This is a genomic window from Bremerella alba, from assembly GCF_013618625.1.
GTDB classification, from domain to species: Bacteria; Planctomycetota; Planctomycetia; order Pirellulales; family Pirellulaceae; genus Bremerella; species Bremerella alba.
This window is the reverse complement of the sequence record NZ_JABRWO010000008.1, coordinates 288358-346028: the sequence shown is the minus strand read 5'-3', so window position 1 is coordinate 346028 and position 57671 is coordinate 288358. Positions and strand designations below refer to the sequence as shown.

The following is a 57671-nucleotide window of genomic DNA, read 5'->3' as shown; positions in this document are numbered from 1 at the left end:
GCCCATGAACTAGGGCACGGCTTAAGCCTGCCGCATAATCGCGAGCTTCCCTCGGAAAAGTCCAAGGGGACCGCATTGATGGGCTCTGGTAATTACACTTACCGTGCAGAATTGGTCGGCAAGAAGGGAAGCTTTATGACGCTGGCCAGTGCGACGCGGATGATGTGTCATCCGTTGCTTTCGCAGAGCAATAAGCAGCGGTTTGAACGAACGGGTCTTGAAGTCACCAACCTCGAGTTCAGCGGAAGCGGCAAAGCATTGACGGTCCGCGGAAAAGTAAAATCCAATGTCGAGCCCTTCGCCGTCATAGCCTACAGCGATGCTGAAGGGGGTAACAACTACGACGCTTATCAGTGGACTTCTGAAGTCGCGCCGGATGGCTCATTCGAGGTGACACTCGACACCCACAAGCCTGGCAATAACACGCTGCGGCTGAGCTTCTGCCATGCCAATGGCGCGACCAGCGATGCAAGCTACTTGTTTACAGCCAACCAGCAGGGCGAACCCAATGTTCAGGCCTTACAAGATGGCAGGGCGATCGCCACCCTCGAAAAAGAGATGCTTCTAGGACGCGTTGCACAGGCACGTAACTTCGCACAGAAATACCTGCAAGCGAAGCCGAAAACTCAACTAACACCGATGCTCGAATACGTTCAAGCGTTCGACGCCAACACGAAGCTTGCTAAACTATCACAGCTCACGCAAAGCGACGTCTATCTTTCCGATGTCGAGGCAACGACGACGAAGGTTGGCTACGGTCGTCCGACGCGAAACGCCTACTTACCCATCAATAGTCGTCAAGACAGCGGATTCTTTTTACGGCCTGGGGGGCAATTCCATGCCCAAGGCTTTTATGCCCACGCCCCGTCCCAGTTTGTCTTCGATCTGAATGGCGAGTGGAAGCGATTTACTGCCGTCGCCGGTATGCAATCAGGCGTCCGCGAAAGTGCTTCGGCGATCTTCATCGTGAAGGGAGATGGCCAAGAGCTTTACCGCTCGGCCAAGCTGCGATCCAGCAAAGTAGAAAAAGTAGATGTCGACATCACCGGCATCAAGAAGCTGGAACTAATCACCGAAACAGGCGAAAACAACATCAGCGGCTGCTGGTCGGTTTGGGGTTCGCCTAAGATCAGCCGGTAAGCATCACCTGCTACGAAGCCGAACGAAACGGCAAGATCGTGGGCTCGGCTTGTTCACCTTCCGCTACTGCAACGGTTGGCTTCGTTACCTGGTGATTGCGCAGTTCCGCTTGCCGCCAATAGCGTCGTTTGGAGCTGATTTCTTTTCGATTTTCCAGTGGTGTTGCGGATGCGAAAGAGCAGACCTCATTCTCGCCAGGCAAGTGCGATTCGGCCCATTTTTCTGCGGATACCGTCAGGTGATTTAGTATGCGTTCGACTTCGAGGCGATGAAAATCGACGTCTTCTTTGGAAAGCTCTCGGGGAATATCGATGGCCTGCCCCATGATCAGGCGTGCTCGGCTGAACGGGCGGGGGACGGCAAACTTATCCCAAGTCCCCAGCCTAAAGGGGCGATCCATCCCAAACCCCATAGGGATGATCGGCATCTGTAATTTCGAGGCGAGATAGATCGGGCCTGGGGCCATCGTGCGGCGCGGTCCTTGAGGACCGTCCGGCGTGATCGCCAAGTGCTGGGTACGCGAAACCTTGATCAGTTCTTTCAGTGCTGCAATGCTTCCCCAACTTGAAGAACCTCGCACTGTACCAAATCCCTCGAGTTCTGCTGCATGTGCCAGCCACTCGGCGTCGCGATGACGGCTTAAGAGCATCGAGACGTTACAGTGGCCTCGGAGGGCAAATGGGAAAGTGATGTACTCGTGCCAAAAGACATAAATCCCACGCCGCTGGCACGAGGGATTGGCCGGGTCGTCCTGAGCCTGAACGTACATGGTCCGGACATCGAGCGTACTAATCATCGACTTGACGATCGCGACCAAAGCCGCGCCGCCGGCGCGGGCAATCCAGGGGGAATGAGTTCTTCGCATGGCTTCCTTGCCTCAACGACTGATTTGACTCTAAGCGAGTTGCGAATAAAGCGGTACACCATGAGGGACTGGCCAAATCCCACTGAATACTTCTTCGGCTGGACCGGTCATGTAAACGTGATTGTCTGCTTCGTTCCAGTGCAGTTCCAGGTCACCGCCGAGCAGATGGTTCAAGATCCTTCGCTCTAACTTTCCGGTCAGCACGCCGGCTACGCAAACCGCACTCGCCCCGGTGCCGCAAGCCAGCGTTTCACCGCTGCCGCGTTCCCATGTTCGCTGACGAACTTCTGTCGGGCTGATGATCTCGATGAATTCTACGTTGATGCGTGCCGGAAACTGAATCGCCTTTTCAATCTGGGGGCCAATCTTCAAGACCAAGTCGTCGTCTGCTTTATCGACAAAGATAACGCAATGCGGGTTGCCCATTGAAACGCACGTCACTTCAAACTCACGCCCGCCGGCTTCCAGACGTTGATTGACGACGGGGCTTTCGTCGAAGGTCGTCGGGATCTTGGCCGCTTCGAGAATCGGCTCGCCCATGTTCACGGTAACTCGCTTGGCCATGTTGCCGTCGGTTTCTAACTCCACCGAAAGCACCCCGGCACCCGTCTCGAGCGTCAGCTTGTCCTTCTTGGCTATTCCGTGGTCGTAAACATACTTCGCCACGCAGCGAAGGCCGTTGCCGCACATTTCAGCTTCCGAGCCATCCGCGTTGAACATCCGCATCCGGGCATCAGCGACCTCAGAAGGAGTGATCAGAATCAGGCCATCGCCCCCGATTCCGAAATGTCGATCCGAGACCAGCGGTGCCAACTTTTCAGGAGGTGCCGGAAGTTGCTCTTCAAACAGATTGACATACACGTAGTCGTTTCCGGCTCCGTGCATCTTCGTAAAACGCAGTTGCGACATCAGGTTCCCAGGCAACAGTTCAAAGTGATCGATGCAGTAAGGTTCTTATCCTACCGTGAAGAGGCCCAAAACGTTAAGCCCGTTCACTAAGTCATTGAAATTCGCTTATGCGACAGCCCGTGACGCCAGAAAAACTTCTCAACTAACCAAATTTCTATTGCGAGCCCCCTAGCTAGTTGGCATGCTATTTAATTGCCACCCGGGTGGCTAATTCATTCATTTTCATAGCTCGATTCACTGCTTTATAGGACCTTGCCTACCATGCAAGACTATCGACCACGGCCCCGTGCCGGCTTCACGCTTGTCGAACTTCTCGTCGTAATTGCCATTATTGGGGTGTTGATAGCACTGCTATTGCCTGCGGTACAGCAAGCCCGCGAAGCGGCCCGAAGGATGCAGTGCACCAACAATCAGAAGCAGTTGGGAATCGCGATGCACAACTATCACGATACGCTCGGCAACTTTCCGCCGGGGGTCGTCGGACGGGTCAACTTTGATACGGTCGATCCTTTGAACTTTGAAAACACGCCCCCCACGTGGATGCAGATGCTGCTTCCTTATATCGAGCAGGGCAATCTTTACGATCAAATGAAGCCGCACTTCGACCAGGGATTAAAGGCCGCAACGGCTCCAGGCCGATTCACGGTGATCGATGGGCTGACATGCCCCAGCGATGCGAATGCCCCGAAGATTACCAACATCGAACCTTCGGTTTGGTCGGGCAATTTTGGGTTTGCCGGCAACTATGTGGCCTGTAGCGGGTCGGGTTACTTCACGACGACTTCCGATCCTCACATGCAGCAAAACAATGGGATGTTCTTCGCCCGATCCAAAACCGATTTTGGGGATGTCACCGACGGCACCAGTAACACGTTCATGATGGGCGAGATCCTGGTTGTGCCGGACGTAGCGCCGCGTAACTCTACAAATCAGGACCTGCGCGGTTCGTACTACTTCGGCAGGCGCGGATCGGGTTGCTTCAGCACCCGCGAGCCACCGAATTCGATCGTAGGGGACCGACTGAGCAGTTGTCGTAACCTTCCTCGAACGCCATGTAACGGGCAGGGAACCGACAACATGATCATCCTGGCCCGCAGCCTCCACCCCGGCGGAGCCAACATGATGCTGGGAGATGGCTCGGTGCGCTTCGTGGCTGAAACCGTTAATCGAACTATCTATCAAGGCTTTGGAACCCGAGCAGGCGGAGAGACGCCCGGCGAGTTGTAACGGCACAGCTACTGCTTTGTCGTTGCTACCATCCCCACAAGTTCTCTGTAGGCACCCAAGTCATGAGAAGGTCTCTCGCAACTACTGTTTTGTTGGCACCGGTAACTGTTTGCCTGGCGGTCGCTTTGGGCTGCTCAGACACCGGCCCCAAGTTACCACCTACCGTGCCGATTAGCGCCCAGGTAACCCTGGATGGCAAACCGCTATCCAAGGCATTAATCGCGTTCAGCCCCGTCAATCCAGGGCCTAGCTCCAACGGTCGCATCGAGAATGGGGAAGTGCTCGACCTTTGGACCAACGGACAGAAAGCAGGAGTCGTCACCGGCGAGCACAAGGTAACCATCTACGACGACGATAACGAAACCGGTTCGGTCGATCTGGTCCCGAACCACTACGGTCGCCTCGACAAAGGCTTTGAAGTTTCAATAAGTAAAGATGGACCGAATGAATTCGTGTTCGACCTGAAGAGGAAGTAGAGACGCATTTCATTGTAGACTACGATAGCGGCAAGAATCTTCTTCCTGTTTCCTGTTATCGTAGTCTCACGCCATCCATGCAAAAGTTAAGACAAGTTGTTCAAGAAAGCGATACACGTCTTGGACGTCTTTTTGACTTATCGGTCCTCTTTTTAATCCTCCTCTCCTTAGTCACGTTCTCTCTTGAGACGCTTCCGAATCTGTCTGATACGACACGAAGATGGCTAAATGCTTTTGAAGTATTTTCGGTCATTGCATTTTCGCTTGAATATTGTCTCCGCGTTGCCGTGGCTTCGCCTAAGCGAAAATATGTTCTGAGCTTTTTTGGAATTGTGGACCTGCTGGCAATTGTTCCGTTCTTTCTCGGATTGGGTGTCGACCTACGATCCATTAGAACGCTCCGCCTGCTCCGACTCTTTCGTATTTTGAAACTGGCAAGATATAGCGCCGCCGCGAGAAGATTTCATCGAGCAATTCTGATTGCCAAAGAAGAAGTCATTTTGTTCTTAGGTGCCGCACTAATCCTGCTTTACCTGGCGGCGGTCGGAATCTATCAATTTGAAAGCGAAGCTCAGCCTGACGCTTTTGGATCCGTGTTTCACTGCTTGTGGTGGGCTATCGTCACTCTAACCACGGTTGGCTATGGCGACGTCTATCCAATCACCGTCGGTGGGAAGATCTTCACGTTTGTCATGCTGGTCATCGGATTGGGTGTGATATCGGTCCCAGCAGGACTCGTTGCATCGGCGCTCGCACAAGCACGAAAAATGGAAGATAACACAACGGGCGATATCCTTACCGACGAGCCTTAGAGATCCTGGTAAACTCAGCCGCTCAGATCGATCTCGCGACCTTTGACCCCAGTCGGGTCTTTCCGTTGGGTCGCATCGTAGGTGGCGTCCCCTTCGAGTTCTGCTTCGTCTTCGTCCGATTCTTCTTCGGGACGTTCCCATGCGCGTCGTCCGTCGGCGTCTCGATCCGAGATTTTTTCACTTTCCTCTGGGTCGCCTACGCCGGCAGCTTTTTCGGCTTTCTCGGTCGAGTCGACTACTAACGCGTGGCTGCTGGTTGCCTGCTGAGCACCGGCAACATCCGAGGAATTGCGCTGAGCTAGATTGGTAGCCGCAATCGAGCTGGCTAGCGATGCTCCTAACGGTCCGACGCTCATGACTTCGATCCTCGTAGTGCCCAGTCGACGCGGGCAGAAAGATGCCCGGCGGCACGGCCTTCCACACGGAAGGGAGTGCTCTAAAGTGAACCCTTGGCCAGGTTCACCATCCAGTCAAACGGCTACGGATGCATGAAGACGTATCGAGGTGATTTCCGCGTGAACAATGCTTCTATCTGATATTATCGTCACATCTTCCCCCCATCTTAAGGAGAGTGCCGAGGGGACGTCCGTGCTAGCGAGGAATCGAGTTTCCTCGACGAATGCCCGCCGGCGACTGCGAGGAAGGAGGCGCGCCGATAGGTAGACGTACGGCTCTCGCAGGAAATAGTTGTTCCAGAGTTTCATTTACCATGGGAAAAATTTCTTGTTCGGTCGTCGGATTGTCGACCGAACCACCCACATGGATCACCATCAAATTGCGGCTTGCCTGCCCAATCATCTGGCGAACAACCGGCACGTCAAACGTTTGATTGCCGAACTCGGTATAGAACCGCATGCTGATCTGTCCATCGAGATTGACTTCGCCGTTGCCCTTAAGAGCCAGTGCTTCGCCCGAGAGACGCATATCATCCAGATAAACATAGTTGCCGGCTACGCGGTACTTGATGTCTGCGGAATTGAAGGCGTTGGTGTCAGGAAATCGCGCATTGAGCACATTCAGCATCGCGACCGCGAGCGGCAATTGATACATGTTCGCATCCCGAAGTTGCAGCGACCCGGTACCATCGTAGGTGTGCGTTCCTTCCAGCGTCCCAGTCATACTAATATTGCCGAACAGACGCCCTGACGTCTGACCGCGGTTCTGCTGCCCCAGGTCGATCAACATCTGACCGACCGTTCCATTGGCCAGCGTAACGTCGGTTTGAAACGGTTGCGTGCCTGCCAATTGCATGCGGCTATCGATCAAAATCACACCTCCAAACGCATTCGCCGTAACATGCCGTGGAGGCTGGCCATCGGTGTGAGGGACATGACGCCCGGTTAGAAATTGAGATTCATCAATCCAAAACGGTCCGCGCACGTTCGATAAGGGAATGCCACGGGACGTGACGCTGTCTAACTGGAATTCACCAAACGATCGGGCACCTGACTCATCTGATTGCCCTTCGAAGCGGATTGCTCCGTAAATATTGCTGATAACGGCTCCGCGACGGATCTGACCGCCGGCCATGTGAACGGTCATATCCCAGTTCATTTGAACCGGACGGCCTGGGTTGGGATTGGAAAGCACGACCACGCCATCGGCATGAAATAGCGGACCAACCTGAAGCTGCTGAAGCGATTTTTCCAGCTTCTCAGGCACAGCCAAGAGAAGGTCTCGATCGACCGCAATGTTCTCAATCCGCAGGTCTTCAAAGCGGACCTGCCAACGTTGGTCCTCAGGAAAGAAGCAGCTTCCATTGGTCGACACGCGAACGTCACCATGACGCGCGGTCATCTGATTGAGTGTAATTTGTCCGTTTCGAAACTCGACACTGCCGACGACTTCGTCGAGCACGTAGGGAAAGCCAACCGGCTCGACTGAGACCGCTCTTCCGGAAAGATTCCGACTACGCTCCCACTTCTGAGCATTCATCCACAGGTCCAAATCACCTTGTGAGTTGGGCCAATGCAAACTGATGTCCATGTGATCGATCGAACCACGAGGACGCAGCTGATCCCACCCTTGCTGGGCCGATTCCGGGATGGCGGTCTTCAGTTCGTCATCCAAGGGTACATCTTTACAGGCAAACTTTAGATTCAGGTTGCCGCGTTTATCTCCGGGAACCTCTTGCCAGGTGCCGCGACAGGTGATGTGCCCGCTGTCGTTGTAGCCTTGGAGATGCTCGATGGTGACGACCCCATCTTTCCAGACGATCTGGCCGTTGATTTTGGAAATAGGATAGGGGAACTTCTCGTACTTGACCGAAGCGTCGATGATCTCCATCCGCAGAGACTTGTCCGGCTTCATTTCCGGCTTGCTGTGAGTGACAATCGTGAAGTCAACGTTAGCCGCGCCTTGCAGGTGAAACTCGCGAGCCACATTGCAGACATCTTCCTGGGCAGCATACAACGCATGCTCGAACGTCGAATCCCAGTGCACCGGATCAAGCGAGCGGACACGAATGGGTCCGCTGCTATTGGGGCCGGGATCCATAACGCTCCCCACGATCGCAATCCGAGATTTGCCGGCATGGGCGAGCAGGTCGATATCGAGCAGGCGATCTTTGAAATCGATCTTTCCCCGGGCATCGGTCACGGGGTAAGGGAATTCCTCGAAGACGAAATTCGTTCCTCGGCAGTTGGCGTGAATTTCAGGAAGCCATTTTTGCCCGTCGAAGTCAAGTTTCACCGAAGCATCAAGTGTGCCTGAAGGTTGATAACGTTTCCAGCTTTTCTGCATACCGCTTGGCAACATGCTTGCCAGACCTTGATGCAGCGTAATGTTCTTAAGCGTCGCGGAAACATGCACGGGGCTGTTGGCCTGCCAGCCGGTTCTTGAAAGCGATGCGCTTACCGAGCCGTTCTCGTAATAAGCGATGAGCTTCTCGATACGAATGCCAGGAGGGGAAGCAATGACGCGGCCTTGGATTCGCTCGACTGTGCCTGGGATTCGAGGATCGCTCCAAGTTCCGTCACGCACGTCTATAGTTGCTAGGTAGTTCGTCAGACCGCTTGAATTTCCAGAGACCTGAAACGCCGTATCGGCCATCGCTTCGAGATGTACCAGGTCCTTGATGTGCTTTTTCCACTCTTCGGGGCACAGTCCCCACAGGTGATCATCAATCCGAAGATTCCCGATGTTACCTTGGGCGGCGAATGTTTGAGCCGATTCATCGATCAGCCCGGTAAGCGTGGCCGACTCCCAGTTCTGGGAATTGAGGGTCGCCTTGATTCTTTTCTGGGTACGTGCTTGACCGGCAAAGTTGCCCATGCCGGGGGCCGTCTCGGTTTTGATTTGAAAATCAACGTTGTCCAGAATTCGCTGCACGTTTCCACCGCGACGATCGGCCAGCAAGAGCGACGCATCGAACACTTCAACCGCCGGATTGTCATCTCCCCATTTAGGCATCGGAAAGAGATGCTTCAAGTTGGTGCTTCCATCGGTATCGACGGTTGCCGTTAGCTTGGGCCGCCGCGCGACGATCTTTTCAACCTGGAAATCACCCGAAGCCAATCTGCGAGGGTCGGTCGTACAGTAGACCATGATCTCGTCGACCGACACCAACTCTTGCGATTGGTAGAAGCTCGATCGCTGGGCGAGCGTCAGGCCGCGGATTTCGATTCCTTTGCCTTCGATGAATCGGGCCGAGCGAACCGAGACCAACAGATTGCTGTAGTGGCTGGCGAATTTCTTTTCGACGTGCGAACGAATTTCGTTATTCAGATTGTGATAGAGATACAATCCTAGCGCGCATGCCAATACGGCCACGGCTAACGTGGTCCATTTAACGAAGCGACATGAAGCAGAAAAAAAGCGACTCACCCGGGATGGAATCCTTTCCAAGCGGACATATGTCGCTAAATCTTGGCAGAATCATGCCTTTCGGTAAACGTCGGTTTAGGTGCTTGCGGCCGATTTCTATGTCCCATTTTCAGTTTTCGACGGGAGACTTCGCTGCCTTCCGCAACTGGCAATTTCGCCACCAGCCGGCCAGAAGGCCCGCACTGAGGATCGCCAGGGCTAGCATTGGCGGTTGTCGATACCGAATCGAACTGACAAATACCATGTGCAAGCAGCAAAAGTAGAAGATAGGCAAGCCCAACAGAAAGTAAATCCACATGCGTCGTGCATAGAGCACCGTGGCCAGTAAACCAGTCAAGACAATCGGCAAGTACCCCAAAGCCATCAAGACCTCCATCTTGCCGATAACCTCTTGATCGTTCCCCAGCGGGGTCCAATAACGCCAAAACTTGACGCCAGCCAGTTTGATCACTTGGGCGGGGTTTTGTTTTGCCCAGTCCACGGAAGCCTGTTTCATTCGGCCATCGAGACGCGATTCAAAGGTTCCTGAAAGTGGGGCATCCTGACCTGCTTCCTCGGCGGCCTGATCGCGTTTGAAATTGGCGACGTATCGCATATCACTGGCTCCGGTGGCTATCGGACTGATGCCGTCGTAAAGACTTGCTCCCACTTGAAGGGTCGTCGGGACGAACTTGCCAACCACCACGTAATTGCGAACCCACCATGGCATCAGAACCACGGCCGCGACGACAGCTGCGGTGGCGTAGGCGAGCAACTGTTGCTTACGATGTTCGTAGAAAAGCAGCCCGATCGGTGTCGCGAACAAAGGAAACATCAACCAGCTAGGCCGCATCAAAATGGCCAACCCAAATGCCAGCCCAGAAAGGGCTGCGAATTTTGTGCGACGCGACGAATGATCTGCCCTTAGCGCCACAATGAGCCAGCCGAGATTTAAAAGCATCAGTGGAACAAACGGAGCCTCACTCAGTATAAAGACGCTCATCGCGATGGCGCCGGGATAAAACGCGACGAGCAATGCAGCGAACACACCGGCGACCGGGTCGAATAACATCCGAGCAATCCAGGCCGCTAAGCCAATCGAAAGCGTCCCACAAACCACGCCGATCAATCGCAGAGCCAGCGTTGGCGGCTCGTCGGCGATCCAATACACCGGGACCAAAAGCAGCGGATAGCCAGGCGTTCGCGCTATCCGGGCATCGCCGTAGACGAAATCTTCTCCCTGGGCTAGATGCTGGGCCAAGACTTCGTAGCTGAGACTATCCCCAAAGAAAAAACGCTCTCCCTCAGGTATTCGTGATTCCCACCAAACGGCGGCCCCCAGCCGAATCAGGGCCCCTAAAACGAGGATCGCTAGCAATAGCCAGCCCAATTCTCGCTTTTGAGGCTCTGCAACTTGTTGGTTACTAGACATTTAGGTGACCAAGAGCATAGGGACGATCGTGTTTTCGACGAATTGGCGAAGGAGAAATTTGGAAAGCTAGGTAGCATGCGCGCGTTTGTGCAATATTAGCGTCTTGGGGGAAATCTTGCCCGAAATCACCCCAGTACAATAGTTTACTTCCCTGAATGAGTCGGTATACTCGGACTGCCACGCTTTAAGTGAGGCACATTTTTTGGTTTTTCTCGTCTTATCCAGCTTCACCCCATGAACTGGCCACACTTGACCTAGCACTGCCCATACCAAGAGCGGTCGTCAATACTGCCCCCCATTATGCACAGATTTGTGTAGGAGATTTTCTTCCCATGTCCAATGATTCTTCCGCTGCCAGCCCGACCTATCATCGGATGGCACTTCTCATTGCCAGCTTTATGACGCTGATTGCTGCTGGGGTTGGTTTTGGTGTTCGTGCTGGGATTCTTAATGACTGGGCCATACGCTACGGTTTCACCAAGGTGGAACTAGGCACGATCACCGGTGGCGGTCTGGTTGGTTTCGGTGTAACGATTATCTTCTTTAGCTTTTTGGCCGATAACCTTTTGGGTTACAAGAAGCTGCTGGTGCTCGCGTTCGCGCTGCACGTTTTGTCTGTGATCGTCACCCTGGCTGCGACGCCCGTTTACGGGCTTGCCGGTAAGGACGCTACCTATTGGTGTCTGTATATCGGTGTCTTCATCTTCGCCCTGGCCAATGGTGTTTGCGAGGCGGTGATTAACCCGCTGGTCGCGACACTCTTCCCGAAAGAGAAGACGCACTATCTCAATATCCTGCATGCCGGCTGGCCGGCCGGTTTGATCATCGGCGGCGTCATTGGCTATATGTTTTGTGGCGAAAACGCTGCCGTGAACCACCTGTACTGGGAAATCCCGCTGGCGCTGTACATGGTTCCGACGTTGATCTACGGTTTCATGGTGTTGAAGGAAGCCTTCCCGCCATCGGAAGCCGCTGCCGCTGGTGTGACCACCAAAGAAATGCTGTTGCAGTTCCTCTCGCCGCTGCTGTTGTTCCTGTTTGTGATTCACGCGATGGTGGGTTACGTGGAACTAGGTACGGACAGCTGGATCACGAACATCATGGAAAACGTGATTTCCGGCAAAGCCTTCCTTCTGTTCATCTACACCTCGGCGATCATGTTCGTCCTGCGATTCTTCGCCGGGCCGATCGTTCACCAGATCAATCCATTGGGTCTGCTGTTTGTTTGTTCGATCTTCGGATGCACAGGCCTTTACTGGTTGGGCTCGGCCAATACCGGCTGGGCGATTATCGCTGCGGCCACCGTTTACGGCTTGGGTAAGACGTTTTTCTGGCCAACGATGCTCGGTGTGGTGGGCGAACGCTTCCCACGCGGTGGTGCCATTACGATGGGCGTGATGGGCGGTATCGGGATGCTTTCGGCCGGTTTGCTAGGTGGCCCTGGCATCGGTTACAAGCAGGACTATTTTGCCACGCAAAAGATGCAGCAATTGGACGACGCCCTGTTCGAGGAATACCGCTCGCAAACCAAGAAGTCGTTTTTGTTCTTCCCTGAGGTTTACGCTTTGGACGGTGCTAAGGTTGGCGTGTTGAAGGACGAAGGCGCTGAACTAGCTCGTCGTACTGAAATCGAAACCGAAGAAGGCAAGGTTTCCGAAGAAACCACCGCCCTGAATACCTGGTGGGAAGCCAACAAGCCGTCCAACGAAAAAGAGTACGATCACGAAGTCGAAACGATCGAGACGGCCAACATCTATGGTGGTCGAATGGCATTAAAGTGGACGGCTTTGGTGCCTGCGATGATGGGGCTCTGCTACTTGCTGCTGGTGATCTACTTCTGGTCCCAAGGTGGCTATAAGCAAGTCGTGCTGCACGGCGAAGAATCAGAAACCGAGCAGTATACCGGCGGCGTTCAAGGGCCAGTGGAGTAACTCGGTTAGCTTCTAATATCGCTATCAATACGAAAGGCGAGCCTCGATCGGGGCTCGCCTTTTTCGTGCAACTAACTGGAAGGGCCAGGTATTATTTGAACGGTGTACCATCTTTGGCAAAGCTATCCGGGTTGCGACCTTTCATCACACCGATCACGTCCCCCTCGTCGCCGTACTGCCATACTTTTACGCTGGCGATCTTCATGCTGGCCGTCTTCCAGTCGGCCGGGCCAGCCCAGTCTGGCAGCCACACGCCCATGTTCAGCTGAGCCGCAATCGCCGGGACCCATTTGTCGTTCTCGGCAACCTTCTTGCCGTCGATGTAATGCTTGGCGATCTTACCTTCGTAAAGGGCATACTTGTTTTCGCCAAGCTTCTTCAACGGATTGCCCAGATATTCGGCAAACGGAACCGACTTGTCCTGTATCCAATAAAAGCCTTCTGACTCCATCACCTGATCATCGCGAATCTCCGGCATGGCTCGCAGGTGGGTTCGCCACTGGGTGACGAAAGTGTGATACTCGCCGTCGACAGCCTGGGGGACCTCAAAGAAGCGATTGTCGTGACGATTCTGCAGGAACGTGTTATACATCGCGTTCTCGAAATTGCCTGCCTTACCGAACTCTGGGAAGTCTAACTCCGACCAGTACTCGTTCGCCGCCAGTCCATAGGCTGGGATGTGAGGGTTATACATCGGTGTTTCGGCTTGAAACTCGCCTTGCCGGGCCTTATCTCCTTCGACCCAGCGATAGCTATAAGTCCAAAGAGCAGGAATACAGCCTCGAGGACGTTTCGGATCAATCGGTCCGCCAGGGTGCTTTTCCTGATCGCCGACCTTCACGACCATCTCGAATCGTCCTGATGCGAAGTGTTTCTGGCTGACAATGACACCGCCGACTCGGGTCTTGTTTGCCCACCAGCCAATTACGTCGCCATCGTATTGGTCGCCATGAGCAGTACAAATCAAAACGTTCTTCTCTTTGCCATCGACCACGTCCTTCCCGATGGTTACGTTCTCAGGGACAACGCCGTGATTCCCGTTGCCCCACTTTTTGCGATAGACGTACCACTTCTTCTCGTCGATTTTTCCGCTGGACCAATCCTCCTCGAGTGCCAGTTTTGCATCCGAGGGCAGGGGAGGGAGTTCCTCGCCACGACTAAGTCCAGGCCACAATAATGCGGTGATCAACAACAACATCACTCGAATCAACATGCACGAAATCTCGATAAGGGGCTAACGTTTGAGCGTCAAAATACCCGCTTGTCGGGCAGCACGGATCGTGCCTGGCAGGACGTCGGCTACGGCATCGGTGTGCCCAAGAGCAAGGTCACTCAACTTTTGCCAGTGTAGTTGCGTCATGTCTTGTCGGGGCCATTTTTGTATTTGCCAAATCCTAACGAGCAGCTCACGCACCAGGTACGGACGAATCTTGTTCAGCTTGCCAAGGTCGATCTGAACGGTCTTGGAGTCAGCGATGGCTACCGAGGAATCAAGCAGATCGTCGACCAGATCATCGATCACCGCCTGGCACTCAGTGGCCTGACTTGAGAGCCGAGAGAGTGATTGATCGACCTGATCTCCGAAAGCTTCTCGCAGCTTAGGCAACAAGTCGTTGCGAATCTTATTGCGGGTAAATTCGTGCCCAGCATTGGTGGCATCTTCTCGCCAAGGTTGATCGATCTCGTGCAGGTAATTAACAATCTCGTGTCGCATGAAAGGCAGCAGTGGGCGCACCAAACCTACACCAGGCAGCCACTGGCGAGCCTTGGCTATACCTTGAAGTCCGGAAACACTTGTTCCCCGCAAAATGCGATGCAGTACCGTTTCGACTTGATCGTCCTGGTGATGCGCCGTAACCAGATACCGGGCCCCAACCTCCAGGGCGACTTCTTCAAAGAACCCATACCGAGCCGCACGAGCTGCCGCCTCAAGTCCGTCGTCGGTTTGCCCAGGCGCGAGAACGCCTGCGGAAAGGGACCGGGTTCGATATTTCAAGCCTAAGCGTTCGGCCGACTCGACCACAAATTGCAGGTCGTCGCCTGAGGCTTGACCCCGTAGCCCGTGATTGACGTGCACGACCCACAGCTTCTCTCGGTTTTGCTGGTCGGACGCTTCGACCATTAGACGTAGCAGGGCCATGCTATCAGCCCCGCCGGAAACGGCGATCAGCGTGACACGGCCATGCCAGGATGCCAGCGGCCAGTTTTCGAGAAATCGAGGCGGAAATGACGACATATCTTGCGGTTGTGGCAAAAGTAACTGCCAAAAATTTGAATTATTAAGAAGGATTCCCGCAAGACAAAAATGGATGCTTCCCTCCGACGGGGAACTCTGTTAATATAACGTGAACGGGTTAGGCGTACTACCATTGTGCGCCCAGCCTAACGATTGTGTTGACCTAAGCGCTTAACGAGATTTGGCAAAAACGTTTGCCGGACTATCGATTAGGGAAAGCATCAGTCGATGTGCCGGATTGTTAAATCCTCTAGCCCCATTTGGCTTTTCGGAGGGCAGATAAGCGTGCAAATACTCCTTCTTTTTCTGATACGGCTCCTTCTGGCGCTTTGTCCACAGAAGGTTGAGATAATGAGCCCGGCTCGCGTTCGCGCGAAATCGGCCCAGCGGCACGCAAATTCTCAACGAGAAACTGCAGTGGTTCATTTGCCACTGATTGGTTGGCTGGAAATTGACGCCCATCTTCTTCCCCAAGACGCCTGTCCACGAGCCCGACAAGGCTCCTCGAAACAAACAGGCCCGGTCTCCGGAATATCTTCCGGAAAACGATCTGACGACAACCTTTAGGGCACAATGCGCCTGAGGATTATCGTTCGGGGGAACAAGTTTCAAGTCTGGCACTTCGATGGCCTTCTCGACGTCGCGTTTGGTGCGTCATTGACGATGCACCAACCTTTTGTCCGCTCACGCCATGCCACGTTAATCGCTATTCCATCCAGCTACAGGAGTAGTGGAACGTGTCTGGGTTATATTATGCATTGACGGCGGCGATTGCGGCGGTAGGAGCCGCTCTGCTTGTCAAGTTTATCGATCGGCTCCGAAAAAAGGACGTGGAGACCGAGGCCCAACAGATCCTGGATAAAGCCAAACAGGAATCTGAAAACCTCAAAAAAGAAGCTTTGCTCGAAGCCAAAGAGGAAGCTCTACGTCAAAGAACAGAAGCCGAGAGAGACCTTTCCAAGCAACGAGACGAAATACGCGAACGCGAAAAGTCGCTCGACCGGCGGGAAGAATCGCTCGAACAACAAGCAACTCACTTGCGCAAGCAAGAGAACATGGTCGAGACGACCCAACGGCGTCTCGCCGAAAAAATCGAGGAGAACGACAAACGTTCGACCAACCTCGAAAGCATCATCCGCGATCAACAGGAACGCCTGCATCGGATGAGCGGATTGAATGCCGACGAAGCTAAAAGCGAACTGCTGAAGATTCTTGACCAGCAACTTCAATCTGAAACCGGCGCGATCGTGTTGAAGCACCAGCGACGGATGGAAGAAGAAGTTCGCCCCATCGTTCAGGATATGCTGCTGACGGCAATGCAGCGTTTCGCTGCGGCGCACACGGCAGAATCGACCACCAGCACAGTCGACATCCCCAGCGATGAAATGAAGGGACGCATCATCGGGCGTGAAGGCCGCAACATTCGCAGCTTTGAAAAAGAGACAGGCGTCGACGTAATTATCGACGATACGCCCGGCGTGGTGATCGTCAGTGGTTTCGATCCGGTTCGCCGCGAGATTGCCCGTCAATCGCTTAACAAGCTGATCGCCGACGGACGCATTCACCCCTCGCGCATCGAAGAAGTGGTCAAGGAAACCCAATCCGATATCGAAACAACGATTCGGAAAAAAGGGGAAGAAGCTACCACGGAAATCAACGTGATGGGGCTTCACCCGCGACTGATCGAGATGCTCGGAAGACTTCACTTCCGAACCAGCTACAGCCAGAACGTGCTGCGGCACAGTATTGAAGTCGGTTTCATTGCGGGACTATTGGCCGAGATGATCGGGCTCGATCCCCAAATTGCTCGGCGTGCAGGACTTCTGCATGATATCGGCAAAGCAGCGGATCACGAGTTGGAAGGAGGGCACCCGAAAATTGGTGCCGATCTTCTGAAGCGTCATGGTGAATCGCCGGAAGTTGTGCACGCCGCGTTTGGCCATCACGACGAGATCATCACCGAGTACCCATACACGATGCTAGTTGCTACGGCCGATGCCTGTAGTGCCTCAAGACCGGGTGCTCGCCGCGAAACTCTTGAGCGGTACATTAAACGCATGGAAGAGTTGGAATCGATCGCGACTGGCTTCCACGGCGTTGAACAAGCCTTTGCTATCCAAGCGGGGCGTGAACTACGCGTGATCGCTTCGTCCAAGGAAGTCAACGACGAGATGGCTGCCAAAGTTTGCCGTGATATCGCCAAGGCGTTTGAAGAGCAGTTGACGTATCCCGGTGAAATCAAGGTCACCATGGTCCGCGAATCCAGGTTCACGGAATTCGCTCGGTAGGTATTTGCTGAACCCTTACCCTGACTGCTTTCTCTTTCAAGGAAGCGGCAACGGAAACTGGAAAGGTTGTATCCCTTGAGGATTCTGCACATCGGAGATATCGTCGGAAAGGTCGGTCGTGACATCGTTCGCGACGTCGTTCCGGGCCTCCGTGAGAAGTACAACCTTTCGCTGGTCGTCGCCAATGCAGAAAACGCTTGCGGCGGCTCGGGATTGACTCCGGCAGCCCATCGCGAGTTGATCGATGCCCACGTTGATTGCATTACGATGGGGGATCACATCTACCGACGCAAGGAACTCAACAAAACCCTTGAGTCACAGCCCAACATCGTCAAGCCAGCTAACTACCCGGCCGCAGCGCCCGGCAAAGACTACGCCATCGTCCAATCGAAAGAGGGATTGCGTGTGGCTGTCATCAGCGTCATGGGACGGGTTTTCATGCGACCGGTCGACTGCCCTTGGACGGCAATCGATCGGGTTCTGTCCCAGCTTCCAGCTGATATTAAAGTCCGCTGTGTTGATTTCCACGCGGAAGCGACCAGCGACAAACAGTTGATGGGTCGTCATCTCGACGGTCGCGTCAGCTATTGCCTCGGCACCCATACGCACGTGGCGACTGCGGATGAACAGATTTACCCTCGGGGCACCGCGTTCATGTGCGACGTCGGCATGACCGGGCCACACGAAAGCATCATCGGTCGACGCATCGATCGCGTTTTGGAAACGACCGTTTCTTTCCGTCCTACGCTATTCGATGTCGCCAAGGACGATGTCCGACTGAACGGGGCTATCGTCGATGTTGACCCACAAACCGGCAAGGCCAGCGCCATCGAACGTCTTCAAGTTCGCGAACACGAAATCAAAGAACTGAAGGTCCAGCGGTAACAGGCCGGCTGCTCGTCTACAATCTCAACTTCTTGGTCAGCATGGCCGCTTGCTCTTCGGTGAGCGGTTCCCATTTGATTTCTACGTTGGGCATCGCTTCTTTCAGCTTATCGATATCCTCTGGTGAAATCGCAACTTGGCTTATCTTCAGCGTCTTCAAGTTCGGCAACTGCTTCAGCTGAACAACCGCATCGTAATTTAAACGAGCTTCGGTCAACTCAATTGATTCAAGTGACGGCATCTTCGCTAGTATCGCGATCGAATCGTTATCGAAACTGGCTGGCGTATCTTTTCCCCAACTCGGTAGTCGCTGCCCTAAGCGAATCGACTTAAGGTTCTTCAGCTTAGCCAAGTGCTTTAGGCCGTCACTCGTTTCGGTGTTGTGCCACTCGCGAAAGCTACGTAGCTGTGTTAGTTGCCCCACCGCTTGCAGTGCCTGGTCGCCTGCGGTGGCTCCAGCAAAAGTGAGCGACTCCAGCCCCGGCATTGCTTTTAAATGCGATAGTCCAGATCCGTTGAACGTGTCCAGCTTACGGGAGGGGTGAAAGATGGAAAGCCGCTTCAACTTAGCAAACGCAGTAAAGTGCTGGTAACCGTCGTCGGTCAGTACCGTGCCGTTGATCATGATCGACTCTAGATTCTTCAGCCCTGCGAGCATCTTCAACTGCTCGTCTCTGAAATCCTTCCCACTGATGGAAAGGGATTTTAACGTCTTCAACTGACTAATGAGCTGATAATCGTCGTCGGTGTAGCCATCGCAATTGGCCGACAACGAATAAACGGCTCCGTCACGCACTTGGACCTTGGCGTTGATTTTCTCGAACGCCGCCAGGCTGGGCTCAGCAGCCAGCAGGAGAGCAGGAGTAAACGCTATCAATAGGCAAAGCAAAGTTTTCATCGGGGCTCCTCGGGGGTATTCAATCAGGGATTGAGGTCAATTATAGCCAGCCTAATAGTACCGATTGCAACTACAATCCTTTCGGTTCGTCCCCGGTCCAATCAACCGATCGTTCAGTCGCAAGCCAGGCCTTAGTGATGTCGCGAAATATCTACTAGAATTCGCTGGATTTACTCCATTCACTGAGCTAGAACTAACGACAACTGCCACCTTTTTTATTCCTTCCTTTCCCCGCCTACCGTATGAACTTCATTCGACCAGCTCTATCGCTTGCTGTCTTGCTTCTGTGGTGCACCCTGGTACCGGCTGAAGAGGGAAACTCCAAAGCGAAGTCGCTCGATGCAGCCAACAATGAGGCCGTTCGCGAGCACATCCGCAACTTTGAAGGACGTGGGCAGACGGCTGACTTCTCGGTCCCGGCCCTGGCCGCTGAGCAAGCGGAACAGGCATTTGCAACGCCGGACGATATCACGATTAAAGCTGCATTGGCCGAGCCGGAAGTTCGCCAACCGGTGTGTATTAATTTCGACGAGAAAGGACGCATGTGGGTCGTGCAGTACCTGCAATATCCCTTTCCCGCAGGGCTGAAGATCGTGAAGTACGACGAGCATCTGCGTGCCGTTTTCGATAAGGTTCCGCCGGCTCCACCGAATCACGATCGTGGTGCGGACAAAATCACCATCCATGAAGACACCAACGGCGACGGCACATACGACAAGCACAAGACTTTCGTCGATGGCTTGAACATTGTTACCAGCGCCCTCCCAGGTCGCGGTGGCGTTTGGGTGATGAACCCTCCGTATTTGCTGTTTTATCCCGATGAAAACCAGGACGATGTTCCGGACGCCGATCCCGAGGTCCACCTGTCCGGCTTCGGCCTGGAAGATACGCACGCCGTTGCGAACAGTTTGACTTGGGGGCCTGACGGCTGGCTGTACGGCGCTCAAGGAAGCACATGTTGGGCGACGGTCAGCGTCCTCAAAAATCCTTCACACGAGAGCGTTCACTTCAAAGGGCAGGGCATTTGGCGTTATCACCCGGAGAGCCATCAGTTCGAGATCTTCGCCGAGGGGGGCGGCAACACGTTCGCCATCGAGTTCGACGCCAAGGGGAGGCTTTATTCCGGACACAATGGTGGCAACACGCGTGGCTTTCACTATGTCCAAGGAGGCTACTACCAAAAGAGCTGGGGGAAGCATGGTCCGCTTACGAATCCGCATGCGTACGGTTTTTTCCCGGCCATGAAGCACGCCCCAGCCGAACGATTCAGCCACACGTTGGTCAAGTATGAAAGTGACACACTACCGCCGCGATACCACGATCATCTTATCGCCCCGGTTCCTCTTCACAATTACGTTGCCGTCTCGCAGGTGTCGCCTGACGGTTCGACCTGGCAGAGCGAAGATCAATTTCATGCGATGGCAACCGACGATATTTGGTTTCGGCCCGTTGATATCAAAGTCGGCCCCGATGGTTGCGTCTATGTGGCCGATTGGTGCGACACACGTCTCACGCATGTCGATCCTCGCGATACGTGGGATCGGGCACGGGGAAGAATCTGGCGACTTCAACCCAACCAATACGCCTCGCAAAAGCTGGTCAACCTACGCGAGTTGCCTACTGAGGAGTTGATCGAAAAACTTGCCAGCCCCAACAAGCTAACACGACAACTGGCGCAGCGTGTACTGCGAGAAGACGGAGATCCCACTGCAGCCGACCAACTGGCCAAAACGCTGCCGGCAACGCAAGGGCAACTCGCCTTAGAGACGCTGTGGGCGATTGATGCGTTAACCGGTTACGACACTGAAGTCGCAAAGTCCGCGCTCACCCATGAGGACCCGCATGTGCGAATCTGGGGCATACGGCTTCTCTCGGAAGATCAGGCTCACACGCTGTCTGACACGCTGATTTCTCTAGCGTCGCAGGAACCGCATGTCGAAGTATGCAGTCAACTCGCTTCGACCGCGAAACGGGTTCCCGGGCCTGTTGGCCTGGAAGTCGCTCAGCGTCTAGCATCGCGCGACGAGCTGGCTTCCGATCCCCACATTCCGCTTCTGACCTGGTGGGCGATCGAAGCGCACGCTGACGACTCTTCCCTGGCAATAACCGATCTTGCCAGTTCGTTATCCTCTACCCAAATTGGCAGTGCCGTTGTCTTACCGCGGTTGGCTCAGCGTTTGGCTGCAGTGGCCGATACCGGAAGCTTGCTTAAGCTGGCCCAACTGATTCAAGCCACCGAGGATGTAACGCTCCGCACAAAAATGCTGGAATCAGTCGACGAAGCTTTTTCCGGTCGAAAGATCGATCGCTTGCCGGCGGAACTACGCGAAGCGATTGTTTCTTCCGCTTCTGGAAATTCATCGGCCCAATTAGCGCTATTAGTCCGGGCAGGGCAGGGCCAGGCAGAACAAACGGCAATTGAGAAAACCACCAATGCAAAAACACCGCAGAAAGATCGCGTTAAATTCATTCAGCTACTCGGACAGGTCGGGTCGCAAGACGCACGGAACGAACTGCTGAAGCTCGCGATCTCAACGGCACCGCAGGCGATACGTCTGGCCGCGATTAGTTCTTTAGGATCCTTCGACGATGCGAACATCGCTCATCAATTGCTTTTGCGTTATCCAGATGAGCCTGCGTCGATCCAGTCGGCGATCATCGACAACGTCACTGCCCGACCAGCGGCCGCCCACCAGCTACTCGATGCGATCGAAGCCAAGCGAGTTTCTAGAATAGCGGTGTCGGTCGATTTGCTAGAAAACCTGAAACTCCACGGCGACGAAAAGCTGAATGGTCGAATTGCCAAACTTTGGGGAGCAACCCGTGCCACCCCGGTCGAGTTGGCCCTGCAACTTGAGCAGACAGCCACCTTACTAAAGACAGCCCGGGGAACTGCTGCGGAGGGAAAGCAACTGTTCACCAAACGGTGCGGTACTTGTCACAAATTGCATGGCGAAGGAGCAGACATCGGCCCCGATTTAACAGGCTATGAACGGACCAACCTCGACTTCATGCTTCTATCGATCGTCGACCCGAGTGCAGCCATCCGAGAAGAGTACACCAACTACCGCGTTCTGACGATCGACGGACGTGTTCTGTCAGGTTTTTTGAAAAACCAGGACGACAAGACGATCACCCTGCAAAACGCGGACAACGCAGCACTGATCATCCCACGAGACGAAATCGAAGCCGGTCCGCTGGCAATCGCCAAATCGTTAATGCCGGACCGTCTGCTGGATGACCTGACCGCTACCCAGGTTCGCGATCTGTTTGCTTATCTGCAGAGCGAGAAGTGATTGCCAGCCTAATCTGAGCTTGCCTGAGGCATTGGTCATTCGGTCGAGATTTCGGTGCTGCCTATCCTCACTGGGCAAGTGGCCACTGGAGCTACTTGGGTAGGGAATCCTTCGCCTTTCTAGCAACCCAAAACCGTGATAGCATCGAGAGTACGAATCTTGACTTGTTCGGTTCGCCGGTTTTCGGTATCGTTCGCGCCCGATGGAAGAGCAATTGCGTCATGGCTGAAGCGGCCTCCCTTTCACCACTTCGTTGGTATCAGCGAATCCTCATGGGAATTGGGGGCGGTATTTTAGCCATTTTACTGGTAACCGCTGCCTGGCTTACGCCTAGCACTAAGGGACTGGGAACGCATCAGCAGTTGGGGCTTCCCCCATGTACGCTGGTGCAGTTGACCGGTACCCGCTGTCCCTCGTGTGGGATGACCACTAGCTGGTCGCACCTGATGAAGGGCAATGTTTGGGGCTCGCTCAACGCGAACACCGCTGGCTGCCTGTTAGGACTCATTGCACTGTTCCTCGCTCCGTGGATGTTGAGCTCGGCTTTACTGGGCAGGCTCACCGTCGCGGCTCCTAGTGACGCAGTCCTTATCACGATCACAGTTCTGGTCGTGGCCGTCACACTGGGAGACTGGTTAGTAAGAATCAATTTTTGAAAAATGCCCGACTTGCATGATGCAAGTCAATTGATAGATCACCACGGATGGACCAAGTCATGAGCCACGGACGGTATCGACTTTCGCCCCAAATGTTTTCCGGTGTATTGCCGCTCAGCTTGATCTGCCTGCTGCTTGTCAGCAACAGCGGATGTGTTGGCCTTTTGGCTATATTATTGCAAAAAGGTGACTACGCCTCGGCTAAATTCAAAGGACTATCCGAGAAGAATGTCGCCGTTCTCTGCGTGGCGGGCCCTTCGTTCTACTCCGAGAATTCGACATCTCGCCAACTGGCCGAACGAATCGAAGCACTGATTCTTGCAAACGGCGACGAGGTAAAGATCATTCCCCAACAAAAGATTGATGACTGGAAAGATCGTAGTGGGTGGGACAACATGGATTACCGCGAGGCTGGCAAAGCTTTGAAAGCGGACATGGTCGTCGCGATCGACTTGGCACGCTTCGAGATTCAACCGAACCCGGGCGTTTACAAGGGTTCAGCCGAATATGTGGTCTCTGTCTACGATATCAATCATGACGGCAAGCTCGTCTTCCAAGACACGCCAAGCGCGATCGAATTCCCGGTAAATGGGGTGGGCACGAGTTCTCAGAGTGAGCGAGAATTCCGCAATTCGTTTCTACGCTTGCTCTCGCATCGAATCGCTCGAAACTTCTACAAGTACAACGTCCGAGAAGACTTGATGCTGGACGAATCATTTATTACCAACTAGCCGTCTAAAGCAAGTTGTCGGAAAATTTGACCGGCCGGGGAATGGCGTCTAACATTTAATAAAGTCAAATACGGTCTTACGTTGCGTCGCTGAGACGTCCTTATCCGAATCCGACCTTTCAACCCATCCGGCCAAGATGCGTTTGCAAATTTTCTCGCTGTTCGTTGCCTTGTGCGCGTTATCGATCCTTGATCTCTCGATCATCCAAGCTCAGCCACCTGCGAAACCTGGTGCGCGAAGAGATATTCCGCCTCCGGAAACCGTATCCGTAACCACCAAAGATGGCGTGATCATTCATGGGACGTACTTTGGAAGCAGTCTTGGTAAGAAGGCAATCCCCGTCATCATGCTGCCAGGCTGGGAGCACAGCCAAAAAGACCTGACAGGCCTAGCGTTGGCCATGCAGAAGGAAGGCCTGGCAGTGATTACCGTTGACCTTCGCGGTCATGGTGCCAGCAAGTCGATCCAAGGGCCAGGCGGCCAAATAGTCGAGATCAACCTGGATCGCATTCGTTCCAGTGATTTCGATGCGTTTGTTACTCAAGACTTGGAAGCCGTGAAAAGCTTCTTGATGCAAGAGAACAACAAGGGAAACCTCAATATCGAGATGCTCACGATTATTGGTTGCGACTTCAGTGCCACTGCGGCCTTGAATTTTGCCGCCCAAGATTGGAGCTGGCCCATTTTACCTTCGATCAAGCAAGGACAGGACGTGAAGGGTCTGATCCTGGTTTCTCCTCCGAAGACGTTTAAGGGATTCAATGCTAATCGAGCCCTTCAAACACCCATCCTCAAAAACGAGTTGTCGATTATGGTCATCGCCGGAGAAGGAGACCGCAACAGTTTCAGCGATGCCAAGCGTATCTTCAGCACGATCGATAAGATTCGCCAGAAGAACCTGAGTGACGCCAAAGATCGGACCATCTTCTTCGCGGCTAAGCCCAATTCCTTAGAAGGGACCGACCTGCTGGCCGATCCTCGCTCGAACTGCTTGAAAGACATTCTCTTCTTCACCAAAGTCCATATGGCGGAACTTCAAGCCAGTGATCCTTGGACCGATCGCACGACACCGCTTCAATAGGACACCGCATTCTTAGTAGGCCCCAGCCGCTAGGAACCGACTTAGGTTCCAGGCGGCGACAACGTCGTCCAAGGCAGTTCTCCACCGCGTGAACCGGCACCGGTGGAAACCGGACGCAAACGGGTCATCGGCCTGAGTTGCCCATCTACTTCCGGGGCTGACTGTTCAACGGAAGAACTGGGAATCATCAGCGTAATTCCGATCGGCAGCAACTCAGGAGTATCGAGCTGAGACCGGTTGGCTCGGAAGACCGCGTCCGCGAGGAGCGGATCGCCGAGGTATTTCTCGGCGATCGACTCCAGACTATCACCATCTCTTACGCGGTGCTCCCGCGTTATCTTCGACCCGCTGTTACTCGCGCCGTGATTGGGTGGCGCGATACGGGGCAGGGGAGTGAACTGCTGTTGGACTTGCGTCTCTGGCAGTTCGGGCTTCATGACCTGACGTGTCGTAATCACCGGCGAGGTCATCGTAGGCGGCAGCGGTCTTGCTGAGCCAGGGATCTCGATGGGAACCACCGCACGTGAGGCCGTCTTGGGTGCGCCCATGTCTTCCACACGGGAAGCCAGCGAGACACTACCTACTTGATTAATGGGCACGTTCGCCAAAATTGGCTGGGCCGCGACCGGAGTCGCTTGCTGCATGTCCATCGAAAGGGAAGGAATCTGGGCAGGGTTATCGAGACCCATACTTTGCCCACCGCGAGGCGTTAGCGTCACGACGTCGGGACGGGATACTTGTTGATCCCAATACTGCTGCGCGGTAAGCCGAGGCTCGTCCGCTGGTTGTGGTGCCGCCGGCTGGGCGGTGGAAATCTCAGGCGGAGCCTGATTAGGAGCAGACCATGCCGACCAATAGGGCATAGCGGAACCAAGGCCAATCACTCCGAGTGCAGCCAAGGTAAGAAACTTGGAATCGCCATTCATTTCGCGTACCGTCATCTTGGGGAGTCACGTGTACGCCATCCATTGCATTACTATCCGAAGACCATCCTGATGCTTCGTTTCATCGACGCATGCTAGCGTCGCTCTCTTCATTTTCTGTCGTGCCCAAACACGTTTTTCTCGCCGAGGTGGTGCGAACATACTCGACGCACCTGTCAGGCAAACTTTGCGCTGGAAGACTTTTCCGGCTGCGAAAAACGTAGTGAAAAAACCAGTTGGCTCAAGGTGCCACTGCCGAGCTCGCCTTGTTGAAAACAAAGCTCAGCGGCTTGCTTCAGGACCCGATCCGAAGTTCGCCGAAAAACCGACGAAGACCGCTTTGGCCTCATTCATGGAAACCCCATATCAAAGGCCCAGCCAGCAGCGGCACCTATGCCAAGGGAAGAGGAACACTGCTTCTAATTACCGATACGCAATGCTTGCGCTGACCAGTTCGGGCGAGAACGTTAGGTATGAGCGCAAAAAAAGAAGTCGACATCACTTGATGCCGACTTCGTAGAGTTTGCCGATTAGCGAAGCTGAGGGCATACCCCCTCTAAGCTTCCGCTTTCTTGGTGTTCTTATCGCGGTTCATCAACCAAATCAGAACCGGGCACGCGATAAAGACGGTGCTGTAAGTACCAGCAATCACGCCAATCACCAACGAGAACGAGAAGCTATGAATCCCTTCGCCACCAATGAAGAACAGGATGAGCACCACGATCAACGTTGTGAGCGAGGTTAGCAACGTACGTCCTAGCGTTTGATTAATACTGATGTTGACCATCTCGCTAGTCAGGTCGGGGCTCTTGCCGCGAACTTCGCGAATACGATCGAAGATCACAATCGTATCGTTCAGCGAATAACCAATGATCGTCAAAAAGGCAGCAACGACCGGCAGGCTAATCTTAAATTCCGTGACCTGCAGGAACCCTAAGAAAGGAGCCAACCAGACGCTCAGAGCAATAAAGCCGAGCGTGACTAAAACGTCGTGCACCAACGCAACCACAGCGGCAACACCAAAGGCCACACTTTGAAAGCGGAACCAAATGTAGCCCACGATCCCAATCAAACAAAAACCGATGGCCAGGATCGCCATTGTTTGCATGTCGCCGGCGACCTTGCTACCGATCTTGCTGGACGAAGGCCAGACAGGCGTCGATTCGAGCTTCTTACTAACCTGCTCCAGAATCTCTGCGGACTGATCAGGCGTAGTGGAAAGCTTGACCATCCACGTCGTTTGACTGACGCGACTATCGACCGGCAACGCTTTCCCTTCGCTATCCAAGAGAGCAATATCTGGGCGAGCTACGCGTAAGTGATCGGCCGCATCATTGACTAAAGTCCGTACCGTTTCGGCACTGATACCTTCGTCAAACGACATTTCGGTCTCGGTGTTAAAGCGAGGAGCTTCAGCACCAGAGGCCAGCGGATTCGTAGGATCAACCGCTGGACCTGTTCCAGGAGCTTCTTCGGTTGGTGATTCAGCCATCGGGTTCGCCGGAGCAGAATCATCTGTCATAGGAGACTCGGCCATCGGTGCCTCAGCAGCCGGAGCTTCTTCCATCGGAGCGGCTGGTTCTGCAGCTGGCTTCTCCTCGGTCGGAGCGTCTTCCATCGGCTTCTCTTCCGCTGCCGGTTCTTCCGCGGTTTTTTCCTCCGCTGGCTTTTCTTCGGCAGGGGCCTCATCAGCCGGTTGCTCTGGAGCAGGCGATTCTCCCTCGCCGTTATCTTGCAGCAGGACGTCGAGGGTAACGTGCCACGGCAGCATGGCCATCAGGTGCGAAGAAACAGGCGCGATGAACGACTGCATGTCACCTTCGGGAGCCTCAGGCTTTTCTTCCGTCGTTTCTGCCGGAACTTCTTCTTTCTCCGAAGTCGCTTCCGGTTCCGGAGCTGACTGGACAGGCTCCGTCGTTGTCGGCGAGGTTTCGGGAGCTTCGATCTTCGCTGGCGGTGCAGCCTGACTACCTGGGGCGGCAGTTGGCGGCACGAAGTCCATGTTATGCATCACCAGCTGGCTCTCGCCATTGGGGCCGGTAAATACTCGCGAGATCCGATCCTGAACCACTTCAACACCGGCCGGAATCGCACCAGTGTTGTACCGTAAAGCATCGGTGCTGAAGTTCATTCGCAGGTGATCTGCCGTCTGCGTGTCGTCGTCGACATTTTTAACAGACATCGCACCCGAATCAGCACCTGTCTCGTCTTGGAATTCAATTCCGTCCCCGTCCGTGTTCGGCAAGATGGCCACGCCTACTTCAGCGGTGGCAAGACGGTCGATGATCCCGCTCAGGGTTTCAACGCCTGCCAAGTCGACCTCGGCCGAAGCTCCGGTGCGATCGGTGACGACGACCTTGCCAAGCTGACCATATTCCGACATCGAGGTATCGACCTTATAGATACGATCCTCGTAGCCTTCCATTGTCACAGCACTGACCGAGAGGTCTGGCAGTACGTCGGTCAACTTGCTCCGAATTTCAGAGATGGGCATCGGTTCTTCCAGGAAGACCTGTACCGAAGAACCACCGTTGAAGTCGATATCGAAGATATCCTTGCCACGAACACCCACTCCGATCATGCCGACCAGAATCACGACCAGCGAGATCATCCCGGCAACCTTCTGCTTGCCGATGAAGTCGTAGCCGATGCTAGAGGCCGATGGCAGGAACTTGAGCGTCGTGAGAAGACGTTTCTTTTCGAGAATGTCGAAGATGCCACGCGAAACATAGATCGCGGTGAACATACTCATCAAAATACCGACAAACAACGTCACGGCGAAACCACGCACCTGATCGGTACCAATGCGATACAACACGGCGGCGGTAATCAATGTCGTAATATTCGCGTCCACGATAGTCGACATCGCTTTGCCGAAACCGTTGGAAAGAGCAACTCGCAGCGTGGCCCCGCCGTTGATCTCTTCGCGTATCCGCTCGAAAATCAGCACGTTGGCGTCCACCGCCATACCCACGGTTAACACCAAACCGGCAATCCCCGGAAGCGTCAGGTCAGCCTTAATGGCAATCATGACAGCTAGGATCAACACCAGGTTGAAAACCAGGGCAAAACAGGCGACCAAACCGGCAACACGGTAATAGATGGCCATGAAAATTAGCACGGCAATCAGCGAGACCGAAATGGCGACCTTCCCCTTACGGATCGTATCGTCACCCAGCGTAGCACTGATTTGCTGTTCGCTGATCGGTTCCTTACGGAGCACAACCGGCAGCTTACCGCTGCGAAGCACCTGTACCAGGTCGGTCACCTCTTGCTGCGTGAAATCGCCGGTGATGATACCGCTATCGGTGATCATTGCGTTGATTCGCGGAGCCGAGATCAGATAGTTATCCATCACAATCCCAAGCTTACGCGGGATGTTGGTCTCACTCAGGTTTTCCTGCGATAGGCGTCCCATGCGATTAGCACCATCGACACCAAACTCAAACCCAACCGCTGGCTTACCATATTCGTCACGTTGTACCCTCGACGAAGACAGATGCTTACCACCCAGGCGAGCCTCCGGACGTTCGACACGCATCAGCACTTCAAACGGAACGCCAGGGCCACCGCCACGCACTAAGTGACGTTGGCTGTTGAGGTACGGCGTCAAGTTTGGATCGGCAAAGTTCGGTTCACCAACGGCCCCGCGGGCTTCGTCGTCGACACGAACCCAGCGTCCGATGCGGTTGCCTTCACGGTCGCTGACATAAGTCACGCCTATCTGAGCTTCGTCTTCGGCACGCGTGAACAGGTAATCGTGGTCTTGCTTGTTAGCCACGATCATAAAGTCGAGCACACCTGCTTTGGTGATGAGTCGCTTGATCGAATCGAGGTCGGACGACTCGGCTTGCGGAACGATCACTTCCACCTGATTTTCGCCGTAGGGGCGAATGATCACTTCGGAAACACCCGATGGATTGATACGTTTTTGCAGCTGAGTGATCAACTGAGCGGTACCTTGCTCGAGCTGCCGTTCCGGCGTCAGATTCATGCCGGTGTTCTCGGAACTGACATCCGAGGCAAGCAAATCCAAACTGGCCTGCTCGTCGACTTCATACACCAGAATGACACCACCTTGCAGGTCGATACCAAACTTGGGCGGCCAGAGCAGAAAGCAAACCGTGACACTGCAAACCAGGCTGGCAAAGGTAATGCCCAGCTTGCGGCTCAGCTCCGGCATGCGAATCGCGGTCGCCAGCCAAAAGCCCAACACGTACGGCACCACAATGGTGAGGAGAATAATCCCCAACACATTGAATGTTTGCGAACCTCCAGAACTCGGTGCTTCAACTGGTGCGACATCTGTCGTGGGGACGGGAACTTCCGTCGACGGCGCTTCTTGTGCCATCGCGGTTGAGCCCAGCCACGAACTTCCGCCGGCGTCCAGCCCGAAATCGACGCCGGTCATCAATGTGACGGTCAGCGACAGCACGAGCATGACAGCAAAAATCGTGCAACTCTTCTGCATTACGTGTCTCCAAGCCTTGGCAGCGTCTGCGCTTCCTGGCAAGTCGTATGGTGGAATATGGAAAGGGGAATTCGTCCTTGAATCGTCCATTCGAGCCGCAATAGGCGGAAATCAGGATTCGGCGTTATCGCTCGCTTTTCCCTCTCTCGAGAGAACAGTGGCGATCGCTCGCAAACGAACCCGCAACTCTGTGCCCGACTTTTCGTCCAGGCGAAGCACAACCTCTTGCTGGTCTTTCTTCACACTGACCACGGTGGCGATGATCCCTCCGATCGTTTCCACGCGGTCATTTTTTTTGATCCCTTCCAGCATTTTCTGGGCATCGGAAGCTTTTTTTTGCTCCGGCCGGATCAACATGAAATAACCCAACACCAGAATGGCCACAATGGGAAGCCAGGTGAGAGGATTCGCGAAACCGCCTTCTTGCGCTAAGATGTGAACCGGCATTGCCGTCAAATCAAACATTTCCGCCGACGCTTCCTACCACTTGCCTGGCTCACTGATCGCATTCCGCTGTCCCAGTTGTCACGGCAACCCTAGTTGGGTCGCTGTCACTCCTGAATAAGGTCAGAATCAGCGAGAGAATGGACTTGCTTCTGTACCGTCAACCAAGTGACAGCACATCGAAACCGCTCATGATAAGAGTTTCGTTCTATACCGGCAATAGCGGCCAATCCGCCCAAAAACGGCAAAAGGTGGCCTGATAGACCACCATTTACCCTCTGCGATCATCTTGTTGACGACGGGAATTGCCCAAACCACCCCATTAGACCTATTCTTGTGCTAGATCGACCGCGACAAGTTCTTTGTCGTTTCGGAAAAAGCCGGTTTGATTGGCATAAGCAGGGTGCGTCCAGACAACCTGGCGGCCAAATGCTTCGCTGGTCGGGTCCAAAACATGGAAGCGCCCCAGTGACTCGAAGCCGCTTTTAGTCATTTTGGCAACTAATAAATCGCCAACTTCGCTGAAAACAAGATACCGGTCACTCTCCCCGAGCCGCGTTAGAAACGCAGTGCCGTGCTTGATGAACCGAGTTTCGTCAGGCTTGGTCGCCTGGAAGTTTGTCCATAAGCGATCCCCATTGCTGGCATCCACTGCGATCAGACTACCGACGCTACAGTCGCTGCCGTAGACCACCCCATCCACAAACAAAGGGGTCGCGGTACCGCTATAAACCGAGGTCTTCGGCTCGCCATACCAAAGTGCTTTTGCCCCGGGCTGATCTTCTTCCAGCTCGATCATGACCGATTGGTTCCCAATTCCGCTGGCGTACATCCGGTTCCCTTCGACCATAGGGCGAGCAATCGACATCTCGAAAGCTGGCTCAATGTCGATTTCCCAATACTGCTGCCCGGTCTTGGGATTGAGCGACGACACCCCTTCCGGGTGATAGATGATCAACTGCCGAGTACCGCTAGTTTCAATAATCGATGGCGGTGCATAGCCCATCTTCGTGTCGAGCGCCTTCCACTGCACCTCGCCGGAGCGTTTATCGAAAGCAACAACCCCTTGCCCTTCGCCCCCCACCATGACGTAAAGCAGGTCGCCATCCACTAGGGGATGGCCAGAGCATCCCCAAATTGGGATCTCAGCACCAAAGTCATCTACCAGACTCCGACGCCACGCGAGTTCGCCTGTTTCGACCTGTAAACAGACCAAATCGCCTTCGGCACCCATCCAATAGAGCAGGTCGCCATCGACGCTCGGAGTGCATCGCGGCCCCACAGCGTAGCTAATGGAATACGGTCGATCGTAGGCGTACTCCCACAGTTTTTCGCCGGACTCGGCACTGAAAGCGAGCACGCGTTCTTTTCCTTGGCGATCCTGCCGTGCGCCGGGATTATTGGAGATTTCGTTGGATGCCGCTAGATAATCGGTCACAAAAACACGGCCATTGGCGACCGCTGGGCCGGCATAGCCACCAGAAATCGGAACGCGCCACTTGACCTTCAATCCATCCTCGGGAATAGCGTTGATGACGCCTGACTCACGGTACACATCATCGCGTTGCGGTCCCATCCATTGGGGCCAGTCATCCGCCATCCCAGCCTGAGAAGCCAAGAAGACCAAAGCAACAGAAAACGTGGTGACCAACAGGGATCGGCCAGCAACGGGCAATAGATGCATCAAGAGTTCCTTCATGGTTGGCGCGCAGGCAAAGAGTACGACGTACCCCTTGGAAGCCGAATGCCGCAGTATGGATTCAAAAACTTCGTGAATAACTCGAGAAAGACCTACCCACCAGACGACCAACCTGCCATCTTTTGCTCGTAATAGGCTTCGAATCGATCTTCTTCAATCGCTTGCCGAGCCTCACGCATCAGCCGCTGATAATAAGCCACATTGTGTAGCGACAATAAGATGGGGCCCAACATCTCCTTCGCCATAAATAAATGACGAAAATAGGCCCGACTGAGTCCCGCAACCTGAGGAACGCTCTTCGAGTCCAAGGGGGTAGGATCTCGCTGGTGCTTTGCATTGCGAAGACGAACGGTCCCTTCATCGGTGAAGGCCAACGCGTTGCGGCCGTTACGTGTGGGCATCACGCAATCAAACAGGTCGACACCGCGACGAATCCCCTCTAACAGATCTTCAGGCCGGCCAACGCCCATCAAGTACCGTGGCTTATTCGCCGGTAGGGTAGGGCAGGTCGCGTCGAGAATTCGATACATCTCTGGAGGCGGTTCACCGACACTCAACCCGCCGATGGCATAGCCGGGGAAATTCAGCTCGGCCAGACGCTCGGCGCATTCCACGCGAAGACTTTCATCGAGCCCTCCCTGAACAATCGCAAACTGAGCCTGATCTTTTCGCGACGCAGCATCTTGGCATCGCTTCGCCCAACGGATTGAGCGGTCCATCGCTTCACGAATCACCTTCGTTTCGTTGGGCAACTCGACCACGTGGTCGAGCACCATGGCAATATCACTGCCTAGATTCTCTTGAATCTCGATACTTCGTTCAGGCGAAAGATGGATTTTGCGGCCATCGATATGCGACTGGAAGATGGCCTCTTTCTCGGTGATCTTTCGCATCTGCGCAAGACTGAAAATCTGAAAGCCGCCACTGTCGGTCAGGATGGGGCCCTGCCAGTCCATGAATCGGTGAAGCCCACCGAGCTCGGCAACGATGTCATCCCCCGGCCGCAGCGAAAGATGGTATGTGTTCCCCAAGATCATCTCGGCACCGGTCTGCCGCACCATGCCGATCTCAAGACCTTTGACCGTCCCCTGGGTTCCAACCGGCATGAAAGCAGGCGTTTGCACTGCGCCATGCGGCGTCACAAATTCTCCGCGACGCGCCTTCGAGGTGCCATCTTCGTGCTTCAAACGGTACTGAAACCAGTCGGCTTCTGCGGGACGATCAAACGTCGATTGTTCCAAAGTGTCTCGAAGCTCCATGAAAAAACCCACGCGGCTTTCCGCATGGGTTTAAGTTTGCAGGCCACTGGCCACACAACGACAAGTTAGTCGCCGCGAAGCTTCAGGTTGTAGTTAGTCAGCTTCTCGCGAACTTCGTTCAAGCTAGTCACGCCGAAGTTCTTGCATTCGAGAAGTTCATCGCCGGTGCGTCGAACCAGTTCGCCAATGGTGGAAATCCCCAAGCGAACCATGCACTTGCGAGCACGAACCGACAGGCTGAGTTCAGCAATGGGACGATCCAGCAGTGCCTGCTCGTCTGGAGACAAACCGGAAGTATCGTAGCTGACCTCAGGTGTCGATGGCTTTTCAGTCGACGCCTGGCCCAATTCCAGCCCTTTAGAACGCAGCATGTCACGGATCTCAACCAGTGACGTTTCGCCGAAGTTCTTACTCGCCAAAAGCTCTTGCTCTGAGCAGCGGCATAGGTCGCCCAAAGTCATGATGCCCATCTTCTGCAGACAGTTCCGACTTCGGACCGACAACTCGAAATCGGTAACCGGAATGCTGAGCACTTGCGACATGCGGTCGCGTTTCTTCTGCTCTTCTTCGTCGTAGTACATATCGCCGGATGCCTGAGCATCCTTCATGTACATACGAGCTCGCTTATCGGCCGGGTAAGAATCGAGAACCCGTTGGTAGCAGTGCGTCGCACGATCATATTCACCCCGATCTTCGTGAAGCAGACCAAGGTTCAGCAGAGCACCCACATGCGTAGGAAAAACAGCGGCAGCATTCTGGTAAAGCTGCAATGCCATCGTGTCGTTACCGCGACGATCGTTTTCCAAAGCCAGACCGAAAAGCGCCCCTGCATGGCCCGGATCGGCTTCGACAGCACGCTCGTAAAGAGCAACCACTTCCGCTGGATTGCCCCCCAGCGAAGCAACCGTGGCAGCACGCTGATAGAGATAATTGGCGGTGGACTCGATTGGGCCGAACATATTGTCCAGCATCTGCAATGCTTGTTCAGATTCGCCTTTGCTGCGAAGCGATTCGATGATTCCCAGCTGGCAATCGTCTTTGTTGTAACCAGCAGTCTGGGCCGACTGAAATGCTTCAATCGCCTTGTCGAATTTCTGCATGCAGAAATAGCTACGCCCAAGATAATAATGGGCCAGGGCACCACCATCGGCGGCCGATAGCGTTTGAACGGCCCCATTGTAATTACCCATAATGAACTGACAAACGCCCAATCGGACGTTTGTGGCCGGCGAACGCTCTTCCGACTGGTCTTCCAGCTCGGAAACGCTATCGCGAAGCGTTGAAAAGGCGTTGTAGTCGCGTCCTACCGTTCGCAGGATCTGACGAATCTCCTCCGGACCGAAGGATGAATTCGTGAGAACAACGCTCTTAAGATCGAAATCGATTCCTTGAATCATCAACGGGGCTCCAAACGGTTTTGTCGAGGCCCAAGTGCGAAAGCTCGGGGGAGATCATTGGGCACTGCGTTTCCCCGCTTTTTATTGACCAAGTTAGGAATTGTCCTGACTGGAAGCGAGTCGATTACCCATTCGCATTTGGGAAACAAGAAGAGCCAGCGACGAGAGTCGAACTCGTAACCCCAGCATTACGAATGCTGTGCTCTGCCAATTGAAGCTACGCTGGCTTACTCGCGAGTCGCGAATCAAAACGCTCCAAGATACTGAAGGTCATCGATTGCGTCAACTTACCCTAGCCATTGATTTTAGAAACTAAGGCAAGGTTTGACAGACGACCCAACAAGGAAATGAGTCTTGGCTCGAAAAGCACACGAGAATTCAGGCTAAAGCGAACTTAATGCGAGACTTAGCTAGAAAAATAACCCAAGAAAAAATCGAGGGACCGCTGTCGTACCAACCCGCGTTGGAGAAGCTGAATCGTCAGGGGCAAGGCAAACCACCCAGCTTAAGTTCGACAGCGGCCCCACGGGCCAGCTTACCGACTCCTCCGAGGAGCCGATGAACTTTCATTGTGCAATTTCCGAACCAAACCAACGAAAAATCTCAAAAACGATCCGAACTTACTGGCACGCAAAACTTTAGATAAATTAGAGCCAAACACGCATAAATTAATGCAAATGGGAATTTTGCGTACGTGACCCAAGATGCCACAAAGAAATAATACACACCCCTATATTATACTATTTTTAGCGGGTTTTTTCCTGGCCCTTTGTCTAGAAACGAGAAAACAAGCCATAACCTATTGTCAATGAGCAACTTACCATTTGCCTATCGCATCTCATGTTGAGACGCCGGGTGTTCATGACTACGCGAAGCTGAAAAACGTCTCAAATTGAAATGGAATTACGTTAGCCTTCGTTTTTGCCAGGTAGACGGATAGGATGAGATAATCCTTAGTTAGACGCACCTTCACGAGCAACGCACCAGTGACCTTTACGGAAGCTCGCCGAGCAACTTCGACAGAAACCGCTTGGCTTTTCATTAATCGCATCGCCGGTGGCTATGACAAGCCGCAACACCATGCACGTCTGCGCGAGCTGTTGGAGGAACTGGGTCTAAATACCGTAGAGATCAACTCCCCTGAGCAATTGGCCAGCCAATGGGAAGAAGAAGCGGCTCCACGCCCCGATTTCATTGTCTCTGTCGGGGGGGACGGAACAGCTGCAATGATTGCCGGACAAACCAGCGGTACGGTTCCTATTGCGATCTACCCGGCCGGTACCGAAAATATTCTTGCTAAATACTTGGGAATCCCCACCAATATTGGCGCCTTTGCAAAGATGTTGTCCCACCGCGTTGTACGGCGACTTGATGCTGGGCAATTCGGTGATCGGACGTTCATGTTGATGCTTTCAGCTGGGCTGGAAGCCGAAGTTGTCCACCGTGTTCATCAGCGGCGAAACGGACATCTCACCAAGTTTCATTACGTACGACCGGCGTTTGAGATGTTTGCGAAGTATGAGTACCCGCAGCTGGAACTCGATATCGAGTTGGAGGACGGCTCCAGAACGCAAACCCAAGGCTATTGGGCATTTGCTTTTAATGTTCCACGATACGCGTTAGGGTTCGAGATGACTCCTGATGCCGTCCCTGATGACGGACTGCTCGATATATGTGTACTGACTCAAAGCGGGTTTGGGTCGACAGCGTCTTACATCACCTCGCTTCTTTCAGGAACGATCGCCCATCGCAGCGATGTGAAACGATTCAAGGCTCGTTCGGCAGAAATCCGTTGCCAATCTGGCCCTGTCCCACTGCAGACCGATGGCGATCCCGCCGGCTTCACTGACATTCGACTCTCGGTCCGTCCCAACTACCTGCCGCTGATTGTGCCCCCTGCGCGATCTAGCAAATAAGGCGGATGGGATTTTCACCGCACTCGTGGCAAAATACGCTTAACCAAGATCTCGCTCTAAGTCTTTGCGAATAATTAACCTGAGACGCCCTGGGAGAATCTTTGGCGGGAAAATAGGATGAGTGATTCCCCCTAACGAAGAGATAGCCCTTGAACGCTTCGGACCAAACCTTATCGACGTTCGCCCTGAATCCAGAAGGGCGATTATTACTTATCGCAGGCCCTTGCGTGCTCGAATCGCGCGAATTGTCATTTCAAATCGCAGAGCATTTGTGCCAACTGGCCCAACGACTACCGATTCAGTTGGTATTCAAAGCCTCGTTCGATAAAGCGAACCGTACCAGCATTCATTCGTACAGAGGATTAGGCCTGGAAGAAGGTCTAAAGCTTTTGGAAGCCGTTCGTACCGAGTTCCAAATTCCGGTCACGACCGATCTCCACGAACCTTATCAAGCCGCTCCTGTGGGACAGGTTTGCGAAATCCTTCAAATCCCGGCATTTCTTGCCCGGCAAACCGATTTGCTCGTTGCTGCGGCACAGACCGGAAAATCAGTCAACGTGAAGAAAGGGCAGTTCATGGCCCCCTGGGACATGAAGCACGTTGTCGAAAAGCTCAAAGAAGCAGGCGCAAAAGAAACATTATTGACCGAACGCGGGACGTTCTTCGGTTACGGTCGTCTTGTAAACGATATGCGTAGCTTGATTGAAATGCGTTCTCTGGGCGTACCGGTCGTCTTCGATGCGACGCATAGCGTTCAGGAACCAGGCGGACTGGGTAGCCAAACGGGCGGCAATCGCGCGATGGTACTTCCCCTAGCCAAGGCGGCAGCGGCGATCGGAATCGACGGGCTGTTCCTGGAAACCCATCCCGAGCCAGACAAGTCACCAAGCGACGGTCCCAATATGGTTCCGCTGTCGGAACTGGAAAATTTACTTCAGCGCATTTTGGCCGTCCGCGCAGCGGCCCAAGGTTAATCAATCCTCATGAGCCGCACGCATCACACCTCCTCAATTCTTCTTCTGCTGGTCGTTCTTGTGCTGGGATGTGGCGAAAGGAAGATTCGCCCCCAAGTCGATCACACCAAAGCGACGGTCTCGACCGAAGGAGGCAGTGCCAAGCAGTTCGTCGATCAGGCAATGACTTATCTGCGAGACCTGGATCGATACCCAACCGGCAAGGTGAAGGCCGAAGTTCTCGAGCTTATGAATCGCTGGCTGATTTCCCAGAAGCTTGATCCCACTTGGCAGCCCGACCCAATGGTTGCCGAACTCCCCGAGGCCATTCAGAGTTTGCCGGGCTTGCAGGACTTAGAAAGTCGCCCTTTCCTTGATCAGCCGCCGCAGTTCGCTTCAGCCACTTTTCGTGGAAGCGAATTTGACTTTCTCGTGGGTACCTTTTGGGCCAAGTCCATTTCAGACTGGATCCGAAAAAATAAAACACCTCCGGCGGACATGCAGGCCTTTCTAGACGCGCAAATCGATCAAACGCTCGACCAAAGCCAAGTGAACGACCTCGGACTAGCTTACTTGTTTTTCGATTGGACGATCCGCCATATTCACCCGGTTCGGACAAATGAACATGAGGAAGGAAAATTCGCTCCTGGAACAAGTCGCGATACCTGGAACGCATTGCAATTGAACGAAGGGGACGCGTTGGAGCGGGCCCGAGTTTTCATTCAGTTGTGCCGCCAACAAGGTCTGGATGCCGTCGTCTTGAAGTTTGGTCAGGGAGATAAGCAGCCCCAGGTAGTCGGCGTCGCGATTGGACAAGAATTGTTTCTCTTCGATATGGCTTACGCGTTGCCAATCTCTGAAAAGGACGGTACCGGGATCCAACGCTTGTCACACTTGGTAAAACATCCAGAAGACCTGCAAGCGATGGCCTCGGCAAACTACAAGTACCCGGTAACGGCCGAGGATCTCGAGAATGTCACGCTTCTGATTGAAGCCCCATCGACCGCACTTACTCAAGCTACGAAACTGCTTGAAGGGGTCCTCTCAGGCGACTCCACCATGAAAGTTCACGTCGATCCATCCTCGTTGAAAGACCGTCTGTCGAACTTCCAGGGAGTTACCGACATTCAACTTTGGACCACTCCCTTCGAAGCCGAAATGGCAATCGGCAAGCGTTTGTCAGACCCAGTTCTGGGGCCTCTCTTCCAAGTTGAACGCTGGATCTATGACACGATGACTCCCTTTGCGACAGCCAGAACACTGCAACTGATGTGCATATTCGACGACGAATCGCAGCAACGAGGCGCTCGTTCCATGTTCATGGAAACGCGTCTCATGGAACGGCAATTCCGAATCGCAAACGAACGCGAACAGCTCGAAATGCTGGCAATGGGAGGCATGGAATTTCCAGACAACCCCGAGGTCCAGAGGTTCTTATTAGATCGCGTGCAAAAAAATGTTTTGCTGTGGCGAGAATTGGCCAGCTTCAATCTAGGCGTGATCGCCCTGGAAGATGAGCAGTTCGAATCGGCAATTTACTTCTTCGAGAATGGAACCCTGGAAGAGTTCCCCAACACGCGATTCAAGTCCGCTGCGTTTTACGGCATTGCCCGCAGTGCAGAAGGTCTCGCGCAACAAGACGAGAGCCAAGAGATGGCCCAAACCGCGTTCGACTTCTATACCGATGACGACGACGTCCTGTCTGCCTATCGCCGTGGAAACGCCCTGCGGGCCCAACGTTTGCCACTTCTGGAATCGAAAGCAGAAACTGCAGACAAGCGACAAACGGCAGAAGATCCTGAAATGCCCGAAACAGAATTCGAGTCGCCAGACGATAAAGCGAACGCAGCAGAATCGTCACCGGCAGAGGCTGAACAAACGACCGAGAATTAAATTTCCAGATTCATTACCACGCGAATTTTCGCTGGGTGATTCGCTCGTAGGCCTCGATATATTTGGCCCGCGTCTTCTCGACGACTTCCGGAGGCAACGTGGGAGGTTGGCTGTTTTTATCCCAAGTGCTGGCCTCTAACCAATCGCGAACGAATTGCTTATCAAACGAGGGGGGACTCATTCCAACCGCATACTCGTCTTGGGGCCAGAATCGAGAACTATCAGGCGTCAGCACTTCGTCGATCAATAATACTTCTCCGTTGACGACGCCCCATTCAAACTTGGTATCGGCGATGATGATTCCGTGTTCTATCGCCCGTTCTGCTCCGGCCTTATAGACCGCGATACTCTTTTCTCGGAGCAAGTTCGCCATATCCATGCCGACAATTTCAACCATTCGCTCGAACGAGATATTCTCGTCATGCCCCGATTCGGCCTTGGTCGCCGGCGTGAAAATGGGCTCCGGCAGTTTGGCGGCTTGCTGCAATCCTTCCGGCAGCGGAATATCGCAGACGGTTTGACTGCGTTGATACTCCTTCCAACCCGATCCGGCCAGATAGCCGCGCACGACACATTCGATCGGGATGACTTCCGTCTTGCGAGCCAACGTCGCGCGACCTTCCAACTCACTCAGATCGACGTCGCCGGTCAGATTCATCTGCTGAACCTCGGTCGAAATCAGGTGGTGAGGGACATCAAAAGTCTCAAACCAGAACTGACTCATCTGGGTTAGTACACGCCCCTTATCCGGAATGAGCGATGGCAGAATATAATCAAATGCACTGATTCGGTCGGATGCCACCAACAATACCTGCTCACCCAGATCATAGACGTCGCGTACTTTGCCCTGTCGAACGGGATAGTCGAGTCCCATGTTTTTCCGATCGTGAGTCGCCAAAGGAGATATACTAGGAAGTTGGGGCCAAATTACCGATCCAGTCGCATTGGCCCGTCCAATCGGCATTTTGCCACAGGCCGTGTGTTGGAAACAGACCTAGTAAACTCGATTACCCGCAGAGTTGCTCCAGCCAACATACCCCACTTGATGGACATTTTCGTGGTTCATCCCGGCATTGCCGACGATTAGAATTGAAAGAGCGTGCTATCACGCAGGGAGAGCAACATGATTGGCATTCTCGATTAAACCCCAAGTATGAGAGCGAGCCGGGTTTTGCCCAAACTAACGTTTCGAATTCCAACTGAATTGACCATCTCGGATGAAGACTGCCGCGTGATCCACGTGGTCGGCTGCGATCGACTGGTCCGCGCTACGTCCGTCAAACGCTCGGACGACCGTCTTGTCCTCGACGTTCTGGAAACGGACGGAGTAAAGGTCAAAGTCCCTTATCGCAAGGATCGCCGGTCTTCGCAGATTCTATCGACCTGTGCGCTGCGAGTCGATAATAAGACCCCCTACAACTTACTGCTTGAATTGGCCCGCGGTTCGCTATTCCGCTTTCGCACGCTTACCAATGCCTGCCTAGATGCAGAACTCGATCTGTTAGACGTCACCAAAAAGCTCTTGCAGGACGCGACCAATTACTTTGCCAGAGCGGCCGTATCGAAAGACGATCCATCCGAATCGGATGCCTTGGCGGTCAAAAGCCTGACGTACTCGATGCGCGGGCTGACGCACCTGGAACACGTTTATGCGACGGCGTCGTTTCATGCCATCTCGAACCAATCAGGCGACCGGGCGTTCCTTCGCGGTATCGCGTTAACGGAGCCACTGTCGGCCGAGGTCAAACCACTGCTAACCGATTCACTGAATACGGTCCTCGTCGAACCCAACTGGAAACAGTGTGAACCCGAGGTCGGACATTACGACTGGTCGGATGTCGATGTCACTTTGGATGCTGTACGCGAGCAAGGACATGCGACGGTGCTTGGGCCGATGTTCTGCCTGGATCGATTCGCAACGCCCGACTGGCTTTACCTCTGGGAAAACGACTTCGAGGAAGTTCTCAGTGCTGTTACCAAGTACACCGAAGCACTTCTCCAACATTATCGCAATCGAGTCGACCTTTGGTATTGTGCGTCTGGACTCAACGCCCAGACTTCGCTCGATCTAAAAGAAGAGCAGCGACTTCAAATACTGCTGCATATCATTCAAACAATTCGTACCGCCGGCCTGCGTGCTCCGCTGTTAGTCAGTTTCGCCAAGCCGTGGGGCGAGTACATGACCAACCGTGATCGCGAGTTGGCCCCGATTCACTTTGCGGAAGAGCTAGTGCGGGCCCGCGTGGGAATTACCGGGATAGGTCTCGAACTGAATTTTGGTGAGTTGTCTCCGGCCACTTACTTTCGAGGATTCTTCGACGTAGTCGACTTACTCGACTACTGGAGCTTATTAGGCGTCCCGCTATTTGTGACGTTGTCGGCTCCTAGCTCGTGGCGTCCTGACGAGACCGCGCTCTACGACGCCAACCGAGAAAAAGAACCGCTGGAACGAATCAGCCGGCGGACCCAACGAGAATTGGTCGAGCATGTTTTGCCCGCTCTCTTGACTCACCCTCAAGTGCAAGGTGTCTTCTGGAGCCAAGTCTCGGATACGCAACCGCATCGTTTTCCTCATGCAGGTCTCATCGATCCCCGCGGCCGTCCTAAATCCGCTGTGACCAAGATGACCGAATTGATCCGAACCTACTTTCCTGAAAATATTTAGAAAAGATTAAGGGTCACGTTTTTTCGGAAGCCCGCAGCCCCTACAATTAGGGACTAGGCTTTCCCGCCTCGAAATTTTTGCTTTTGACGCTATTGGAGTTTTTTCGTTATGTCAGTTTTGAAGTGGATGTGCTCGGCCAGTTTGGTCATGGGCTTAATGGTATTCTCGATTGGTTGCGATTCGAAAACGGCCGCACCACCGGTTGAAAACACCGACGATCCCGATATCACCATGCCTGCTGAAGGTGAAGCTCCCGCAGCTAATCCAATGGGCGATGCACCTACCGAAGAAGCACCAGCCGAAGAAAAAACCGAAGAGTAAGCCAACCGGCATGACTCTTCGAGACTTAAGAGCACCCAGTAACTACTGGGTGCTCTTTTTTGCGCTAAACGGGAATCTCAGAATAACTCTCTCAAAACTTGATTCTGTTTGCCTCATTATTCAAACTAGAGTTTCTTACCCATTCCCCCAAAACAAACCCTTGCGGAACTGTCCTTGGCTGCGTCTCAACTGCTTTAAGACGCACAGGCCAAGATTCATCGGTCGGAGTCACCATCATGTCGTTGTATCGTGCGCTGTTTTCCCTCTTGATCATCACCTCACTGCTCGCCGGTCCGGCGATCGGTCTCGAATCGTCTGCCAAGAAAGACGACGAACATACGGAAAAACAAGACAAAGACAAATCCACTAAGCACGATTCGAAAGATCACGACAAGAAGAAACAAGAGAAAGACAAAAAGGACCGCAAGGATCGAAAAGACCGCGATAAAAAGAAAGACAATAATCGCCAGAAGAAAGACAAACCGGAATCCTCTGACAAAAAGAAGTCCTCCAAGGATGATGCAAAAGGGAAAGCAGAAAAGAAGACCAACAAAGATGCAGACCAACCGAACGAGGACGCTCCCAAAAAGGAGATGAAACCGGAACCTAAAAAGGAAGCTTCTAAGAAAAAAGAGAAGCCCAAGCCAGCCAAGGAGAAGGGCAAAGACAAGGATGAGACCTCAGACGATAAGCCCACCAAGGCAGCTCCTAAGAAGGAGATGAAGCCTGAGCCCAAAAAGGAAGAGCCTAAGCAAGGCGAACCGACTCCAGCCAAGACGCCAGCTCCCCAGCCCAAACAAGAAGAGGGAGCGTCTAAGAAGATGGAATCAAAGCTCGAGCCGAAATCTGAAGACAAGCCTGAAGAAATTCCCTCCCCGAAAGAAACTCCCAAGCCTGAACCGAAACCAGTGCCCCCGCCGAAGGCCAAGCCTGATCCGAAAAAGATCGCGTTTACCGACTTAAATCAGGTGGACGAAGACTTCGCATTCCAAGGCGAGTACTACGGGAAGCTGCGTTTGCCCGGTGGAATTCTCGAAACGACCGGTATTCAAGTCATTGCCCGCGGAGACGGCAACTTTATTGGTCGACAACTGCGAGGAGGATTGCCCGGTAACGGCTGGCGAAACGATTCCATGATCGACCTGAGCGGCACCCGAGATGGCAACGAGCTCGTTCTCAGCCAGGGGAACTACCAGGTTTTCATTACCGGCAACAGTGCCACGGTAATCAACTCGGCAGGCGATACCTTGGGGATTTTGACGAAGGTTCACCGCCGCAGCGAATTGATGGGGCTCAAGCCGGGTTCCGGGGCAATGACTCTGTTTGATGGAACTTCTGCGGAAGGTTTCGTTAATGCAAAAATCAACGAAAAAGGTGAGCTGCAAATTGGAACGATTACGAAAGATCCGGTCCAGGATTTTCGTCTTCACATTGAGTTCCGCCTGCCGTACATGCCGTATGCAACTGGTCAGGCTCGCTCCAATAGCGGACTTTACATTCAAGAACGCTACGAAGTCCAGATTCTCGACTCCTTCGGCCTACCCGGAGAGTTCAACGAGTGTGCTGCCCTATACCGAACCAAAAGCCCCGACCTCAACATGTGCTTTCCACCATTGGCTTGGCAAACCTACGATGTCTATTTCACCGCCGCACGCTTTGATGACCAAGGGAACAAAACTTCGCCTGCTCGGATCACCGTGCAGCACAACGGCATCCTGGTTCAAGACAACTACCTGATTCCCAACAAGACCGGTGCCGGCAAGGCTGAAGGCCCAGATGCCCGTCCCATCAAGCTGCAAGATCACGGCAATCCGGTCGTATTCCGTAACGTCTGGATCGAGCACCTCGGCGGCCCAGCGGTGACCCGTCCGACAGAAGCCATCGTCACGCCCGAAAAGAATTAGGAATTGGGCTATATCCCCCTTAAAAGCGTCTTCGCTCTTGAGGGGGATTTGCTTTTACTCGGTTGTGCGTTGCAACGACACCATGCACATGTCGTCGAATTGAGGGCTGTTGGCCATGAACTTCCGGCAGTCGTCGATGATGGCCTTGCTGCAGACCTCGAGGTCGTCCGACTTCTGCGAGACGCAAGTCAACATGCGGTCCATGCCGAATTGATCTCCACTTGCATTCATGGCTTCATTGATACCGTCGGTATAGATGAAGAGCATATCGCCCGGCTCAAGCGTGAATCGAGCGATGTCGTACTCCATGTCTTCCATGATGCCCAACGGCAGGCCGATTTCTTCTTCGGCGATCATACAGCACGTCCCGTCCGGTTTCCGTAAGATCGGCGGGTTATGACCCGCGTTGATAAGCGTTACCTGGTGCGATTCTGGGTGGAGAATCGCAATGGCCAGAGTCACGAATTTATCGTCCGGAGTGTATGCGGTGAAGTTGTTATTTAGATGAAACGCGGCTTGCTGGAAATCGGACATCGAAGCCAAACAATACCGAGCTTCTGCGGACAACTTGGCCATCATCAGGGAAGCTGCGATCCCGTGCCCCACAACATCCCCGACTAAAATCGCGGTGCCGCCGTCGGGCAGTGGGATGTAATCGTAGTAATCGCCGCCGACGGAATTGGCGGCAAGATAATAGTGATAAAACTTGTACCCCGGTACCGACGGCTTTACCGACGGCAGAAATCCAATTTGAACTTGTTTGGCAGTGTGCAGATCGCGTTCGAAGGAAATTTGCCGAATCGCCGCGTCGTGGAGTTGGGCTCGTTCGATCGCAGCCGCTGCCTGCATTCCCACGCTAACGGCGACTTCCAGGTCTTCTTTTTGAAAACGCTTGCGTTGATCAAGCGTATCAATCTGGATCACGCCGATGACTTCGTCGTGGGCATTGACCAACGGGGCGCACATGATCGAGCGAATCTTAAAGTCCGTGATACTCTGACTCATCTCAAACCGCGAGTCGGCTGCCGCATCGGCAGATAGGATCGCTTCACGCGTTTGCATGACGTGCTTGACGATGGTACGGCTAATACGAATTTCTTCTTCGTCACTTTCCTTTCGGGCCTTAGTCCATCGGGGGACCATGTTCCCCGAACCATCCTGCAGAATGATGAATCCGCGATCGGCTTGCAGGAAGATGTGGAACAAACCCTCGAGAACTTTGGGCAGAACCTCGTCCAGTGAGAGAGTCCCGGTCAGCCCCCGGGTGATCTCGAGCAGGGCATTGAGCTTCACTTCAGGACTGGCCGTCAAGTGAATGGAACCGGTTTGCGACGAGACCTCAAACTTGGACATGATCGTCGAGGTTGCCCCGTCGTCGTCCACCATGACGGCGCCGAATGCCCCCGGCCCATCCGGCTTGAGCCCAACTGTGTCCGTAGGGGCTGGCTTAACACCTTCTTGCTTGAACTCGAACGAGATATCGCAAACACGGATGGAATCTCCGTGCTGCAGCTGATGGGGCTCGGCGATTTGCTCGTCGTTGACGTAGGTCCCGTTTCGGCTCTTCAGATCCTCGATACGGTAGCCGCTGTCGTTGCGCACAATTTTTGCGTGGTACCGACTGACGGCCCCAACTTCAACGACGATATCGCACTCGGGATGACGACCAAGGGTAAATTCCTCGCCAGCGAGGAATATTTTTTTTCCAGAATCTGGACCATTCAGAGCGACGAGGTAGCTGGACATGCCTTGCGATGATCTCCCGCCAATGTTGCCGAGTCCCAATTGCTGGGACACCATCTCGGAAAAATTTGAGGGAAATGGCCTTATTCGTCCGAAAACTAAAATGACCTTCCCTAATGGGTGTTGGGAGTAGTCTACCAACTAAGACAGGTGACTACTATAGTTCGACGCCTGAATCCCTTGACGCCAGACGACTTAGGCCGTACCCTTAATCGCTGCAAAATTGATGGGGAATAGTGTAATGGTAGCACCACAGATTCTGAATCTGTTAGTCTAGGTTCAAATCCTAGTTCCTCAGCTTTGGTTAGCTCGCACGATTTGCGAGCTAATTTTTCGCGCGGAATTGATCTCCGTCCCGCTCCCCCCTCTAAGTCCCTGCGTGCTTTCATGGAGCCACCCCCTCATAACGGCCCTCCAGAGGCCGCTAACTCACCCCGGTCGCAGCCGAGCCCGGTCGCATTCTTGCGTCTGTTTCTCTACTGCTTAGTCGCCGCATTTTGTGGGGCTTGGGTAATTAGCTATTGGACCACCTCCAACGACAAGCCTTCGCTGAATCCCAATGCCCAGCCAAGGACGATTACCCCCCGGGGTGATCTGGCCGATGACGAAGAATCGACGATCGAACTTTTTGAGAAGTCGTCTAATTCCGTCATTTTCATCACGACCTCGCAGCAGGTTCGGATGTACGGAAGTGCGAAAATTTCTGAAATGGCAACAGGGCAGGGGAGTGGCTTTGTCTGGGACGCAGAAGGTCATATCGTCACCAATTACCATGTCGTCCAGTCAATTGCCAACGGTTCAGGCACAGCTCATATTACCTTCGCCGATGCCTCCACCTATGTGGCTTCCATCGTGGGCTCTTCTCCGGAACATGACCTGGCCGTCCTCCAGGTAACCAATTTCCAAGGCGAGGCCTTCGAGCCGATTGAGGTCGGCGAGTCAGCTAATCTTCAGGTGGGCCAAAAGGTATTTGCAATCGGAAACCCATTCGGCTTCGATCATACCCTTACGACCGGCATCATCAGCGGCCTAGGGCGTTCGATCGAAGCGGAGGACGGTCGTCAGATCGACGACTTAATTCAGACCGATGCGGCCATCAATCCCGGTAACAGTGGCGGCCCCTTGCTCGACAGCGGTGGTCGGCTCATTGGCGTAAACTCGGCAATTTACAGCCCCAGCGGAGCTTACGCAGGGATCGGTTTCGCGATACCAGTCGATACGGTTAATTCGGTCGTCACCGAATTGATTCGGCACGGCCAGATTAAGCGTCCCTACCTGGGCGTTCGCGTGGCCCCACCAACGATCAATGCCCGACTGGGTCTTGAAGGAGCATTGGTCACCGAGATTGTCCCGGGAAGCCCAGCAGAAAAAGCGGGCCTCCTACCCACCATCATTTCATCCGAGCAACAAGTGGTGCTGGGGGATTTGATTGTTAAGATCGATGACAAACCGGTCAAAAACTTCGGGGACATCGTTCAGAAACTGTTCGATCATCAAGTCGGCGATACAGTACGTGTTACAGTTCTCCGAGGACTCATGACGGATAAGCAACGTGAAGTAGAACTCGATGTCGAACTAGCCGAATCGACCTAGAAATTGGATCCGCCTCACCAAGGAACACCATGAAAGTCTGCCTCTTCGATATCGATGGAACCCTCATTACCACCGGCATGGCAGGGAAAGATGCCATGATCGAGGCGTTTCTGAAAGTGGCTGAACTGACAGAACTTGAGCATATCTTCCAGGTCAGCGGCAAGACTGATCGTGGAATCTTCGCCGAACTTTACGAACTGCACGGCCAAACGCTCAACGAAGACGCCTGGCACACGTTCCTCGATCAATACCTCGGCGGACTGGCAACCAACCTTCCACAGCGACAAGGGCTTGTACTTGAAGGGGTAGCCGCACTGTTGGCGAAGCTTTCCCAACGCGACGATGTTCTGCTAGGGCTGCTGACTGGAAACGTCGAGAAAGGGGCCGCACTCAAACTCGGCCACTACGGCATCCACGAGTATTTCGCATTCGGCGGTTTCGGCGATCATCACCCCAACCGAGACGACGTGGCCCGTGCCGCACTTGAGGCCGCCGAGGTATTTCACGGCGAAACGATCTCTCCCAACGATGTCTACGTCATCGGGGATACGCCCAACGACGTCAAGTGTGCCCGGTCAATCGGCGCAAAAGCAGTCGCAGTAGCGACGGGAGTCTTTTCGGAAGAAGAACTCGAAGCCGCCAAGCCCGACCTCTTGCTTACCAATCTAGCGGATGCAGAAGCCGTAACGCGTTTTATCTTTGGCTAAGAAACGGTCAAAAACTCGGCCATCTGCGCTAGAATAAACATTCAGGATGCTTGCGAAAGCAGGTCCTTTTCCGAAAATCAGGTCTACGCATAACACCGTTGACTTCCCTTCTAAAGCAAAATCTATGGCCATCTCTCGCAGCAAATCGAATCCTCGTGTTACCAAGCTCCGTCGTCAACTGAAGCAATGTGGTGCCGATGCCCTGTTGGTCACCAACTTCAAAAACGTGACCTATCTGACAGGATTCACCGGCGACGACAGCTACCTATTGGTAACCGCCAAGGACGAGGTTCTGTTCAGCGACCCTCGCTACACCGAGCAGCTCGAACAGGAATGCCCTCATGTGAAGCTCGAAGTTCGCGAGCCCGGCACGTCCATCCTCGACTCGGTCGCGACGGCGGTCACTAAAGCCAAGATTGGCAAGCTTGGGATTGAAAGCTTGTCGATGACGGTTCAGCTATTCAACAAAGTGGTAGCCAAGCTTCCCAAAGTCGAGATTAAGCCACTCAATGGCCTCGTGGAAGACTTGCGCGAGATCAAAGACAAAGGGGAAATCGTCCAAATTCGCGAAGCCGTGTCTCTCGCGGAGAAAGCGTTTGCCGTCCTGAAAGCCGGTCTTCGCGGCGAGCAAACAGAGAAAGAACTCGAAGCGTTGATGACTTACGAGATTCAACGCAACGGTGGTCGTGGGACCAGCTTCACTCCGATCGTCGGCGTTGGTCCGCGGGCAGCCCGTCCGCACGGGACGCCTGGCATGGTCAAGATGGAAGAAGACAGCTTCGTATTGATCGACTGGGGCGCGGACTACCAGTTCTACAAAAGCGATCTGACACGGGTCCTCTTCTATGGCAAGGTCCCGGCGAAAATGCGCAAGATGTACGAGACTTGCCTGAAAGCCCAGCTGGCGGCCATCGACAAAATCAAGCCAGGCGTCATCATGTCCGACGTCGATAAAGCGGCGCGCAGCATCATTGCCAAAGCGGGCTGGGGAAAACAATTCGGCCACGGGCTAGGGCACGGCATCGGCCTAGATATCCATGAAGCACCACGGCTGAACTCGCTTAGCAATCGTCCCCTGGAGCCGGGCATGGTTGTCACCGTCGAACCAGGCATCTACTTCCCCGGCTTCGGCGGCGTACGGATAGAAGATGACATTCTGGTTACCAAGGACGGCCACGAAGTGCTGACGAGCGTGCCGAAGACGTTTGAGGAAGCGACGATCTCGATTTAGAGCCGTATATACTTCAATCGGCGGTGTTTATGGCAAGTGATACGGAGAATCTCGTGACGGACCCAACAAGTATGTCGAAAGAATTTCTTACGCCGGCTGACCAGTCGCTGCGAATAGGGGCGATCGTTTTTCCGGACATGGATCAGATCGACCTGACGGGGCCTTTTTCGGTGCTTGCCCGCCTCCCCAATAGTTCGATTCAACTTCTTTGGAAAACCCCAACGGTCGTTCAAGATCAGCTAGGACTTAAGCTCGTACCGGACGCCTCCTTCTCGGAAGCGGCTCCGATGGATGTGCTTTTGGTGCCTGGGGGTCCCGGGCAAGAGCAGTTGATGGAAGATGAAACCGTACTTAACTTCATCACCAAGCAAGCTCGCCAGGCGAAAATAACATTCTCTGTCTGCACCGGTTCGTTAATCTGTGGAGCAGCCGGACTGCTCAAAGGGCGTTCCGCGACGACACATTGGGCTTCACTCCATCTGCTGAAATATTTCGGCGCGCGGACCTCCCACGAGCGGGTCGTTATCGATGGCAATCTGGTAAGTGCGGCCGGTCTCACGTCAGGGATTGATGGCGCTCTTCGTGTGGCTGCCTTACTTCGTGGAGAGGAAGTCGCCAAAGGGATTGAACTTGCGATTCAATATGCCCCCGACCCTCCGTTCGGGGTTGGTTCCCCGGAACTCGCGGATGATGAACTACTTAGCCGAGTAACGGCCGAGACATCCCAGCTTACGGAAAAACGTCTGCAAACGGCGAAACGCTTGGCGGCCAAATTTAAGATTTCGACAACCGAATGACAGACTCATCTTTCAAACGGCTGGTAGCAATCATTCATCCGAGCGATGGCGGGACTACCGCTTTCGCCTCAAAAGGGCATAGTGGCATCTAAAGCCTTTCCCATAGGGAAACCCATCTGGTCGTGGGTAACCGACATGCCCTTGCAGGTGCTCTAGCTGATCGCCGACCCAGCGAACGATGCCGCGATGCTCTCTGCCGTGGTGCTCTCCATACTCGATCAATTGATCGAGAAGCGAGTACTGGACACCCCGTCGGATATCGAAACGCCCTTGCTCCAGGCAAATATCGCCATCGAATGCCCTATAGCAGTAGCCTTCAAACTCGATCCGCGGTTTTCTGAACCAGGGAACATAGAAAGGAACTTTATGCCCATCGTTGCCAAAGTTGACGCAAACCCATTCCCCTTGCAGGTCTTCGAGCGTCGGACCTTGAAAATCACTCATGGCCGGCAATCAATTTGGTGTAATCGGCTATTCAAGCGTTCACGAAGGTAGTGTTCACGTAAAAATCTGACCGAGTCAAAGGGAAATTGCCTGTTCAGGTGGGTGAACCGGCCCAATTTGTCCCGCAAAGGGCGCTAATTGTCCCTTATGCTGAAGATGCCTGTCAAATCTTCTCCCGGTGGGTACCCATCTGGACGACACCTACCGTTATCCCTTACGCTGTAAAGCTTTGCCAAAATACAATTCGACCATATTCCCCTAGCGGATGATCCCGTGGGAGAGAACGAATGTCCGATTCCAAATCGACTTCTAGCAAAGTTTTCAACGTCGAGACGGTTCGCTCGCTCGTTGAACTGATGAAGCAGCACGACCTGAGCGAACTCGATCTTCGCGAAGGCGACCAGAAAATCTCGCTCAAGCGAGGTGGTCAGCCTCCGATTTATGCCGCTCCGGCACCGATGCACGCCGCACCGATGCCCGTTGCGCAAGCACCCGCGGGTTCCCCAGGCCAAGTAGCCTCAGGTGGTAGCGAGGCCCCAGCGGCTGACTCTCACCTGGTTGCCATCAAGAGCCCGATGGTGGGTACCTATTACTCGAAGCCCAAGCCAGATGCCGATTCGTTTGCCCGCGTAGGCGATCACATCTCGGATGATTCCGTTGTCTGCATCATCGAAGCGATGAAAGTGTTCAACGAGATCAAAGCCGAAATGTCCGGCAAGATCGTCAAGGTTCTCGTCAAGGACGAAGAACCGGTCGAATACGGGCAGCCAATGTTCATGGTTGATCCACAGGGCTAATTCGTTCCTCATCTAGCCTCGCGTCCAAGCAGCGAGGAACCAAGACGTCATGTACAACCGCATTCTGATCGCCAACCGGGGCGAGATCGCCCTTCGTATCATTCGTGCCTGTAAAGAACTAGGCATTGAAACGGTCGCTATTTTCAGCGAAGCCGACCGTGACGCTGCCTATTTGAAACTGGCCGACGAAGCTTATTGCGTTGGTCCCGCTAAGAGTGCCCAAAGCTACTTGAAGATCGATCGCGTTATCAGCGCCGCTGAAGTCGGCAACGTCGAAGCGATTCACCCTGGCTATGGCTTCCTGGCAGAAAATGCCGAGTTCAATGACATCTGTCGCAGTTGTAACATCGACTTCATCGGCCCCACGCCCGAAGCGATGTCAAAGCTGGGCGATAAAAATACGGCTCGCACCATGGCACGCGAGGCAAACGTGCCGGTCGTGCCAGGTTCGGCTGGTCTGATCGAAGGCGAAGACGAGGCCTTAAAGATCGCCCACGAGATCGGCTTCCCGGTTCTCATCAAAGCGACCGCCGGTGGTGGTGGCCGCGGCATGCGTGTGGCAGCCAATGATTTGGTGCTGAAAAATGCCCTCAATCAGGCTCAAACCGAAGCCGGAGCCGCATTCGGCAACGCAGGCGTGTACATCGAAAAATACGTCGAACATCCGCGACACGTCGAGGTTCAGGTAATCGCTGACCATCACGGCAATGCGGTCCACCTGTACGAGCGTGAATGCAGTACTCAGCGTCGGCACCAGAAGCTGATTGAAGAAAGCCCCGCACCGAACCTCTCGCAGAAGACACGCGACGAAATCTGCGCGGCCGCCGTGCGGATGATCAAAGCAGCCGATTACCAGAATGCCGGGACTGTCGAGTTTATCGTCGATAAGGACGAGAACTTCTACTTCATCGAAGTGAACGCCCGAATTCAAGTCGAGCACTGCGTCACCGAGATGGTCACCGGTATCGACCTGATCCAAGCTCAAATCCGAGTTGCCTGTGGCGAACCGCTCCCTTGGAAACAAGAGGACATCAAGCTGCAAGGCGCGGCGATCGAATGCCGAATCAATGCCGAAGACGCCGACAAAAACTTCATGCCATGCCCAGGTAAGATCAATCAGTTGATCGTCCCCGGCGGCCCCGGCGTCCGTTTCGACTCGCACGTCTACAGCGGCTACGTTGTGCCTCCGCATTACGATTCGATGATCGGCAAGTTGCTCGTGCATCGCAACACGCGTGAGGAAGCGATTCGCTGCATGCTACGGGCACTCGATGAACTCCGCACCGACGGAATTACAACCACCGCCAACTTCCACAAGAAGGTCCTCAACCATTCTGCGTTTGCGGAAGGGAAGATCGACACCACGTTTGTGGAACGAACCTGGTTTTCTTAACAAAGCCAACGCGCGGCTTGTATTGGCAAGTCGCGTTACCGGGCAGGCCTCTTTTCGCCTGCCCTTGCAACAATTGCCGTCGTTTTTCTACCAAATCGGCAATTGGGTGTAACGCACGCTTCCATTCGCGGTAATTCTCCATTGCACTGTGAGTTTTGTCTTCAATTTCGCACTGAACTTGCGAAAATGAGCGTCTCGCTGATCCCCATCTCATCTAGTCGAGCTATGGTGTTGTTCATGATCCCTCGTCTGCTTTTCTTGCTGTTTGCCGCTTTGTCCTTGCTACTGAATGCGAACACGACCTTCGCCGATACCCCAGGCAGCCGGCCTAATATTGTTTTCGTGCTGGCCGACGATATGGGCTGGAATCAACCGGGCTTCAATCAGCCGGAAGAAACATCGCTCACGCCTAACATGGACAAGCTGGCGAACGAAGGGATGCGGCTCAACGAGTTCTACACGCATAGCGTCTGTGCCCCGACCCGCTCGGCATTTCTTACCGGTCGATATGCCTTCCGAACTTGGAGCGACTGGCGGACCGAAGACTTCGGCAAGCCAAGTTATCTCGCCAAGCTGGGCTTAGAGCTTGCCCACACCAAAAGCGGAGAACCAACCCGGCGTATCCATGCCCTTGATACCAACGAGCGTACCGTCGCCGAGGCATTGAACGACGCTGGCTACTTCACGGCCCTGCTGGGCAAGTGGCACCTCGGCGAGTGGCTACCCGAACATTTGCCGATGGGGCAAGGCTTTGACTATCAGTACGGTCACTATGCCTGGGGCATCGACTATTACACCAAAACGATTGTGCACAACGCGCCGGCCCGCTATGCCGTCTATGACTGGCACCGCAATCAGCAACCCATCAACGAAGAAGGCTATGCCACCGATTTGATCGCGGATGAAACGGTACGCCTCATTGAGTCTCGCCAGGGCAACGACGAACCGTTCTTCATGTACGTCGCGTTCAATGCGGTCCATGGCCCGTTGAATCCGCCTCCTGGTTTTCAGGGAGACCCGAATGACCCGCTTGCCATTCGTGATGCGATGCTGAAAAGTCTCGATCAAGCAGTAGGTCGCATTGAACAGGCCATTGATAAGAACGGTTTCAAGGAGAACACGCTCTTCATCTTTGCCAACGATAATGGCCCTGTGCTGGAAGAACTGAGCACGCCGTTTCGCGGTACTAAGAACACGACCTTCGAAGGAGGCGTTCGTCAGCCGTGCGTGATTCGCTGGCCTGGCCATGTTGCCCCCGGCACCACCCAAGATGGTCTGGTTTTCATCGCCGACTTTTTTCCGACGTTCATCACCCTGGCCGGCGGTAACCACAAGCAAGAGAGGCCTATCGACGGGCTGGACATGACCGAGACGTTTTTCTCTGGCGAGAAGAGCCCTCGCAACGAGATCATTTACGATGTCGCTGGCAGCGTCCGGCTACCAACGATTCGCCGTGGCGACTTTAAGTTGATGGGGGACATGCTATTCAACATTGCAGAAGATCCGTCAGAACAAACCGACATCGCGATCAAGCACCCACGACTGGTGGCCGAGCTTAGCGAACGCCTGGACGTGGTCGGCAAAGAACGTCCGCCATTGGGCGACAAGCCGCTGCTGATGGATCCGCCGCTGCCGTACGTTTACGGGGCCGAAGAGCAAGCGGACGTCCCTCAGTGGCTGATCGAGAAGGTCGAAGCCGTCCGTGCGACGCAGCCTAAAGACTGGGCCCCAGGCGAAACCCCGTGGCCTAAAGCCCCGCAAGGAGCCGAAGCGAGCAAGATGGATGGCCTACGGGACGAAATCGTGAAGTAAGCGGGAATTCAAGCGACAGACAGGTTACAATCTCCTACTAACGACGTAACCTGCCACCCGACTTCATTCCCCATTTTGGCCTACTTGAAACGATGCTGTATCGCTTGTTCTTTCTTGTCGCGTTCTTTGGTTTCGCTTCCATTGCCTCCGCTCAGGAGGTCTCACCCTCGGTGGTAGACCGACCGGGCCTGGTTTGCTTCTGGGACTTTCAGAAGCAAACTGCCGATGGCTACGCCAGCAGCGGGCCCCATTCTTACGTTCTGAAACCTCAGAATGGCCCCATCGAACAGTCCGAAGACGGTATCTTCGGCACGAGCCTGAAGATTCGCCAAGGACAATGGCTGCTACTACCGCGGGAAGATTGCCCAGCATTGAACTTTCGCGGCAAAGACGAAGTCACGATCATCGCCTGGATTCAGCGCGAGAGCGACGCCAACTGGCAGTACATCGCCGGCATGTGGAACGAACGCGACGCAAAGCGGCAGTATGCTTTGTTTACCTGTGCTGGCAGTCAAACCAATTTTGAAACGATGGATCGCATTCCTGCCAAACATCAAACGCACGGCTACGCATCGGACGTGGGCGGGGCGACCCCCGGCAAGCCTTTTTGCTTCTCGTACGCTTCTGGCCAGACCAAGCTTCCCAAACGGCAGTGGACCATGATCGCTTACACCTACGATCACGAGTTCCTCCGCGTCTACGTCAACGGCAAACTCGACGAGCACCCAGGCCACAACCCGTTTCCCTGGAACAAGCCGATCTTCGAGGGCGGCAAGGACGGAGCCGATTTCACCGTGGCTCGCCAGTGCCTGCCCAATTGGCCCCACTATCCCCAGGCCGAGAAACCAATGCTCAAACAAGGCTTCGGCGGAAAGCTGGGCGGGGTAGCCGTTTATAAGCGAGCCCTATCTGCAGAGGAATTGGCGGAGGTCCATTCCGCTACGATTTCAGGTAAATAAAACCCAGGTGATGGGTCGCTTAATCGCGGCTCAACCGACGACAAACACTTTGCAAGCTGACGGCTCCTCACGATATCCATTTTAAGCAAAGCAACGCCCCGTTACGTGCGTTCTATCGTTAGGCATGTCCCCGCAACCACTTCCCCTGGCCGCCGTTAATTTACGCAGGTTGAAAACAACGGCGTAACGCATAAAATCAGCGGTTCAGACAACTTATTGCATTCGACTCCCCTATGGATTTTGATCATGGCCAACAGCCTTTCCCGTCCTGAACAGCCTGCACATAACTTCAAGCGTGTCGCGATCCTCTTTTCCGGCGGCCCGGCACCGGCTGCGAATGCTGTGATTTCGACCGCGGCTGTCTCGTTTATGCGAGCTGGCATCGAAGTCCTGGGGATCATGAACGGCTACTCGAACTTGATGGAGTTCGGTGCCGATCGTCCGATGGAAGAAGATCGCGACTACATTCTCTTCGACCACAAGTCCCTCAGCCGTAGCCGTGCCAAGCAGGGGATCATGATCGGTACTGCTCGGGCTAACCCCGGCAAGGCGATCTCGCACCCCGATCACTTGAAAGACAGCGAACGCTGCAAGGCCTTCAAAACCACCTACGACGCACTGTGCTCGCTGGGCGTGGATGCTTTGATTTCGATCGGTGGTGACGACACGCTGAAGACTGCCAACAAGTTCAAGATGTTCCAAGACACCTTGCCCGAAGGTAGCAAGAAGCTTCCGGTCGTCCACCTGCCCAAGACGATCGACAACGACTACAACGGCATCGACTTCACGTTCGGCTTTTTCACCGCGGTCGATTTCCTTTCCACCGAAATCCGTACACTGCTGTACGACGGTGAAGCCTCGAAGGCCTATTTCCTATGTGAAGCAATGGGCCGTAGTGCAGGTTGGTTGGCTTACGGCGCGGCGATCGCTGGCGAAGCTTCGCTGGTAATCAGTGTCGAGGACATCACCGGAGATTTCGTCGACAAAGAATACACCGACGAAAACGGCAAGCAGCGGAAAACGATGAACGTCCCAAAAGTGGTCGATCGCATCGTGAAGACCATGCTCGCTCGTGAAGCAGAAGGAAAAGAATTTGGCGTGATCGTGATGGCCGAAGGCCTAGCCGAAATGTTGCCGGAATCTTACCTCGAAGGTGTCGCTCGCGACGACCACGGCCACATCGCCATCACTGACATCCAACTCGGTCGTACGTTCAGCAAGTGGGTTGCCAAAGCCTACGAAGAAAAGACCGGCCGCAGCCGCAAAGTCACCGGTATTCAGTTGGGCTACGAAGCTCGCTGTACCAAGCCGCTTGCCTACGACGTGATCCTCGGCAGCCAACTCGGCGTCGGCGCGTACCGCGCCTTGGTAGAAAAGAAGCTGAACGGCGTCATGGTTTCGGCAAAGGGGCAGTTTGAACTGCAGTACGTCGACTTCACGGAACTGGTCGATCAAGAAAACCTGGTCACCGTCGTGCGTCACATCGAACAAGGCTGCGACTTCCAGAAACTCGCTCGCTTCCTGGAAACCTACGTCAACGACTAAGCCAGTCAAAAAGACAACGTTATTCACCCAAAGAGGCCGCCGAAGTGCGGCCTCTTTTCATGCACAAGCATGCCGAACGAGATCTTTTCCAACTGCCGGCCAACGTTAATCCAACAGGCACTGCCAAGCCTATGCGTA

At 54.0% G+C, this 57671-nt stretch carries 43 protein-coding genes and 2 tRNA genes (1 of these 45 running past the window's edge); 27 read left to right on the top strand and 18 right to left on the bottom strand.

Going from position 1 to position 57671, the window contains the following annotated elements; all coding sequences use genetic code 11:
- On the top strand, positions 1–1140 hold the 3' portion of the coding sequence (locus HOV93_RS15665) for an NPCBM/NEW2 domain-containing protein (protein WP_207397446.1). The gene continues 666 nt to the left of window position 1, outside the view; the window shows 1140 of its 1806 coding nt (coding positions 667–1806); the start codon falls outside the window, past its left edge; it ends in the stop codon at positions 1138–1140.
- Between the two features lie 10 nt (positions 1141–1150).
- Here HOV93_RS15665 and HOV93_RS15660 read toward each other — a convergent pair whose 3' ends face one another.
- Positions 1151–2005 carry a lysophospholipid acyltransferase family protein gene (locus tag HOV93_RS15660; RefSeq protein WP_207397445.1) on the bottom strand — a complete coding sequence of 285 codons (855 nt, stop codon included), beginning with the start codon at positions 2003–2005 and terminating at the stop codon, positions 1151–1153.
- Between the two features lie 30 nt (positions 2006–2035).
- Positions 2036–2914, bottom strand: coding sequence for a diaminopimelate epimerase (dapF, locus tag HOV93_RS15655; RefSeq protein WP_235990423.1), 879 nt, complete (start codon positions 2912–2914; stop codon positions 2036–2038).
- Between the two features lie 261 nt (positions 2915–3175).
- On the opposite strand from dapF, the gene HOV93_RS15650 reads away from it, so the two are divergent.
- The 3 genes from HOV93_RS15650 (at position 3176) to HOV93_RS15640 (ending at position 5429) form a co-directional block, all read left to right on the top strand.
- A complete protein-coding gene (locus tag HOV93_RS15650; RefSeq protein WP_207397444.1) occupies positions 3176–4141 on the top strand; it encodes a DUF1559 domain-containing protein in 966 nt (321 codons plus the stop codon).
- 62 nt (positions 4142–4203) lie between these two features.
- Positions 4204–4617 (top strand): hypothetical protein, encoded by a 414-nt coding sequence (locus tag HOV93_RS15645; protein ID WP_207397443.1) that lies wholly within the window; start codon positions 4204–4206, stop codon positions 4615–4617.
- A gap of 77 nt (positions 4618–4694) precedes the next feature.
- Positions 4695–5429 (top strand): ion transporter, encoded by a 735-nt coding sequence (locus HOV93_RS15640; RefSeq protein ID WP_207397442.1) that lies wholly within the window; start codon positions 4695–4697, stop codon positions 5427–5429.
- Between the two features lie 14 nt (positions 5430–5443).
- On the opposite strand, the gene HOV93_RS15635 is transcribed toward HOV93_RS15640, so the two are convergent.
- From HOV93_RS15635 to HOV93_RS15625, 3 genes are all read right to left on the bottom strand, one after another.
- The gene (locus HOV93_RS15635; RefSeq protein ID WP_207397441.1) at positions 5444–5785 is read right to left on the bottom strand and encodes a hypothetical protein; all 342 of its coding nucleotides are present in this window, start codon (positions 5783–5785) and stop codon (positions 5444–5446) included.
- Positions 5786–6020: 235 nt separating this feature from the next.
- A complete protein-coding gene (locus tag HOV93_RS15630; RefSeq protein ID WP_207397440.1) occupies positions 6021–9254 on the bottom strand; it encodes a hypothetical protein in 3234 nt (1077 codons plus the stop codon).
- A 109-nt stretch (positions 9255–9363) separates the two neighbouring features.
- Positions 9364–10665, bottom strand: a complete 1302-nt coding sequence (locus HOV93_RS15625) for an ArnT family glycosyltransferase (protein WP_207397439.1) — start codon at positions 10663–10665, stop codon at positions 9364–9366.
- A gap of 332 nt (positions 10666–10997) precedes the next feature.
- Here HOV93_RS15625 and HOV93_RS15620 point away from each other — a divergent pair, with 332 nt between their 5' ends.
- A complete protein-coding gene (locus HOV93_RS15620; RefSeq protein ID WP_207397438.1) occupies positions 10998–12596 on the top strand; it encodes an MFS transporter in 1599 nt (532 codons plus the stop codon).
- Between the two features lie 91 nt (positions 12597–12687).
- On the opposite strand, the gene HOV93_RS15615 is transcribed toward HOV93_RS15620, so the two are convergent.
- The gene (locus tag HOV93_RS15615) at positions 12688–13809 is read right to left on the bottom strand and encodes a glycoside hydrolase family 16 protein (RefSeq protein WP_207397437.1); all 1122 of its coding nucleotides are present in this window, start codon (positions 13807–13809) and stop codon (positions 12688–12690) included.
- Between the two features lie 21 nt (positions 13810–13830).
- Positions 13831–14832 (bottom strand): tRNA lysidine(34) synthetase TilS, encoded by a 1002-nt coding sequence (tilS, locus tag HOV93_RS15610; RefSeq protein WP_207397436.1) that lies wholly within the window; start codon positions 14830–14832, stop codon positions 13831–13833.
- A 737-nt stretch (positions 14833–15569) separates the two neighbouring features.
- Here tilS and rny point away from each other — a divergent pair.
- Both rny and HOV93_RS15600 read left to right on the top strand, forming a co-directional pair.
- A complete protein-coding gene (gene rny, locus HOV93_RS15605) occupies positions 15570–17120 on the top strand; it encodes a ribonuclease Y (protein ID WP_207397435.1) in 1551 nt (516 codons plus the stop codon).
- A 75-nt stretch (positions 17121–17195) separates the two neighbouring features.
- A complete protein-coding gene (locus tag HOV93_RS15600) occupies positions 17196–18005 on the top strand; it encodes a TIGR00282 family metallophosphoesterase (RefSeq protein WP_207397434.1) in 810 nt (269 codons plus the stop codon).
- A 16-nt stretch (positions 18006–18021) separates the two neighbouring features.
- On the opposite strand, the gene HOV93_RS15595 is transcribed toward HOV93_RS15600, so the two are convergent.
- On the bottom strand, positions 18022–18903 hold the full coding sequence (locus HOV93_RS15595; RefSeq protein ID WP_207397433.1) for a hypothetical protein: 882 nt from the start codon (positions 18901–18903) through the stop codon (positions 18022–18024).
- Between the two features lie 242 nt (positions 18904–19145).
- Between HOV93_RS15595 and HOV93_RS15590 the strand changes: the two genes are divergently transcribed.
- The 4 genes from HOV93_RS15590 to HOV93_RS15575 all read left to right on the top strand — a co-directional run bounded on the left by HOV93_RS15590 (position 19146) and on the right by HOV93_RS15575 (position 24667).
- A complete protein-coding gene (locus HOV93_RS15590; RefSeq protein WP_207397432.1) occupies positions 19146–22199 on the top strand; it encodes a PVC-type heme-binding CxxCH protein in 3054 nt (1017 codons plus the stop codon).
- A gap of 221 nt (positions 22200–22420) precedes the next feature.
- Complete coding sequence (locus tag HOV93_RS15585) at positions 22421–22855, top strand: DUF2752 domain-containing protein (protein ID WP_235990421.1); 435 nt, start codon at positions 22421–22423, stop codon at positions 22853–22855.
- A gap of 59 nt (positions 22856–22914) precedes the next feature.
- Positions 22915–23586, top strand: a complete 672-nt coding sequence (locus HOV93_RS15580) for a hypothetical protein (protein ID WP_207397431.1) — start codon at positions 22915–22917, stop codon at positions 23584–23586.
- A gap of 136 nt (positions 23587–23722) precedes the next feature.
- On the top strand, positions 23723–24667 hold the full coding sequence (locus HOV93_RS15575) for an alpha/beta hydrolase (protein WP_207397430.1): 945 nt from the start codon (positions 23723–23725) through the stop codon (positions 24665–24667).
- 41 nt (positions 24668–24708) lie between these two features.
- Here HOV93_RS15575 and HOV93_RS15570 read toward each other — a convergent pair whose 3' ends face one another.
- The 7 genes from HOV93_RS15570 to HOV93_RS15540 all read right to left on the bottom strand — a co-directional run bounded on the left by HOV93_RS15570 (position 24709) and on the right by HOV93_RS15540 (position 35087).
- A complete protein-coding gene (locus tag HOV93_RS15570) occupies positions 24709–25593 on the bottom strand; it encodes a LysM peptidoglycan-binding domain-containing protein (RefSeq protein ID WP_207397429.1) in 885 nt (294 codons plus the stop codon).
- A 553-nt stretch (positions 25594–26146) separates the two neighbouring features.
- Positions 26147–30061, bottom strand: coding sequence for a protein translocase subunit SecD (gene secD, locus HOV93_RS15565; protein WP_207397428.1), 3915 nt, complete (start codon positions 30059–30061; stop codon positions 26147–26149).
- A gap of 111 nt (positions 30062–30172) precedes the next feature.
- Positions 30173–30526, bottom strand: coding sequence for a preprotein translocase subunit YajC (yajC, locus tag HOV93_RS15560; protein WP_207397427.1), 354 nt, complete (start codon positions 30524–30526; stop codon positions 30173–30175).
- Between the two features lie 307 nt (positions 30527–30833).
- Positions 30834–32189, bottom strand: coding sequence for a PQQ-binding-like beta-propeller repeat protein (locus tag HOV93_RS15555; protein WP_235990419.1), 1356 nt, complete (start codon positions 32187–32189; stop codon positions 30834–30836).
- A gap of 107 nt (positions 32190–32296) precedes the next feature.
- A complete protein-coding gene (tgt, locus tag HOV93_RS15550) occupies positions 32297–33463 on the bottom strand; it encodes a tRNA guanosine(34) transglycosylase Tgt (protein ID WP_207397490.1) in 1167 nt (388 codons plus the stop codon).
- A gap of 65 nt (positions 33464–33528) precedes the next feature.
- Positions 33529–34860, bottom strand: coding sequence for a DNA-directed RNA polymerase subunit alpha C-terminal domain-containing protein (locus HOV93_RS15545; protein ID WP_207397426.1), 1332 nt, complete (start codon positions 34858–34860; stop codon positions 33529–33531).
- Between the two features lie 153 nt (positions 34861–35013).
- Positions 35014–35087 (bottom strand) — tRNA-Thr (locus tag HOV93_RS15540).
- Positions 35088–35846: 759 nt separating this feature from the next.
- Between HOV93_RS15540 and HOV93_RS26445 the strand changes: the two genes are divergently transcribed.
- The 3 genes from HOV93_RS26445 to HOV93_RS15525 all read left to right on the top strand — a co-directional run bounded on the left by HOV93_RS26445 (position 35847) and on the right by HOV93_RS15525 (position 39622).
- Positions 35847–36776, top strand: a complete 930-nt coding sequence (locus HOV93_RS26445) for a diacylglycerol/lipid kinase family protein (RefSeq protein ID WP_207397425.1) — start codon at positions 35847–35849, stop codon at positions 36774–36776.
- Positions 36777–36925: 149 nt separating this feature from the next.
- Positions 36926–37750 (top strand): 3-deoxy-8-phosphooctulonate synthase, encoded by an 825-nt coding sequence (gene kdsA, locus HOV93_RS15530; RefSeq protein WP_207397424.1) that lies wholly within the window; start codon positions 36926–36928, stop codon positions 37748–37750.
- Between the two features lie 9 nt (positions 37751–37759).
- Positions 37760–39622: a tetratricopeptide repeat protein gene (locus tag HOV93_RS15525; protein ID WP_207397423.1), complete on the top strand. Its 1863-nt coding sequence runs from the start codon at positions 37760–37762 to the stop codon at positions 39620–39622.
- Positions 39623–39635: 13 nt separating this feature from the next.
- Here the strand turns inward: HOV93_RS15525 and HOV93_RS15520 are convergent, their stop codons facing one another.
- Positions 39636–40496, bottom strand: a complete 861-nt coding sequence (locus HOV93_RS15520; RefSeq protein WP_207397422.1) for a phosphoribosylaminoimidazolesuccinocarboxamide synthase — start codon at positions 40494–40496, stop codon at positions 39636–39638.
- A gap of 297 nt (positions 40497–40793) precedes the next feature.
- Here HOV93_RS15520 and HOV93_RS15515 point away from each other — a divergent pair, with 297 nt between their 5' ends.
- The 3 genes from HOV93_RS15515 (at position 40794) to HOV93_RS15505 (ending at position 44512) form a co-directional block, all read left to right on the top strand.
- Entirely contained in the window at positions 40794–42287 is a 1494-nt protein-coding gene (locus HOV93_RS15515) for a hypothetical protein (RefSeq protein ID WP_207397421.1), read from the top strand.
- A 108-nt stretch (positions 42288–42395) separates the two neighbouring features.
- Positions 42396–42608 carry a hypothetical protein gene (locus HOV93_RS15510; protein WP_207397420.1) on the top strand — a complete coding sequence of 71 codons (213 nt, stop codon included), beginning with the start codon at positions 42396–42398 and terminating at the stop codon, positions 42606–42608.
- 236 nt (positions 42609–42844) lie between these two features.
- Complete coding sequence (locus HOV93_RS15505; RefSeq protein WP_207397419.1) at positions 42845–44512, top strand: 3-keto-disaccharide hydrolase; 1668 nt, start codon at positions 42845–42847, stop codon at positions 44510–44512.
- Positions 44513–44566: 54 nt separating this feature from the next.
- On the opposite strand, the gene HOV93_RS15500 is transcribed toward HOV93_RS15505, so the two are convergent.
- A complete protein-coding gene (locus HOV93_RS15500; RefSeq protein WP_207397418.1) occupies positions 44567–46258 on the bottom strand; it encodes a SpoIIE family protein phosphatase in 1692 nt (563 codons plus the stop codon).
- Positions 46259–46482: 224 nt separating this feature from the next.
- Here HOV93_RS15500 and HOV93_RS15495 point away from each other — a divergent pair.
- The 5 genes from HOV93_RS15495 to HOV93_RS15475 all read left to right on the top strand — a co-directional run bounded on the left by HOV93_RS15495 (position 46483) and on the right by HOV93_RS15475 (position 50583).
- A tRNA-Gln gene (locus HOV93_RS15495) sits at positions 46483–46553 on the top strand.
- Positions 46554–46642: 89 nt separating this feature from the next.
- The gene (locus HOV93_RS15490; protein WP_207397417.1) at positions 46643–47848 is read left to right on the top strand and encodes a S1C family serine protease; all 1206 of its coding nucleotides are present in this window, start codon (positions 46643–46645) and stop codon (positions 47846–47848) included.
- A 29-nt stretch (positions 47849–47877) separates the two neighbouring features.
- The gene (locus HOV93_RS15485; protein ID WP_207397416.1) at positions 47878–48555 is read left to right on the top strand and encodes an HAD family hydrolase; all 678 of its coding nucleotides are present in this window, start codon (positions 47878–47880) and stop codon (positions 48553–48555) included.
- Positions 48556–48679: 124 nt separating this feature from the next.
- On the top strand, positions 48680–49786 hold the full coding sequence (locus HOV93_RS15480; RefSeq protein WP_207397415.1) for a M24 family metallopeptidase: 1107 nt from the start codon (positions 48680–48682) through the stop codon (positions 49784–49786).
- A 71-nt stretch (positions 49787–49857) separates the two neighbouring features.
- Positions 49858–50583: a DJ-1/PfpI family protein gene (locus HOV93_RS15475; RefSeq protein WP_207397414.1), complete on the top strand. Its 726-nt coding sequence runs from the start codon at positions 49858–49860 to the stop codon at positions 50581–50583.
- Between the two features lie 54 nt (positions 50584–50637).
- On the opposite strand, the gene HOV93_RS25880 is transcribed toward HOV93_RS15475, so the two are convergent.
- Positions 50638–51027, bottom strand: coding sequence for a hypothetical protein (locus tag HOV93_RS25880; protein WP_235990417.1), 390 nt, complete (start codon positions 51025–51027; stop codon positions 50638–50640).
- A 287-nt stretch (positions 51028–51314) separates the two neighbouring features.
- On the opposite strand from HOV93_RS25880, the gene accB reads away from it, so the two are divergent.
- The 5 genes from accB to HOV93_RS15445 all read left to right on the top strand — a co-directional run bounded on the left by accB (position 51315) and on the right by HOV93_RS15445 (position 57533).
- Positions 51315–51824, top strand: a complete 510-nt coding sequence (gene accB, locus HOV93_RS15465) for an acetyl-CoA carboxylase biotin carboxyl carrier protein (protein ID WP_207397413.1) — start codon at positions 51315–51317, stop codon at positions 51822–51824.
- Between the two features lie 49 nt (positions 51825–51873).
- The gene (gene accC, locus HOV93_RS15460) at positions 51874–53217 is read left to right on the top strand and encodes an acetyl-CoA carboxylase biotin carboxylase subunit (RefSeq protein WP_207397412.1); all 1344 of its coding nucleotides are present in this window, start codon (positions 51874–51876) and stop codon (positions 53215–53217) included.
- Between the two features lie 237 nt (positions 53218–53454).
- Positions 53455–55029: an arylsulfatase B gene (locus tag HOV93_RS15455; protein WP_207397411.1), complete on the top strand. Its 1575-nt coding sequence runs from the start codon at positions 53455–53457 to the stop codon at positions 55027–55029.
- 104 nt (positions 55030–55133) lie between these two features.
- Positions 55134–55988, top strand: coding sequence for a LamG domain-containing protein (locus HOV93_RS15450; protein ID WP_207397410.1), 855 nt, complete (start codon positions 55134–55136; stop codon positions 55986–55988).
- 246 nt (positions 55989–56234) lie between these two features.
- Entirely contained in the window at positions 56235–57533 is a 1299-nt protein-coding gene (locus HOV93_RS15445; protein ID WP_207397409.1) for a 6-phosphofructokinase, read from the top strand.
- The last annotated feature ends 138 nt before the right edge of the window (positions 57534–57671 follow it).

Excerpts from the sequence above, each read along its gene's own strand:
- HOV93_RS15660 (WP_207397445.1), bottom strand. The coding sequence starts at position 2,005 with ATGCGAAGAACTCATTCCCCCTGGATTGCCCGCGCCGGCGGCGCGGCT.
- dapF (WP_235990423.1), bottom strand. The coding sequence starts at position 2,914 with ATGTCGCAACTGCGTTTTACGAAGATGCACGGAGCCGGAAACGACTAC.
- HOV93_RS15650 (WP_207397444.1), top strand. The coding sequence starts at position 3,176 with ATGCAAGACTATCGACCACGGCCCCGTGCCGGCTTCACGCTTGTCGAA.
- HOV93_RS15645 (WP_207397443.1), top strand. The coding sequence starts at position 4,204 with ATGAGAAGGTCTCTCGCAACTACTGTTTTGTTGGCACCGGTAACTGTT.
- HOV93_RS15640 (WP_207397442.1), top strand. The coding sequence starts at position 4,695 with ATGCAAAAGTTAAGACAAGTTGTTCAAGAAAGCGATACACGTCTTGGA.
- HOV93_RS15635 (WP_207397441.1), bottom strand. The coding sequence starts at position 5,785 with ATGAGCGTCGGACCGTTAGGAGCATCGCTAGCCAGCTCGATTGCGGCT.
- HOV93_RS15625 (WP_207397439.1), bottom strand. The coding sequence starts at position 10,665 with ATGTCTAGTAACCAACAAGTTGCAGAGCCTCAAAAGCGAGAATTGGGC.
- HOV93_RS15620 (WP_207397438.1), top strand. The coding sequence starts at position 10,998 with ATGTCCAATGATTCTTCCGCTGCCAGCCCGACCTATCATCGGATGGCA.
- HOV93_RS15615 (WP_207397437.1), bottom strand. The coding sequence starts at position 13,809 with ATGTTGATTCGAGTGATGTTGTTGTTGATCACCGCATTATTGTGGCCT.
- tilS (WP_207397436.1), bottom strand. The coding sequence starts at position 14,832 with ATGTCGTCATTTCCGCCTCGATTTCTCGAAAACTGGCCGCTGGCATCC.
- HOV93_RS15595 (WP_207397433.1), bottom strand. The coding sequence starts at position 18,903 with ATGAAAACTTTGCTTTGCCTATTGATAGCGTTTACTCCTGCTCTCCTG.
- HOV93_RS15590 (WP_207397432.1), top strand. The coding sequence starts at position 19,146 with ATGAACTTCATTCGACCAGCTCTATCGCTTGCTGTCTTGCTTCTGTGG.
- HOV93_RS15585 (WP_235990421.1), top strand. The coding sequence starts at position 22,421 with ATGGCTGAAGCGGCCTCCCTTTCACCACTTCGTTGGTATCAGCGAATC.
- HOV93_RS15580 (WP_207397431.1), top strand. The coding sequence starts at position 22,915 with ATGAGCCACGGACGGTATCGACTTTCGCCCCAAATGTTTTCCGGTGTA.
- HOV93_RS15575 (WP_207397430.1), top strand. The coding sequence starts at position 23,723 with ATGCGTTTGCAAATTTTCTCGCTGTTCGTTGCCTTGTGCGCGTTATCG.
- HOV93_RS15570 (WP_207397429.1), bottom strand. The coding sequence starts at position 25,593 with ATGAATGGCGATTCCAAGTTTCTTACCTTGGCTGCACTCGGAGTGATT.
- secD (WP_207397428.1), bottom strand. The coding sequence starts at position 30,061 with ATGCAGAAGAGTTGCACGATTTTTGCTGTCATGCTCGTGCTGTCGCTG.
- yajC (WP_207397427.1), bottom strand. The coding sequence starts at position 30,526 with ATGTTTGATTTGACGGCAATGCCGGTTCACATCTTAGCGCAAGAAGGC.
- HOV93_RS15555 (WP_235990419.1), bottom strand. The coding sequence starts at position 32,189 with ATGCATCTATTGCCCGTTGCTGGCCGATCCCTGTTGGTCACCACGTTT.
- tgt (WP_207397490.1), bottom strand. The coding sequence starts at position 33,463 with ATGGAGCTTCGAGACACTTTGGAACAATCGACGTTTGATCGTCCCGCA.
- HOV93_RS15545 (WP_207397426.1), bottom strand. The coding sequence starts at position 34,860 with ATGATTCAAGGAATCGATTTCGATCTTAAGAGCGTTGTTCTCACGAAT.
- HOV93_RS15525 (WP_207397423.1), top strand. The coding sequence starts at position 37,760 with ATGAGCCGCACGCATCACACCTCCTCAATTCTTCTTCTGCTGGTCGTT.
- HOV93_RS15520 (WP_207397422.1), bottom strand. The coding sequence starts at position 40,496 with ATGGGACTCGACTATCCCGTTCGACAGGGCAAAGTACGCGACGTCTAT.
- HOV93_RS15510 (WP_207397420.1), top strand. The coding sequence starts at position 42,396 with ATGTCAGTTTTGAAGTGGATGTGCTCGGCCAGTTTGGTCATGGGCTTA.
- HOV93_RS15505 (WP_207397419.1), top strand. The coding sequence starts at position 42,845 with ATGTCGTTGTATCGTGCGCTGTTTTCCCTCTTGATCATCACCTCACTG.
- HOV93_RS15500 (WP_207397418.1), bottom strand. The coding sequence starts at position 46,258 with ATGTCCAGCTACCTCGTCGCTCTGAATGGTCCAGATTCTGGAAAAAAA.
- HOV93_RS15490 (WP_207397417.1), top strand. The coding sequence starts at position 46,643 with ATGGAGCCACCCCCTCATAACGGCCCTCCAGAGGCCGCTAACTCACCC.
- HOV93_RS15485 (WP_207397416.1), top strand. The coding sequence starts at position 47,878 with ATGAAAGTCTGCCTCTTCGATATCGATGGAACCCTCATTACCACCGGC.
- HOV93_RS15480 (WP_207397415.1), top strand. The coding sequence starts at position 48,680 with ATGGCCATCTCTCGCAGCAAATCGAATCCTCGTGTTACCAAGCTCCGT.
- HOV93_RS15475 (WP_207397414.1), top strand. The coding sequence starts at position 49,858 with ATGTCGAAAGAATTTCTTACGCCGGCTGACCAGTCGCTGCGAATAGGG.
- HOV93_RS25880 (WP_235990417.1), bottom strand. The coding sequence starts at position 51,027 with ATGAGTGATTTTCAAGGTCCGACGCTCGAAGACCTGCAAGGGGAATGG.
- accB (WP_207397413.1), top strand. The coding sequence starts at position 51,315 with ATGTCCGATTCCAAATCGACTTCTAGCAAAGTTTTCAACGTCGAGACG.
- accC (WP_207397412.1), top strand. The coding sequence starts at position 51,874 with ATGTACAACCGCATTCTGATCGCCAACCGGGGCGAGATCGCCCTTCGT.
- HOV93_RS15455 (WP_207397411.1), top strand. The coding sequence starts at position 53,455 with ATGATCCCTCGTCTGCTTTTCTTGCTGTTTGCCGCTTTGTCCTTGCTA.
- HOV93_RS15445 (WP_207397409.1), top strand. The coding sequence starts at position 56,235 with ATGGCCAACAGCCTTTCCCGTCCTGAACAGCCTGCACATAACTTCAAG.